This is a genomic window from Mesorhizobium sp. M0018 (assembly GCF_040323955.1).
GTDB lineage: Bacteria > Pseudomonadota > Alphaproteobacteria > Rhizobiales > Rhizobiaceae > Mesorhizobium.
In genome coordinates this window covers 1-57,671 of record NZ_JAMYVL010000028.1, presented here as the reverse complement: position 1 = coordinate 57,671, position 57,671 = coordinate 1, and the positions used below count along the sequence as shown (strand labels likewise).

General features: G+C 63.3%; 44 protein-coding genes and 1 pseudogene (1 of these 45 running past the window's edge). 25 read left to right on the top strand and 20 right to left on the bottom strand.

Annotated elements, in window-relative coordinates:
* Both NKJ81_RS28395 and NKJ81_RS28390 read right to left on the bottom strand, forming a co-directional pair.
* Nucleotides 1-448: the 5' portion of a rhizopine catabolism ABC transporter substrate-binding protein gene (locus NKJ81_RS28395; protein ID WP_352542454.1), read on the bottom strand. Its footprint begins 521 nt before the window's first position; the window shows 448 of its 969 coding nt (coding positions 1-448); its start codon is at nucleotides 446-448; its stop codon lies beyond the left edge, outside the window.
* A gap of 67 nt (nucleotides 449-515) precedes the next feature.
* Nucleotides 516-1,490 carry a polysaccharide deacetylase family protein gene (locus tag NKJ81_RS28390; protein WP_352542453.1) on the bottom strand — a complete coding sequence of 325 codons (975 nt, stop codon included), beginning with the start codon at nucleotides 1,488-1,490 and terminating at the stop codon, nucleotides 516-518.
* A 362-nt stretch (nucleotides 1,491-1,852) separates the two neighbouring features.
* Here NKJ81_RS28390 and NKJ81_RS28385 point away from each other — a divergent pair, with 362 nt between their 5' ends.
* Nucleotides 1,853-3,097, top strand: a complete 1,245-nt coding sequence (locus NKJ81_RS28385) for a DegT/DnrJ/EryC1/StrS family aminotransferase (RefSeq protein ID WP_352542452.1) — start codon at nucleotides 1,853-1,855, stop codon at nucleotides 3,095-3,097.
* 169 nt (nucleotides 3,098-3,266) lie between these two features.
* On the top strand, nucleotides 3,267-3,710 hold the full coding sequence (locus tag NKJ81_RS28380; protein WP_352542451.1) for an SRPBCC family protein: 444 nt from the start codon (nucleotides 3,267-3,269) through the stop codon (nucleotides 3,708-3,710).
* 31 nt (nucleotides 3,711-3,741) lie between these two features.
* Here the strand turns inward: NKJ81_RS28380 and NKJ81_RS28375 are convergent, their stop codons facing one another.
* The 5 genes from NKJ81_RS28375 to NKJ81_RS28355 form a co-directional block, all read right to left on the bottom strand.
* On the bottom strand, nucleotides 3,742-4,107 hold the full coding sequence (locus NKJ81_RS28375; protein WP_352542450.1) for a GFA family protein: 366 nt from the start codon (nucleotides 4,105-4,107) through the stop codon (nucleotides 3,742-3,744).
* Nucleotides 4,108-4,299: 192 nt separating this feature from the next.
* Nucleotides 4,300-5,766, bottom strand: a complete 1,467-nt coding sequence (mocR, locus tag NKJ81_RS28370; protein ID WP_352542449.1) for a rhizopine catabolism transcriptional regulator MocR — start codon at nucleotides 5,764-5,766, stop codon at nucleotides 4,300-4,302.
* Nucleotides 5,767-5,770: 4 nt separating this feature from the next.
* A complete protein-coding gene (locus NKJ81_RS28365; RefSeq protein WP_352453276.1) occupies nucleotides 5,771-5,977 on the bottom strand; it encodes a LacI family DNA-binding transcriptional regulator in 207 nt (68 codons plus the stop codon).
* 201 nt (nucleotides 5,978-6,178) lie between these two features.
* Nucleotides 6,179-7,090, bottom strand: coding sequence for a myo-inosose-2 dehydratase (gene iolE / locus NKJ81_RS28360; RefSeq protein WP_352542448.1), 912 nt, complete (start codon nucleotides 7,088-7,090; stop codon nucleotides 6,179-6,181).
* 119 nt (nucleotides 7,091-7,209) lie between these two features.
* Nucleotides 7,210-7,497 carry a DUF3175 domain-containing protein gene (locus tag NKJ81_RS28355; protein ID WP_352542447.1) on the bottom strand — a complete coding sequence of 96 codons (288 nt, stop codon included), beginning with the start codon at nucleotides 7,495-7,497 and terminating at the stop codon, nucleotides 7,210-7,212.
* A gap of 175 nt (nucleotides 7,498-7,672) precedes the next feature.
* On the opposite strand from NKJ81_RS28355, the gene NKJ81_RS28350 reads away from it, so the two are divergent.
* The 7 genes from NKJ81_RS28350 (at nucleotide 7,673) to NKJ81_RS28320 (ending at nucleotide 15,658) form a co-directional block, all read left to right on the top strand.
* Nucleotides 7,673-8,905 (top strand): MFS transporter, encoded by a 1,233-nt coding sequence (locus NKJ81_RS28350; RefSeq protein WP_352542446.1) that lies wholly within the window; start codon nucleotides 7,673-7,675, stop codon nucleotides 8,903-8,905.
* Nucleotides 8,906-9,074: 169 nt separating this feature from the next.
* Complete coding sequence (gene gntR / locus NKJ81_RS28345; protein ID WP_352542445.1) at nucleotides 9,075-10,106, top strand: HTH-type transcriptional regulator GntR; 1,032 nt, start codon at nucleotides 9,075-9,077, stop codon at nucleotides 10,104-10,106.
* Nucleotides 10,107-10,400: 294 nt separating this feature from the next.
* Entirely contained in the window at nucleotides 10,401-11,525 is a 1,125-nt protein-coding gene (locus NKJ81_RS28340) for a sugar ABC transporter substrate-binding protein (protein WP_352473506.1), read from the top strand.
* A gap of 80 nt (nucleotides 11,526-11,605) precedes the next feature.
* Entirely contained in the window at nucleotides 11,606-13,147 is a 1,542-nt protein-coding gene (locus NKJ81_RS28335; RefSeq protein WP_352542444.1) for a sugar ABC transporter ATP-binding protein, read from the top strand.
* The gene (locus NKJ81_RS28330; protein ID WP_352465245.1) at nucleotides 13,144-14,124 is read left to right on the top strand and encodes an ABC transporter permease; all 981 of its coding nucleotides are present in this window, start codon (nucleotides 13,144-13,146) and stop codon (nucleotides 14,122-14,124) included. The genes NKJ81_RS28335 and NKJ81_RS28330 overlap by 4 nt, the downstream gene beginning before the upstream one ends.
* Nucleotides 14,121-15,107, top strand: coding sequence for an ABC transporter permease (locus NKJ81_RS28325; RefSeq protein WP_352465244.1), 987 nt, complete (start codon nucleotides 14,121-14,123; stop codon nucleotides 15,105-15,107). The genes NKJ81_RS28330 and NKJ81_RS28325 overlap by 4 nt, the downstream gene beginning before the upstream one ends.
* A 5-nt stretch (nucleotides 15,108-15,112) precedes the next feature.
* Nucleotides 15,113-15,658: a gluconokinase gene (locus NKJ81_RS28320; protein WP_352542443.1), complete on the top strand. Its 546-nt coding sequence runs from the start codon at nucleotides 15,113-15,115 to the stop codon at nucleotides 15,656-15,658.
* Here the strand turns inward: NKJ81_RS28320 and NKJ81_RS28315 are convergent.
* Together NKJ81_RS28315 and NKJ81_RS28310 are read right to left on the bottom strand one after the other, a co-directional pair.
* A complete protein-coding gene (locus NKJ81_RS28315; protein ID WP_006202816.1) occupies nucleotides 15,655-16,104 on the bottom strand; it encodes an RrF2 family transcriptional regulator in 450 nt (149 codons plus the stop codon). The genes NKJ81_RS28320 and NKJ81_RS28315 overlap by 4 nt on opposite strands.
* Before the next feature lie 247 nt (nucleotides 16,105-16,351).
* The gene (locus tag NKJ81_RS28310; protein WP_352473511.1) at nucleotides 16,352-17,338 is read right to left on the bottom strand and encodes a sulfate ABC transporter substrate-binding protein; all 987 of its coding nucleotides are present in this window, start codon (nucleotides 17,336-17,338) and stop codon (nucleotides 16,352-16,354) included.
* A gap of 284 nt (nucleotides 17,339-17,622) precedes the next feature.
* Between NKJ81_RS28310 and NKJ81_RS28305 the strand changes: the two genes are divergently transcribed.
* Both NKJ81_RS28305 and NKJ81_RS28300 read left to right on the top strand, forming a co-directional pair.
* A complete protein-coding gene (locus tag NKJ81_RS28305) occupies nucleotides 17,623-17,895 on the top strand; it encodes an antitoxin (RefSeq protein ID WP_352542461.1) in 273 nt (90 codons plus the stop codon).
* Nucleotides 17,895-18,293 (top strand): type II toxin-antitoxin system VapC family toxin, encoded by a 399-nt coding sequence (locus NKJ81_RS28300; RefSeq protein ID WP_502904345.1) that lies wholly within the window; start codon nucleotides 17,895-17,897, stop codon nucleotides 18,291-18,293. Before NKJ81_RS28305 ends, NKJ81_RS28300 begins: the two co-directional genes overlap by 1 nt.
* A gap of 14 nt (nucleotides 18,294-18,307) precedes the next feature.
* Here the strand turns inward: NKJ81_RS28300 and NKJ81_RS28295 are convergent, their stop codons facing one another.
* The 8 genes from NKJ81_RS28295 to NKJ81_RS28260 all read right to left on the bottom strand — a co-directional run bounded on the left by NKJ81_RS28295 (nucleotide 18,308) and on the right by NKJ81_RS28260 (nucleotide 30,987).
* Nucleotides 18,308-19,348, bottom strand: coding sequence for a sulfate/molybdate ABC transporter ATP-binding protein (locus NKJ81_RS28295; RefSeq protein WP_352465240.1), 1,041 nt, complete (start codon nucleotides 19,346-19,348; stop codon nucleotides 18,308-18,310).
* A gap of 131 nt (nucleotides 19,349-19,479) precedes the next feature.
* A complete protein-coding gene (cysW, locus tag NKJ81_RS28290; RefSeq protein WP_352473513.1) occupies nucleotides 19,480-20,364 on the bottom strand; it encodes a sulfate ABC transporter permease subunit CysW in 885 nt (294 codons plus the stop codon).
* Nucleotides 20,357-21,208, bottom strand: a complete 852-nt coding sequence (gene cysT / locus NKJ81_RS28285; RefSeq protein WP_352473514.1) for a sulfate ABC transporter permease subunit CysT — start codon at nucleotides 21,206-21,208, stop codon at nucleotides 20,357-20,359. The genes cysW and cysT overlap by 8 nt, the downstream gene beginning before the upstream one ends.
* 18 nt (nucleotides 21,209-21,226) lie before the next feature.
* Nucleotides 21,227-22,255 (bottom strand): sulfate ABC transporter substrate-binding protein, encoded by a 1,029-nt coding sequence (locus NKJ81_RS28280; RefSeq protein ID WP_352473515.1) that lies wholly within the window; start codon nucleotides 22,253-22,255, stop codon nucleotides 21,227-21,229.
* A gap of 218 nt (nucleotides 22,256-22,473) precedes the next feature.
* Nucleotides 22,474-23,160 carry a M15 family metallopeptidase gene (locus NKJ81_RS28275; RefSeq protein ID WP_352542441.1) on the bottom strand — a complete coding sequence of 229 codons (687 nt, stop codon included), beginning with the start codon at nucleotides 23,158-23,160 and terminating at the stop codon, nucleotides 22,474-22,476.
* A gap of 54 nt (nucleotides 23,161-23,214) precedes the next feature.
* Nucleotides 23,215-25,305 (bottom strand): penicillin-binding protein 1C, encoded by a 2,091-nt coding sequence (gene pbpC / locus NKJ81_RS28270; protein WP_352542440.1) that lies wholly within the window; start codon nucleotides 25,303-25,305, stop codon nucleotides 23,215-23,217.
* Between the two features lie 11 nt (nucleotides 25,306-25,316).
* Nucleotides 25,317-25,496: a hypothetical protein gene (locus NKJ81_RS28265; RefSeq protein WP_352542439.1), complete on the bottom strand. Its 180-nt coding sequence runs from the start codon at nucleotides 25,494-25,496 to the stop codon at nucleotides 25,317-25,319.
* Between the two features lie 10 nt (nucleotides 25,497-25,506).
* Nucleotides 25,507-30,987, bottom strand: coding sequence for an alpha-2-macroglobulin family protein (locus NKJ81_RS28260; protein ID WP_352542438.1), 5,481 nt, complete (start codon nucleotides 30,985-30,987; stop codon nucleotides 25,507-25,509).
* A gap of 273 nt (nucleotides 30,988-31,260) precedes the next feature.
* Here NKJ81_RS28260 and NKJ81_RS28255 point away from each other — a divergent pair, with 273 nt between their 5' ends.
* The 6 genes from NKJ81_RS28255 to NKJ81_RS28230 all read left to right on the top strand — a co-directional run bounded on the left by NKJ81_RS28255 (nucleotide 31,261) and on the right by NKJ81_RS28230 (nucleotide 46,063).
* A complete protein-coding gene (locus tag NKJ81_RS28255) occupies nucleotides 31,261-33,186 on the top strand; it encodes an autotransporter assembly complex protein TamA (protein WP_352542437.1) in 1,926 nt (641 codons plus the stop codon).
* Nucleotides 33,186-39,236, top strand: coding sequence for a translocation/assembly module TamB domain-containing protein (locus tag NKJ81_RS28250; protein WP_352542436.1), 6,051 nt, complete (start codon nucleotides 33,186-33,188; stop codon nucleotides 39,234-39,236). Before NKJ81_RS28255 ends, NKJ81_RS28250 begins: the two co-directional genes overlap by 1 nt.
* Before the next feature lie 260 nt (nucleotides 39,237-39,496).
* Nucleotides 39,497-41,149 carry an ABC transporter substrate-binding protein gene (locus NKJ81_RS28245; RefSeq protein ID WP_352473524.1) on the top strand — a complete coding sequence of 551 codons (1,653 nt, stop codon included), beginning with the start codon at nucleotides 39,497-39,499 and terminating at the stop codon, nucleotides 41,147-41,149.
* A gap of 221 nt (nucleotides 41,150-41,370) precedes the next feature.
* Nucleotides 41,371-42,405 (top strand): ABC transporter permease, encoded by a 1,035-nt coding sequence (locus NKJ81_RS28240; protein WP_352453204.1) that lies wholly within the window; start codon nucleotides 41,371-41,373, stop codon nucleotides 42,403-42,405.
* 12 nt (nucleotides 42,406-42,417) lie between these two features.
* A complete protein-coding gene (locus NKJ81_RS28235) occupies nucleotides 42,418-43,575 on the top strand; it encodes an ABC transporter permease (RefSeq protein ID WP_352473527.1) in 1,158 nt (385 codons plus the stop codon).
* 79 nt (nucleotides 43,576-43,654) lie between these two features.
* Nucleotides 43,655-46,063 carry a dipeptide ABC transporter ATP-binding protein gene (locus NKJ81_RS28230; protein WP_352542435.1) on the top strand — a complete coding sequence of 803 codons (2,409 nt, stop codon included), beginning with the start codon at nucleotides 43,655-43,657 and terminating at the stop codon, nucleotides 46,061-46,063.
* 14 nt (nucleotides 46,064-46,077) lie between these two features.
* On the opposite strand, the gene NKJ81_RS28225 is transcribed toward NKJ81_RS28230, so the two are convergent.
* Entirely contained in the window at nucleotides 46,078-46,668 is a 591-nt protein-coding gene (locus NKJ81_RS28225; protein WP_352453201.1) for a transglycosylase SLT domain-containing protein, read from the bottom strand.
* Nucleotides 46,669-46,886: 218 nt separating this feature from the next.
* On the opposite strand from NKJ81_RS28225, the gene NKJ81_RS28220 reads away from it, so the two are divergent.
* The 3 genes from NKJ81_RS28220 to NKJ81_RS28210 all read left to right on the top strand — a co-directional run bounded on the left by NKJ81_RS28220 (nucleotide 46,887) and on the right by NKJ81_RS28210 (nucleotide 51,906).
* Nucleotides 46,887-48,425: a trimethylamine methyltransferase family protein gene (locus NKJ81_RS28220; protein ID WP_352542434.1), complete on the top strand. Its 1,539-nt coding sequence runs from the start codon at nucleotides 46,887-46,889 to the stop codon at nucleotides 48,423-48,425.
* Between the two features lie 81 nt (nucleotides 48,426-48,506).
* Entirely contained in the window at nucleotides 48,507-50,948 is a 2,442-nt protein-coding gene (locus NKJ81_RS28215; RefSeq protein ID WP_352542433.1) for a GcvT family protein, read from the top strand.
* 151 nt (nucleotides 50,949-51,099) lie between these two features.
* On the top strand, nucleotides 51,100-51,906 hold the full coding sequence (locus NKJ81_RS28210; protein WP_352542432.1) for a class I SAM-dependent methyltransferase: 807 nt from the start codon (nucleotides 51,100-51,102) through the stop codon (nucleotides 51,904-51,906).
* A gap of 20 nt (nucleotides 51,907-51,926) precedes the next feature.
* Here the strand turns inward: NKJ81_RS28210 and NKJ81_RS28205 are convergent, their stop codons facing one another.
* Both NKJ81_RS28205 and NKJ81_RS28200 read right to left on the bottom strand, forming a co-directional pair.
* Nucleotides 51,927-52,319 carry a DoxX family protein gene (locus tag NKJ81_RS28205; protein WP_352542431.1) on the bottom strand — a complete coding sequence of 131 codons (393 nt, stop codon included), beginning with the start codon at nucleotides 52,317-52,319 and terminating at the stop codon, nucleotides 51,927-51,929.
* A gap of 157 nt (nucleotides 52,320-52,476) precedes the next feature.
* Entirely contained in the window at nucleotides 52,477-53,253 is a 777-nt protein-coding gene (locus NKJ81_RS28200) for a VOC family protein (RefSeq protein ID WP_352542430.1), read from the bottom strand.
* A 173-nt stretch (nucleotides 53,254-53,426) separates the two neighbouring features.
* Between NKJ81_RS28200 and NKJ81_RS28195 the strand changes: the two are divergent.
* The 5 genes and pseudogenes from NKJ81_RS28195 to NKJ81_RS28175 all read left to right on the top strand — a co-directional run.
* Nucleotides 53,427-53,549, top strand: a pseudogene (locus tag NKJ81_RS28195) (gamma-glutamylcyclotransferase); the annotation flags it as partial.
* Between the two features lie 215 nt (nucleotides 53,550-53,764).
* Nucleotides 53,765-55,129 carry an NAD(P)-dependent oxidoreductase gene (locus NKJ81_RS28190; protein WP_352473535.1) on the top strand — a complete coding sequence of 455 codons (1,365 nt, stop codon included), beginning with the start codon at nucleotides 53,765-53,767 and terminating at the stop codon, nucleotides 55,127-55,129.
* A gap of 2 nt (nucleotides 55,130-55,131) precedes the next feature.
* Nucleotides 55,132-56,445, top strand: coding sequence for an NAD-dependent dihydropyrimidine dehydrogenase subunit PreA (preA, locus tag NKJ81_RS28185; protein WP_352542429.1), 1,314 nt, complete (start codon nucleotides 55,132-55,134; stop codon nucleotides 56,443-56,445).
* 100 nt (nucleotides 56,446-56,545) lie between these two features.
* Nucleotides 56,546-57,064, top strand: a complete 519-nt coding sequence (locus NKJ81_RS28180; protein ID WP_352542428.1) for an RrF2 family transcriptional regulator — start codon at nucleotides 56,546-56,548, stop codon at nucleotides 57,062-57,064.
* Nucleotides 57,065-57,077: 13 nt separating this feature from the next.
* Nucleotides 57,078-57,536, top strand: coding sequence for a carboxymuconolactone decarboxylase family protein (locus NKJ81_RS28175; protein WP_352505556.1), 459 nt, complete (start codon nucleotides 57,078-57,080; stop codon nucleotides 57,534-57,536).
* Nucleotides 57,537-57,671 lie beyond the last annotated feature (135 nt).

The following is a 57,671-nucleotide window of genomic DNA, read 5'->3' as shown; positions in this document are numbered from 1 at the left end:
CGGCTTTCTTGCCGGAATCATATTCGGAAACGGTGCCGACATAGAGCGTCGTGCCGAGCTCGGCGCCTTCCTTTTCGCCGGAATCCAGAACCACCATGGGAATATTGGCGGCAAGCCCGGATTTGATCGATTTGCCGAGCGCATTGGCGTCGGCGATGGAGACGGCGATACCGTCCGGCTTGGTGGCGATAGCGGCGTCGAGAAGCCGGGCCTGCTCGACCACGTCGAAGACCTGCGGCGCGTAATATTCGACCTTGGCACCGGTAAGGGCGGCCGCGTCATCGACGCCGCGCTTGACCACCGACCAATAGGGATCGGACGCCGACCCATGCACTACGAAGGTGATGCGGACGTCCTTCGGATCCTTCAGGCCCGCGGCATGCGCGATACCCGTCATCAGGCCCGCCGAAACGAAGGCGCCCAATGCCACTTTCAGAAGAGTTTTCATCTTATTCTCCCATTTGTCGTTGCAGTTCCAATCCCTCTGGCGCCGTTTTCCGGCCGCGACGATCGGCTCACGTTGCGGATCGGGTGGCCGCTTTGCGGGCCTTTGCCGACGCCGATCGCTGTTCGTCCGCGGTGTTGCCGCGGGTTGTTGTTGATGATCGCCCCGCCGAGAGCGCTGCGCGAAGCTCCTCGCGCAACGGCTTCATGCCGATGACGTCGATCGGCTGTGCGGCGAGCCAGTCGCGAAAGCCCTGGTCGCGGAACAGCTCGTACTCTTCGGTGCGGATATAGGCGGAGCGCGGCTCGATCAGCTCGAGGTCACCGGGCGCGTTGCAATGCAGGCAAAAGAAGGTCAGGCCGTCGCGCACACCGTCGATGAGCGCTTTGTAAGCCGGCTCGATCGGCCTGGAGCGCGGCCGGCCCCAGGTCGTCTGGATGGCGGCGTCGAAAATGGCAAAGCCGCCGGCACGGGCCAGCGCCACGCCGCGCTGGAACGCCTCCTCGGTGACGCCGACCAGATTGTCGTTGGGGGAATAGGCGGACAGCGTCTTGGTCAGCAGCACCGGCAGCTGATATTCGAGCCCGAGCTTGATGTAGATAGCGCAGAATTCCGGCGACAAGGCCGCGCCCATATGGGCGTCGAGATGGGTGACGTCGATGCCGGCGCGATAGGCGGTGTCGATCTGGGCGCGAAGCTCGGCCTCGACCGCCTGCGGCACCGCCTTGCGGCGCGTGGTCGCCACATCGGGCCAGAAGAAGCCGAACTCGTCGGTCAGGCCGGCCGCCCGCGACGGTGCGGTCAACGGCCGCCATTTGTAGTGCTGCTTCTCGCTGTTCAGCGTCAGGTGAACGCCAAGGTCGAGGGCAGGGTTGGCGGCGGCGCTTTCGGCCATTTCGAGGAACCACGGGCACGGCACCATCACCGCGCCGGAACTGCAGACACCCAGCCCGCTCAATTCGAGGAAGGCGCTGTTGGCGCCGTGGCACATGCCGACATCGTCCTCGTGGAGCACGATCCGTTTTCCGGAGCCGGCGGCGTTCACGACCGGCCGCCTTTCCGCCGGCACGCCGGTTTCGAGGGTCTTCCAAAGTGTGTCCCGTATTTCATGGAACCAACCGTTTGCCCAACTGGCCGGAATGGAACGCCGAAAGCTGGGTTTCCGACAGGGCCACTTTGGCGAATTCGGATGGGTACGATTTGCCTGCCGGCTGAGACACTTAGCTGCCGATTTCCCCAATCACGGTTCAAAACCAGTCATAGGAACCGTCTTCCGGGCGCAGATGGCTTGGTCGAATAGCGGCGGAGTGGTTCTTTCAAACCGTGCCGACAAGCCTACAGCTGTCCACACCATCAAGCGACCACATTATCAAGTGACCCACACTATCAAGTGACTGGAGGCCTGTCATGTACATCGCCGGCGAAGAGGAAATCGAAGCCATTGCCAGGGTGATCCGCTCGGGCGCGCTGTTTCGTTACGGCAGGGACAGCGAATGCGACCGTTTCGAGGCCCGCTATGCGCAGCATCTTGGCGTCGAGCATTTCGCGCTGGCCGCAAGCGGCACCTATGGGCTCGCCGCCGGCCTGATCGGCCTCGGCATCGGCCCGGGGGACGAAGTGCTGGTGCCGGCGCACACCTATATGGCGACGGCGACCGCGGTGCTTTCGGTCGGCGCCATTCCAGTCATCGTCGACATCGACGAGAGCCTGACCATCGATCCCATCGCCCTGCGCGATGCCATCGGGCCGCGCACCAGGGCGGTCATCCCGGTGCATATGTGGGGCGCGGCCTGCAACATGAATGCGATCATGGACATTGCTGCCAAGCGCGGCTTGCTGGTGCTGGAGGATGTCTGCCAAGGCATCGGCGGCGGCTATGAGGGCCGCAAGCTCGGCTCGATCGGCCATGCCGGCGCCTATTCCTTCAACTACTTCAAGAACATGACCTCGGGCGAGGGCGGCGGTATCGCCACCAGCGACCCGAAAGTGGCGGAACGGGCGCGCTGCGCAATCGACCCTTGCCATTTCTACTGGCAGGGCAGAAGCGACAGCATCAAACCCTTCGCCGGCATCGGCGCGCGTGCTTCCGAACTGATGGGGGCGATGCTCAACGTCCAACTCGACCGGCTGGACGGCGTCATCGAGGCGATGCGAGCCGAGAAGAAGACGGTGCTGGCCGGTACCCACCACCTTAGCAATCTTGGGCTGACGCCGTCGCCGATGAACAGCGCGGACGACGATTGTGCCGCACAGGTGATGTACCTGCTGCCGAGCGAGCAGGCGGCGCAGACTTTTTCGAAGACCATTCCGAGCGTCGTTGCCGGCAAGACCGGCCGTCACAATTTCACCCAGTGGGACCAGGTGCTGATGCATGAAGGGGCGCATCACCCGGCGCTCAATCCTTACGCACTGCCCGAGAACCAGGGCCTGCGGCTGGATTATCCCGACGACCTCGGCAAGCGCTCGCTCGACATCCTCAACCGCACCGTGATGGTCGCCATGAACCCGGCGCACAGCGATACCGACATTCAGGACATGATCCACAACATCGATGCGGCGGCGCGCGTGGCGCTGGAGAATGCTTCGCTCGATGATATCGAATTGCGCAAGGCGGCACCGGTTGATCTGCAGAAGTTCGACAGTGTGAACTAGACCAGTTCCGGCGCGGTTTGCTCCCCTGCGGTCGAGTTCCTTGTCCGGTGGCCGGCCGAGGATTCCGGCCGGCATAACCGGCCGCCAAAAAATCCGCAGGCCCGTGTCGGATAGGCCGGGCTCCGCTCGTCCTAGGGGGCATCGATCACCAACACGGAGGATTAACGATATGCCCGGCACCGTACGGCTGCACCGCGTTCTGACAACCAGCCCGGAGAAAGTCTACCGCGCGTTCCTTGAAGCGGATGCACTTGCGAAATGGCTTCCGCCGAACGGCTTCACCTGCACGGTTCATCACTTCGAGGCGAAAGTCGGCGGTGCGTTCAAAATGTCCTTCCGCAACTTCACCACCGGCGACAGCCACTCGTTCGGCGGCGAATATGTCGAGCTCGTGCCCAATGAGCGACTGCGTTACACCGACCGGTTCGACGACCCCAACCTGGCCGGCGAGATCGAGGTGACCGTGACATTGAAGAAAGTGTCGGTCGGCACCGAAGTGAATATCACGCAGGCAGGTATCCCAGACGCCATCCCGGTTGAGGCCTGCTATCTCGGCTGGCAGGAGTCGCTGCGAAATCTGGCGAAGCTCGTTGAACCCGAGATCAACCAGTAAGATAAAGCGCTGCCCTGGCGGGTTGGCGTCGCTAACCGGAAACCCAGGGATGACGCCGGTCTTCCCACCCAACATGCGCTGGCGCCGGAAAGGCCGGATCGGCGAAGCAGCCGACTGCGACGGCGATCCATTCAGGCTTTTGCTCGGGCTCCCAGAAGACGCTCGAGCCGCAGCCCGGGCAGAAATGGAAAGTGACGTGGTGGCCGCTCCGAGCTGACCGCCTGTAGGTCCTGGCGTCGCCTCTGGCTTCTACCTTGTCGCGCGCAAAGAAGGCGGCGACGCCGTATGTGCTGCCGGTCCGTTTCTGGCAGTCGAGGCAGTGGCACTGTGCGACCAGCTGTGGCTCTCCGTTACAGGAGATCCTCAGTTGCCCGCAGGCACAGGATGCGGTTCTCATGGCAATCCTCATGGTTCAGATGAATGCGTTGCCCGCCCATACCGGCGGTGGGCATGCTTCTGGTTTTCGGGGAGGTTCGGCCTTGGGAAGCGCGCTTTGCGCGGACGCCGAAAAACAAGGACCGGCGTCCCATATTCCTAATCACTGCCGACGACCGATTCAACCCGCGGTGAACGAGATGGAGAGCCGGCTCTAGCTTCTATCCAATCTTAGGAACGCGGCGCGCAGCGCCAGCACGGCGCGCAGGATCTGACGTTCGTCCATTGCCGCGTAGCCGAGCAGCAGGCCGTGCTCGGGTTCAGTAGAGTGGTAGTTGATGGAGATGCCCTGAACGTCGAGCCCCTCCTTGAGGGCGGCGGCGACCACGTCGCTGTCCTTATAGGGCCTGACGAAGCTCGCCAGCAGCTGCATGCCGGAATCGTTTTCCGCCACGGTCAGCCATTCGGCCAGATGCTCCTGGCACAGCTTGACGAAGTTCGCCTGCCGGCGCGCATAGAGCCGGCGCATGCGCTTGAGATGCGTGGCGAAATAGCCCTGCATGATGAAGTCGTTGACCGTTGCCTGCAGGATCAGCGGCGCGAACTGGCCGGTGATGCTCACCGCCCGGTCGAACGGAACCGACAATTCGCGCGGCACGATCAGATAACCGATGCGCAGCGCCGGAATCAGCGTCTTGCCGAAGCTGCCGATATAGACGACGCGGTCGGCATGGTCGAGCCCGCGCAGGGCCGGCACCGGCCGGCCGCGGAACCGGTATTCACCGTCATAGTCATCCTCGATAATCCAGGCGCCGTTGCGTTCGGCGATGTCGAGCAGTTGCAGGCGCTCCTCGATGCGCATGATGGTGCCGAACGGCCATTGGCAGGATGGCGTCACATAGATCAGCCGCGGCGGCGGCAGCTCCGGATCGGCAAGATGCCAACCGCGCCGGTCGACCTTCAACGGTGCCAGCTTGGCGCCGCTGGCGAGAAAGGCGCTTTTGGCGCCGAGATAGCCGGGTTCCTCCATCCAGACATGGTCGCCTTCGTCCATCAGCACGCGCGAAACGAGATCAAGCGCTGCTTGCGCACCGGTGACGATGATCACCTGGTCGGCGGTGCAGCTGATGCCGCGCGACAGGCCGATGGTCGAGGCAATGGCCTGACGCAGGCCGGGGTGGCCGGCAAAGGAGAGATAACCAAGCAGGCTCTCGTCGCGGCTGCGTGCATTGCGCACCAGAAGGCTTGACCAGATGGTGAACGGAAACGATGCCGTTTCAGGCACGCCGGGATGGAAATTGATGACGCCGGCATTGCGCGGCGGTTGCGGGCCGTTGACGATGGTCTGGCCGCGCCGCGACAGTTTTTGCGGCGCTGCCAGTCCGGCGCGCAGGGATGCCAAGGGGCGGTTCTGCTGGATCGGCGCCACCCAGGTGCCCGATCCGGCACGCGCCTCGATAAAACCTTCGGCAAGGAGCTGGTCATAGGCGGCGATGACCGTGTTGCGCCCGACCTTCAGATCTTCGGCCAGCGAGCGCGTCGACGGCAGCAGCGTGTTCTGCGGGATCTGGCCGTCAAGGATGAAGCGTCGCAAGGCGCCGTAGATCTGACGATGCATCGGTTCTTCCGAGGCGCGGTCGACCGACATGATGTCGAGGGAAAGGCGCATGTGGTCGGCCACGGCACTATCCCCCGACGAACCGGGCGGCGCGGGCGATCTTTTCCTCGTTGAGCCGGCAGACGGTGTCGAGCACCAGTCGCCTGGTTTCGGGGCGGATCTCGCGGCTGTTCTTCAGCGCGCGATGCACGGTGGCGGCGCCAAGTTCCGCCTTCTCGGCAATCTCGCGGATGGTGCAAAGCCGTTCCATGCCAAGCGCAGCTTCGAAAGCCATGTCGCTCCTCCTCGGTTGCATCAAGGCACGGCTTCCGGCCGGCCTCAAGCTTGAAAGTCGGGGTTTGCAATCCAGAGCCGGGATTCTGCGATCCGCGCCGCGCAGGGAGCAAGGCGGCGCGGATCGCCGGGCGCTTTCGCGTCGCTAACCCCATCGAGGCGCGCGCCCATCGTGTTCCCCCGGCTCGCAAATGCGGGCCGGTCAGTTTGCCTGCCGCGTCGCCACTTCGAAGCCGGCCTCGCGGGCGGTGGCGAGCAGCGAGAAATAGCCCTTGCTGGCATAGGTCAGCGGATGCGCCTTGGCCGGATCCTGCTCGGCTTCGACAACGAGCCAGCCTTCATAGCCGCGCGCGGCGAGGGGTTTCAGCAATGACAGGAAATCGATCGAGCCGTCGCCGGGCACGGTAAAAATGCCGTCCATTACCGCCGCCATGAAGCTCATGTCCTCGCGGCGTGCCCGTTCCAACACCGCTCTGCGAACGTCCTTGCAATGGAAATGCACGATACGGTCGAGATGCCGTTGCAGCAGCGATTGCGGGTCGCCGCCCGAAAACAGGCAGTGGCCGGTATCGAACAACAGGCCGACGCTTCGGCCCGTCGCCGCCATCAGCCCGTCGACTTCATCGTCCGTTTCGACGATGGTGCCCATGTGGTGGTGGAAGGCCATGCCGACCCCGAATGCGGCCATGCGGTCGGCGAGGGCGGTCAGTTTCACGCCATAGGACGGCCAGTCGCTGTCGGCGAGGCGCGGACGCTCGGAGATCGGTGCGAAAATGCCGTCATGGCGACCGCGCGAGGTGTCGGCGTAGACGACGATCCTGGCGCCAAGGTCGCGCAACAGCTGAAGATGTGGGGTGATCGCCGCGAACTCCTCGTCGACCGTGCGGTCGAGAATGCGGCCATCATACCAGCCGGAGACGAGTTCTAGGCCATAGGAAGACAGGAGCGGCCCAAGCACTTCGGCCTGGCGCGGAAATTTGCCGCCGAGTTCGGTGCCGCGGTAGCCGGCCAGCGCGGTTTCCGACAGGCAGGTCTCCAAGGACGTATCCCCGCCAAGCGCCGGAACGTCGTCATTGCTCCAGGTGATGGGATTGATGCCGATCTTGACCGTCATGACGCCAGGCTTTTGCGGGCTTGGGAATACAAGCCGAGCCTGCAAACTGGCGACAAAGAGGCCCTGTCACTAGGTCCAGTTCAGCCGAATCTGGCAGAACCAGTCGATGGTAACCCATTCTAGTCTTCTTTTGGGCGGCCAAAAAGGGCGCGCAGTTCGTCCTTTGCGTCCTCCAGCACTTTCTTCTGCGCCGCCGACAGGTTCTTGCCGGCGCGGTTAATGTAGAAATTCAGCATCGACATGGCGGATTGAAACGGCCCCGCCTTGCGCCGGTCGCTGTGCTCGGCCGAGCGCTTCAACGAGGCGGCGATCTTCTTGGGATCGTGGGATTCGAAGATGTGTTCCTCGAGGTCCAGCGCGTCGCTATGCCCGGTGACGTCGGCGGACCATTTCCGTTGCGCGGTCATGGCAAACTCCTTCCACTAGGTCGTTGCCGGGAAAACGTCTTATGGCGCACCCCTGTTCCACTTCGGCCCGAATCCCTGGAGCCACGGATTTGCCTGTCGTGGCGCTGCTCGGCGATGCGAATGCGCCGATAGTGGTCAGAACCGCCGATTCAAGAACTGCGGACAGGAAACGCTCTTGACCCCAATCGTCTCAAGCCAGGCAGGAAGTTCCGGCATCGACAGTGCCTATGCCTGGATACGGCTGGGCATCTCGATGCTGCTGGCAACGATCGGCGGGGTCGGCATGTGGGCGGTGGTCGTGGTGCTGCCTGCCGTGCAGGTAGAATTCGGCGTCGATCGCGCCGCTGCCTCGATGCCCTACACCGCGACCATGGTCGGCTTTGCCGCCGGCAATGTGCTGTTCGGCCGCGCCATCGACCGCATGGGGTATTGGATCCCGGCGCTGATTGCCGCGATTACACTTGGCGCCGGCTTCCTGCTGGCGTCGCTGACCAGTTCGATCCTGCAGTTCACCCTCGTCCAGGGCCTGTTGATCGGCGTTGGCTCGTCGGCGATCTTCGGGCCGCTGATCGCCGACATCTCGCACTGGTTCAACCGGCGCCGCGGCGTCGCGGTGACTGCTGCCGCATCCGGCAACTATCTCGCCGGAGCGATCTGGCCGACGGCGATGCCCTATGTCATGCAGGCGCAAGGCTGGCGCTTCACCTATGCCGCGATCGGCGCCGTCTGCCTGGTCACCATGGTGCCCTTGATCCTGCTGCTCCGGCGCGGCGCACCGCCCCAGGCGGCTCCGGGATCGCCGGGCAGCCGCGTGGTCCAGCCGATCTCCCTGTCGCCGGCGGCCTTGCAGGCGCTGCTCATCGTCGCCGGGCTCGGCTGCTGCGTGGCGATGTCGATGCCGCAAGTCCATATCGTCGCCTATTGCATGGATCTCGGCTACGGCGTGGCACATGGCGCCGATATGCTGTCGATCATGCTGGCGGCGGGCGTCGTCAGCCGGCTAGGCTCGGGCTTCCTTGCCGATCGCATCGGCGGCGTGAAAACCCTGCTGATCGGCTCGGTGCTGCAATGCCTGTCGCTGCTGTTCTATATCCCGTTCGACGGGCTTGCCTCGCTCTATGTCGTCTCGCTGGTCTTCGGCCTGTCGCAAGGCGGCATCGTGCCCTGTTATGCGATCATCGTGCGCGAATATATGCCAGCCAAGGAGGCTGGCCAGCGCGTCGGCATCGTCATGATGGCGACCATCTTCGGCATGGCGATCGGCGGCTGGATGTCGGGCTGGATCTACGATCTGACCGGCTCCTATGCCGCCGCGTTCCTCAACGGCATTGCCTGGAACCTGCTGAATATTTTGGCCATGGTGCTGCTGCTGTGGAAGGCCCGGCGCAGCGCTGCCGTGATGGCCTGAAGCACAGCGGTACGGATACAGTCTCTCCGCCGTCGCTTGACAATAGCCGAAGGCTGCGCGACGCCAGACAAGGTGTGGCAACGGGCCAGGTTGGCAAGGCAGCAGTGGCAAAGACCCTGAACATCGTCTCACGGTCGCGTCTGGGCGGTTGCCCGGCCTCGGGACCAGTATGGTGATCAAGCCGCGCACGCGCCGCGGCGGCGGCCGCCCGACCATCGCCGATGTCGCCCGCAAGGCCGGCGTCGGCGCCATTACCGTATCGCGCGCCCTGCGCGAGCCGGGGCGTGTCTCGGAAGATCTGCGCCGCCAGATCGAGTCGGCCGTGAACGAGCTCGGCTATGTGCCCGACCCGAATGCGCGGGCGCTGGCTTCGGCGCGCGCCGAGGTCTTTGGCGTTCTGGTGCCGTCGCTTACCAACAACGTCTTTGCCGAAGTGGTGCGCGGCATCTACGACAGCCTGTCGGACGGCCCTTTCCGGATCCAGCTTGGCAACACCCACTATTCCGGCCTCGAGGAAGAGCGGCTGCTGCAGGTGTTTGGCCCGCAACGCCCGGCGGCGCTGATCGTGGCCGGCATCGACCAGACGCCGGCCTCGCGAAAACTGCTGGAAACGGCGGGCTGTCCGGTGGTGCAGGTGATGGAGACCGGGCCCGATCCGGTCGACATGATGGTTGGTTTCTCGCATTTCGAGGGCGGCAGGGCGGCTGCGGAACATCTGATCGAGGCAGGCTATCGCCGGATAGGCTTCATCGGCGCGCGCATGGATCCGCGTTCGCAGCGGCGCTTGGCGGGCTATCGTACGGCGATGGAGGCGGCCGGCCTGTTCGATGCGCGGCTTACCACCACGACGCCGGTGCCCTCCAGCGTCACCCTCGGCCGCGAATTGTTCCGCGACGCGCTGGCCAAGGTGCCGAGCCTCGACGGCGTGTTCTGTAACAATGACGATATCGCCCTTGGCGTGCTGTTCGAATGCCACCGCGCTTCGATCGCCGTACCGAAGACGATCGGCATCGTCGGCTTCAACGATCTCGACATGATGGAGGTGGCGTTTCCGTCGGTCACCAGCGTTCGGACGTATCGCTACGAGATCGGCCGGCGGGCGGTCGCCATGGCGCTTGCGGCGATCGAAGGCAACAGGCCGGAACAGCGGGTCGTCGACCTCGGCTTCGAACTCAAGCGGCGTGAAAGCACGGCGCGCTGAAGCGAGCCTCGATGCAATGGCGCTTTACACTACGTCATGGTAGCGCTACCAGTTATCGCCGGGCGGTACTTCGCCCGACCATGGGAGGCTGTTTATTATACATAAGCGACAGCTCATGCTTGTTTATTATGTATAATATGATAGTTTTTGCGGGACTAGCCGGGCAACAAAGGAGGGGATCGGGCGGCATTCGGCCACCTGAACGCGCGACGGGTACGGCGGGAGGTGCCGGGCCGGAAACGCGCAAATTCATCGGCGTAACAACAAACAAAACTGCAACTGGGAGGAATATCGATGATCAAGTCACTTGTTGGCGGTATCGTTGCCGCCACTGCTTTCGTCATGCTGAGCTCGTCGGCGATCGCCGATCCTGAAATCGTCAAGGGGCCATCGGCCGAGCCTGACTGCTTCGCGCCCTGGTCGGCCGATACGCAGTTCTTCAAGTTCCCCAAGAAAGACGGCCCGTACCGCATCGCTCTGGCCAACGGCTATATCGCCAACACATGGCGCATCCAGATGGTGCAGACGGCAAAGGCCTATGCAGCGCAGCCGGACGTCGCGGCCAAGCTCAAGGAATTCAAGGTGGTCTCGACCGGCGAAGACGTGCCGGCGCAGATTTCGGCGATCAACAATTTCATCGATTCCGGCTATGACGCGATTGTCGTCAACGCCCAGAACCCGACCGCATTCGGTCCTGTCATCAAACGGGCCAAGGAAGCCGGCGTGGTGCTGGTCGCCTTCGACAACATCCTCGACACCAAGGATGCCATCAACGTCAATGTCGACCAGAAAGGCCTTGGCGAATTGTGGGGCAACTGGCTGGTCAAGCACGTGCCGAACGGCGGCAAGGTGCTGGAAGTGCGCGGCGTAGCCGGCACGTCCGTCGATACCGACCGCCATAACGGCATCCACGAGGTTCTCGACGCCTCCGGCAAGAAATGGGATGTCACCGAGGTCGTCGGCAAGTGGGATGACGGCGTTGCGCAAAAGGCTACGGCCGATGCCATCGCCACCAACGGCCCCTTCGACGGCATTACCGGACAGGGAGGCGATACCGGCATCGTGCAGGCGATGATCGATGCCAAGCATCCGTTCGTGCCGTTCGGCGGCGAGACGGAGAACGGCTTCCGCAAATTCTGCGCCAAGTTCGCCGCTGACGGCCTGAAATGCTCGTCGGCCGGCACCGGCCCGGCGCAGGTCGCGGTTGCCATCAAGACGGCGATTGCAGCACTTGAAGGCCAGGTCGTGCCGCAAGCGGTCAAGCTGCCGCTGGCGATCGTCGAGGATCCGAACTTCAAGGCAGGCCAGGACTACTTCCCCGACCAATCCGACAATTTCTTCGTCGGCAATTCCTTCCCGACCTGCGGCATCAATTTCACGGCGCAGGAAATCATGGGCCAGAGCAAGGAAAACCAGTAAACTCCGACAGCCCGACGCCGCGGGAGATCCCGCGGCGTCGGCGCTCGACATCCTAATTGCCAAGCGCCTGGGGAGGGCCGATGGACGGTGCGGTTCCGCTCTTCCGCATGGAAGGCATATCCAAACGCTATGGCGGCGTGCGCGCGCTGGAGAAGGCCGAACTGTCGGTCACTCCGGGCAGCATCCACGCCATTCTCGGCGAGAACGGCGCCGGCAAATCGACGCTGATCAAGGTCATGGCGGGGGTCGTTGCGCCCGACGAGGGCCGCATGATGCTGGACGGAAACGAAGTGAGCTTCGCTTCGCCGGCCGCTGCCAACCAGGCCGGCATCGTCTGCATCTTCCAGGAACTGTCGCTCGTCCCCGAACTCAGCGTTGCCGACAACATCGTCATTTCCGATCCGCCGAAGCGTTTCGGCATGATCGATCGCAAGGCGCAGCGCCGCATCGCCGAAGAAGCCCTCGCTCGCGCCGGCGCTTCCGATATCCATCCGCTGGCGCTGGTCAAGGATCTTCCTCTTTCAAGAAGGCAGATGGTCGAGATCGCCAAGGCACTGGCGCGCAAGCCACGCATCCTGATCCTCGACGAGGCGACCTCGGCGCTGACCGCGGCCGACGTCGCCAGAGTTTTCGCCGTGTTGAAGCGGCTGCGTTCGGAAGGGCTGGCGCTGCTCTATATATCGCACCGCATGAACGAGATCGCCGAGCTGGCCGACCAATGCACGGTGTTCCGCAATGGCCGCAATGTCGCCAGCTACGAGGCCGGTACAAAAAGCGACAACGAGGTCGTCGAACTGATGATCGGGCGCGAATACAGCCACATCTTTCCGCCCAAGCCCGCGCGGGCGGCTGCCGCAGCCACGCCGGTTCTGGAGGCGCGCAGCCTGTCCTGGACGGATCGGCTGCACGATGTCTCGCTATCGGTCGGGGCGGGCGAGGTGGTCGGGCTTGGCGGCCTCGACGGCCAGGGCCAGCGCGAATTGCTGCTCGCCTTCTTCGGTGTGCTGCGTGGCCTGTCGGGCCAGATCCTGATCGACGGCAGGCCGGTGGCGATCGCCAGCCCGGCCGCGGCGCGCGATGACCGGATCGGCATGGCGCTGATCCCGGAGGACCGCAAGACCGAAGGGCTGATGCTGCCGATGACGGTGCGCGAAAACCTCTCATTCGCTGCCCTCGACCGGCTGTCCAGGGCCGGCATCATCGATCGCGCCGCCGAGCAGCGGCTGATCGACGATATGGTGGGTCTCCTGGCGATCAAGACCGCCGGCCTCGACATTCCGGTCGGCGCGCTGTCCGGTGGCAACCAGCAGAAGGTCGTCATCGCCAAATGGCTGATGCGGCAGCCGCGCATCATCCTGCTCAACGATCCGACGCGCGGCATCGACGTCGGCACCAAGCAGGAGCTTTACCAGTTGATGCGCAAGCTTGCCGACCAGGGTGCGGCGATCCTCTTCTATTCGACCGACTATGACGAGCTGATCGGCTGCTGCGACCGCGTGCTGGTGCTCTATGACGGCGCCGTCAAGCGTGAACTGGTCGGCGCCGAAATCACCGAGCGGGCCTTGATCGCCAGCGCGCTCAACATTCACGAAGAGATGCCAAGGCAAGGAGCGGACGCGTGAAGGATTGGCGCTACTGGCTTGCTGAACAGCGCGGAACGCTGCTGGCGTTCGGCATCTTCGTCGTCATGTTCGTCATCTACACCTCGAACCATCCGGCGGGCTTCACCGCCAACGTCGTACAAACGGCCTCGAACAAGGGCGTGCTGCTCGCCTTCGTCGCCATGGCGCAAACGCTGGTGGTGATCACCGCCGGCATCGATCTTTCGGTCGGGATGATCTTCACCCTGACCAACTGCCTGGCGTCGTGGCTGGTCGTCGGCACCGGCATCGAGACGGCTGTCGGCGTCATCGCCGTGCTCGGCACCGGCCTGCTGTGCGGGGCAATCAATGGCGCCATCGTCATCTATGGACGCCTGCAGCCGATTGTCGCCACTATCGCCACCGGTGCGGTCTATTTCGGCATTGCGCTGCTGCTTCGGCCGTTTCCGGGCGGCTCGGTCAATGAAGGGCTCGCCGATGCGCTGACCGGGCGCCTGTTTGGTATCGTGCCGGCGAGCCTGGTGGCGCTGCTGGCGGTCGTGCTTGTCGTCTGGGTGCCGTTCAGCCGGTCGGTGCTCGGCCGCGCCGCCTATGCGGCCGGCTCCTCGGAGATGGCGGCCTACATGTCCGGCGTGCCGATCCGGCGTGGAAAGTTCGCCGCCTATGCGCTTGCCGGTCTGCTTGCCGCGATCGGCGGGCTGTTCCTGACGTTCTTCACCTATACCGGTGATGCGGCCTATGCCAGCGGCAACGCCTATACGCTGTTTTCGATTGCCGCGGTCGTGCTTGGCGGCGTGTCGCTGTTCGGCGGCAAGGGCAGCGCCATCGGCGCGATCTTCGGCGCGCTTGCCTTCCGCACCATCGGCGACCTGCTGTTCGTCTTCGATTTCGATCCGCTCTGGCAGCCCCTGTTCCAGGGCGTCATTCTGCTGATCGCGGTCAGCCTCGGCGCCTTCGCCCTGTTTCGGGTCCGCAACCGGCTGGAGTGGTTCCTGTGAGCGAAACGACTGTGAGTGGTCTCGCCGGCCGCATGCCGAAATTCCTCCGCCGCGCCGACCCGGCGGTGCTGACGGCGTTCGCCTGTATCGTGCTGCTGCTGTTCCTCGGCAGCCTCTATTCGCGCAGCTTCCTGTCGCCTGAATACCTTTTGCAGCAGCTCAAGGTGGCGTCGTTTCTCGGCGTCATCGCGACCGGCATGATGCTGGTCATCCTGCTCGGCCAGATCGACCTGTCGGTGCCCTGGTCGGTGGCGGCCGGCGCGATGATGGCCTGTGCCGCGGCCGCATACGGCCCGGTCGGCGTGGCGCTTGCCATTCCGTTCGGCATCTTCTGCGGTGTTCTGATCGGCATCGTCAACGGCATCGGCGTCGCCTATCTGCGCATTCCCTCGATGATCATCACGCTTGCCACCAACGCCGTCGCGCAGGGGCTGATGGTGGTCTACACGGGCGGTTTCTCGCCGCAGGATTCGGCGACCGGTGCGATGCGCTATCTGGCGACCGGCTTTGCCGTTCCTGCCGTGCCCAACGCCGTCCTCATCTGGGCGCTGATCGGCGCCGCAATGGTGTTCGTGCTGACCCGCACCGGCTTCGGCCGCACCGTCTACGGCATCGGCAATCGCGAGCGCGCAGCCTATCTTTCCGGCATCGATACAAGGCGCGTAGTGATGATCGCCTTTGCGGTTTCGGGCGGGCTCTCCGCCTTCGGCGGCGTGCTGTTGGCCGGCTATGCCTCCAAGGCGGCACAGTCGATGGGCGATGCCTATCTGCTGCCGTCGATCGCCGCGGTGGTGCTCGGCGGCACCTCGATCCTCGGTGGGCGCGGCTCCTATCTCGGCACAGTCGCCGGGGTAATCCTGATCACGCTTCTGCAGTCCATTCTCTCTGTCATGCAGATGCCGGAGGCGGGACGGCAGATCATCTACGGCGTCGTCATCGTCGCCATGCTGCTGCTCTATGGCCGCGCGCCGGCAAGCCGCTGACCTGCATGACCGGTAAAGACGTGGCATATAAGCCGGCGAGCACTGTTCGAACGGTACCCGCCATCGTGGTGATGGGCGTTGCCGGTTGCGGCAAGTCGGTTGTCGGCGAAGCGCTTGCAGCGGCATTGGGCGCCGTCTTTATCGAAGGCGACAGGCTGCATCCGCCCGAAAACGTCGCACGCATGGCGAGCGGCCAGCCGCTCACCGACGCGCTGCGCGAAGGCTGGCTCGACGCGATCGGCCAGCGAATGGCCGCGTCGGTCGCAAGCGGGCAAGGTGTGGTCGCCGCCTGCTCAGCGCTGAAACGCAGCTATCGTGATCGCCTGCGCGGCTTTTGCGCGGATATCGTTTTCGTTTACCTGGAGATCGACCCGGCAACAGCAAAACAGCGCGTCGGCAATCGCAAGGGTCATTTCATGCCGGCAAGCCTGGTCGACAGCCAGTTCGCCACGCTTGAGGCGCCAGCGGCGGACGAGGCGGCAATGACCCTGGATGGCACGCGTCCGGTCGCCGACACTGTCGCGACCGCCTTGAGCCTGCTCGCGCGCTAGATTTGCGACGTCAGTTCGACTGGGAAATCGTCATTGTCGGCGTCGCGCATGGCCGCGAGACTGCGGTTGTCCAGCACCTCGGCGATCGCCTGCCGGACCTCCAGCATCATGTGCCGAACCTGGCAGGTCGCCTCGTCGCAATCCTCGCAGCGCTGGTATTGTGTGCGGCTGGCGCAGGGGATCGGCGCCAGCGGCCCGTCGAGGACACGCACGACATGGCCGATCTTGATCTCGGAAGCCGGCCGGGCAAGGCGGTAACCGCCTTCCTTGCCCTTGCGGCTCTGGACGAAGCCGGCGTTACGCAACTCGCCCAGGATGGCATCCAGGAATTTCTTGGGGATGTTATTGGCGACCGCAATGTCGTTGACGAATGCGAGCTGGCCGACCGGCAGGCCCGACAGATGCACGAGGGCCTTGAGGCCGTATTTGCCTTTTTTGGTAAGCATGCCCCGAGTCAACCCATGAAGCCCCAACCACCTGCGTCTGGCGGCTGTTTGTGTGCAAATCATGACGGCTTGATCACGCGAAGCCGTTCGCGAAAACAAGCCGTCCGTTCTCACGGTAGGCACAAACGCGTTGATTCTTTGTAACGTTTTGGACGGAATGCGCCCGGAAAGTGCCAGAAATCACCTTTCGCGGCGCGAAAGCAAAGAAGCCGGCAAAGCCGGCTTCTGTCAAAGTTGGAAGATCGCCTCAGCGGCTGCCATAAGTCTGGTCGAGCAGGCCGCCCGCTGCAAAGTGCTCGGCCTGGACCTTGGCCCAGCCGCCGAAGACCTCCTCCACCGTCAGCAGGCGGACATCGGGAAACTCAGCCTTATATTTGGCGGCGACCGCCGCGTCCCGGGCCCGCAGGCCGTTGCGGGCGGCGATGTCCTGGCCCTCCGGCGTATAGAGGAAGTCGAGATAGGTCTTGGCGAGATCGCGCGTGCCATGCTCGTCTGCAACCGTGTCGACGATCGCCACCGGAAATTCCGCCAACAGGCTGACCGAAGGCGTTACCTGCTCGAACTTGTCCTCGCCATACTCCTTGCGGACGCCGCGCGTTTCCGACTCGAAGGTGATGAGTACGTCGCCGATTTCGCGCTGCACGAAAGTGGTGGTCGCGGCGCGCCCGCCGCTGTCGAACACCGGCACGTTGTTGAACAGCTTTGTCACGAACTCCTTCACCTTGGCATCGTCGCCCTTGAAGGCTTCCTTGGCGTAGGCGGTGGCCGCGAGATAGGTGTAGCGCGCATTGCCCGATGTTTTCGGATTGGGGAAGATCACCTGGACGTCGTCGCGCACGAGATCGTTCCAATCCTTGATGTGCTTCGGATTGCCGGCGCGCACCAGGAAGGAGGGCAGCGAATAGAAAGGCGAGGCGTTGTCCGGAAAGTCCTTCTGCCAGTCGGCGGAGATGAGGCCCTTCTTGACCAGGAAGTCGATGTCGATGACCTGGTTGAACGTGACCACGTCGGCGCCGAGGCCTTCGGCGATGGCGCGTGCTTGTGCCGAGGTTCCGGCATGCGACTGATCGATGGTGACGCCGGGGTGGCCGGCGACGAACGCCTTGTTGACCTGCGCAAACAGTTCGCGCCCGACATCATAGGAAGCATTGAGCAATTTGTCAGCCGACCAGGCTTGGGAGGATGCGAGGAAGAGGCCGGCCAACGTGGCGATGCCAAGCAAAAATCGCTTCATGAAAACAGGCTCCAATGCCATGAGCTTAATGCCGGACCATAGCGGCAAGGCATCGTGCGCGACGAGGCACGCAGAGCGGCCGCTCCACGTTGTCGATAGAAGAAATATTCCCGCTGTGGGCGATTTCTGGTTTTTTCTTTCAAGCAGAGTCTCAGGACAGCTTGGCAGCGGCGCCGATGCCGTCGGCGTGCACGATGGTTCCCGGCCGGCCAACGCGGTGCAAGGCGATTGCGTCGCCGCCCTGTCTGGCATATACAAATAGTATATACAAGGGAGCTGTTGTCATGTCTCAACACCGCCATTCAACAACCCCGCCGAAGGAGGCGAAGCTGTTTCGTAACAATCGCAGCCAGGCGGTGCGCATTCCCGTCGAGTTCGAACTTCCCGGCGAAAAGGTCTTGATCAGCCGTGAAGGCGACCGCCTGATCATCGAGCCGGTCCGCAAACCTGGCCTCACCGCACTGCTCGCGCAATGGGCGAAAGAGCCGCCGCCCGGTGCCGAGGAAGACTTTCCCGAAGTCGTGGATATGCCTGTCAAATCCGAGGAATTTTTTTGATGCGGTTCATGCTGGACACGAACATTGTCAGCGACATGATCCGAAATCCGGCCGGGAAAGCCGCAAGCGCTGTCCTGCGCGTGGGAGACGCCGCCGTGTGTACCAGCATCGTGGTCGCGTCGGAACTGCGATATGGCTGCGTCAAGAAAAGATCAGCCAAGTTGCACAAGAAGGTCGAGGAATTGCTGGCTGAGATTCCCGTCTTGCCGCTCGATGTGCCGGTGGATGCCGAGTACGGCGCGATTCGCGCAGACCTGGAAGGCAGGGGCCAGACCATCGGCCAGAATGACCTTTTTATTGCTGCCCACGCCCGTGCGCTTGGAACTACCCTGGTGACCGCCAACACCGGGGAGTTCAACCGGATCAAAGGCCTGAAGATCGAGAACTGGCTGGTGTAGCGCCTGATAGAGGATCAAGCAGCCGGAAAAAGCTTCCAGCGCCGCGGCCTGAAAGCCACGCGACTTTTCTGCGCCGCCGGATGATCGACGGGCAATTCGATCTCGACCCGCTGACGTTCGCCGCCGATTTCGAGCTCGACCCGCCTGGTGCCGGCGACGCGGCGGCTGGCGGCGACCGTGCCGGCGATGCAGCCGTTGCATTCTTCCACCAGATCGACGTCGTGCGGGCGAAAGAACAGCGTCGCTTCGCCTTGCGGTGCGTGCGGCGCGGAAAGCCCGATCGGCCGGTCGGCGATCCAGACCTGGCCGTCCTCGACCTTGACCGGAAGCGAACTCGATTCGCCGATGAAGCCGTAGACGAAGGGAGAGTTCGGCGTGTCGTAGATCTCGTCGGCGGTGCCGACCTGCTCGATGCGGCCCTGGCTCATCACCACGACACGGTCGGCAAGCTCCAGCGCCTCTTCCTGGTCATGGGTGACGAAGACCGTGGTGTGACCGGTGGCGTCGTGGATGTCGCGCAGCCAGCGGCGCAGTTCGCGGCGCACCTGCGCATCGAGCGCGCCGAACGGCTCGTCGAGCAAAAGCACGGCCGGTTCGATCGCCATGGCGCGGGCCAGCGCCACGCGCTGGCGCTGGCCGCCCGAAAGCTGTGCCGGATAGCGTTTTTCCAGACCGGAAAGCTGAACGAGGTTGAGGAGTTCCGAGGCGCGGCGTCGGATTTCCTTCGCCGACGGGCGTGACGGCCCGTGCCGGACCTTGAGTCCGAAGCCGATATTGTCGGCGACCGTCATATGGCGAAACAGCGCGTAGTGCTGGAAGACGAAGCCGACATTGCGCTCCTGAATCGACTTTTGGGAGGCATCCTCTTCGCCGAAGAAGATCTTTCCGCGGGTCGGCCGCTCCAATCCGGCAATCAGCCTGAGCAGCGTCGTCTTGCCGGAACCGGACGGTCCCAGCAGGGCGATCAGTTCTCCCGACTTGATGTCGAGCGAAACGTCGTGGAGGGCCGGAAACCGCTCAAACTCCTTGCGCACGTTGGCAACGCGAACTTCCATGCAAATCCCTTTTGTAGTTGATGCATGCCGTTATCCCAAAACCGGTTCCCACTTTTGGGCGACATCAAATCTTTGTTTTATGCATGTCGTTGTCCAAAAACCGCTACACACTTTTGGGCGACATGCATTTGTCAGTGTCCGCGCGTCGCGGCGATCTCGGCGCCGTAGCGCATCTCGAGAAGTGTTTTCAAGACCAGCGTGACGAGCGCCAGGCCGGCAAGCAGCGAAGCGACGGCAAAGGCGGCGGCGGCATTGTACTCGTTATAAAGGATTTCGACATGCAGCGGCATGGTGTTGGTCAGCCCGCGTATGTGGCCCGACACGACCGAGACGGCGCCGAACTCACCCATCGCGCGGGCATTGCACAACAGCACGCCGTAGAGCAATCCCCATTTGACGTTGGGCAACGTCACGTACCAGAACGCCTGCCAGCCATTGGCTCCAAGCGACAGGGCAGCCTCCTCGTCGCCATTGCCCTGTTCCTGCATCAGCGGGATCAATTCGCGGGCGACGAAGGGGAAGGTGACGAAGACGGTGGCCAGCACGATGCCCGGCACGGCAAACAGGATGACGATGCCATGTGCTTTCAGCCAGGCGCCGAGCAGGCCTTGCGCGCCGAACAAGAGCACGTAGACAAGCCCCGAAATGACCGGCGAGACGGAAAAGGGCAGGTCGATGAGTGTGGTCAGGAACGCCTTGCCCTTGAACTCGAACTTGGCGATCGCCCAGGCGGCGGAAATGCCGAAGACGATGTTGAGCGGCACCGAGATCGCCGCGACCAGAAGCGTCAGGCGGATCGCTGAGCGCGTATCCGGTTCGCCTAGCGCCTGTGTGTAGGCCTCGATGCCCTTGGCGAAAGCTTCCTTGAAGACGATGATCAGCGGCAAGAGCAGGAAGATGGCGAGGAACGCAAACGTTACCGCCATCAGCACGGCTTGCGCAGGGCGGCTTTCGGTTACCGCCGCCGAGCGGCTTTCGTGGTGCGGCGCGTAGGATTTGATCTCCGGGTCAGCCATAGCGCTTGCGGCTCCAGGTCTGCACCAGGTTGATGACCAGCAGCATCACGAAGGACAGCGCCAGCATGATCGCCGCGATCGCGGTCGCCGCGGCATAATTATATTCCTCGAGCCGGATGACGATCAGAAGCGGTGCGATCTCGGATTTGTAGGGCAGGTTGCCGGCGATGAAGATAACCGAGCCGTACTCGCCGACGCCGCGCGCGAAGGCCAGCGCGAAACCGGTGACGATGGCCGGTGCCAGTCCGGGAAGCAGAACACGGCTGATGATCTGGAAGCGATTGGCGCCGAGCGTGGCGGCCACTTCCTCTACCTCTTTGTCGATTTCCTCCATGATCGGCTGCACAGTGCGCACGACGAAGGGCAGCCCGATGAAGATCAGCGCGATGACGATGCCGAGCGGCGTATACGCGACCTTGATGCCGAGCGGCGTCAGCAGGCTTCCGATCCAGCCATTCGGTGCGTAAAGCGTGGTCAAAGCGATGCCGGCAACCGCCGTCGGCAGCGCGAAGGGCAGGTCGACCATGGCATCGGCGATGCGGCGGCCTGGAAAGCTGTAGCGCACCAGCACCCACGCGACGATCGTGCCGAAGACGACGTTGACCGCAGCGGCAATGAAGGCGGTGCCGAAGCTGATTTCAAGCGCGTTGATGGTGCGGCGGTCGGTGACGATCGCCCAGAAGTCGGTCCAGCCGAGCGCCGCCGAGCGCCAGACCAGCCCGGACAGGGGAATGAGGATGATGAGGGTGAGGTAGGCAAGCGAGAAGCCGAGCGTCAATCCGAAACCCGGAATGACGCTCGGCTGCCTGAATCGCCACCCCGCCTTGGCGGGTGCTGTGGTCATGTCGTCCTGATCTAAATGCTACTGGGCCGGCTTGTAGATCTGGTCGAATATACCACCATCGCCGAAATGATAAGGCTGTGCTTTCTTCCAGCCGCCAAAAAGCGGGTCGTCGATGGTGACCAGCTTGATCTCGGGCAGCTTGGCCAAGTCCTCCGCCGGCACCAGTTCGGGCTTCGAAGGGCGATAATGGTTTTTGGCGATGAGCGTCTGGCCTTCCTTGGAATAGAGGTAGCTCAGATAGGCTTCGGCAACTTTGCGCGTGCCTTTGGCGTCGACATTGGCGTCGACCACGGCTACCGGCGGCTCGGCCAGGATCGAGGTCGGCGGGTAGACGATATCGAAATTGTCGGCGCCGAACTCGTCGAGCGCCAGATAGGCCTCGTTTTCCCAGGCGAGCAGCACGTCGCCCAGCCCCTTTTGCGCGAAGGTCACGGTGGCGCCGCGCGCACCGGTGTCGAGAACCGGGACATGCGCATAGAGATTGCCGACGAATTCCTTGGTCTTGGCCTCGTCGCCGCCATCCTTGGCGCTGGCATAGGCCCAGGCGGCAAGATAGTTCCAGCGCGCGCCGCCGGAGGTTTTCGGATTGGGCGTGATCACCTGGACATCGTCCTTGACCAGATCGCCCCAATCATGAATGCCCTTGGGGTTTCCCTTGCGGACGAGGAAGATGATCGTCGAGGTGTAGGGCGCCGAATTGTTTTCGAATTTCGTTCGCCAGTCGGGATTGATCTTCTTCGTTTTCGAGACAATGGCGTTGATGTCGCCTTCGAGCGCCAGCGTCACCACGTCGGCGTCGAGCCCGTCGATCACGGCGCGCGCCTGGGCGCCGGATCCGCCATGCGACTGCTGGACGGTGACGGTCTCGCCTGTCTCGGCCTTCCAGTGGGCGACAAAGGCCTCATCGAATTGCTTGTAGAGCTCACGCGTCGGATCATAGGACACGTTGAGAATGGTGGTGTCGGCAAACGCGAAACCGAGCGTGCCGAACTGGACAGATGTGGCGACCAGTGCGCCGAGCAGTTTCCTGAAATGAGGTTTGGTCATTTCCGCCTCCGTTGAACTCGCGCCAATCTACCGAATTGATAGAATTTAGATGCATTCAATGTTGCCTTTTTTGGCCTATTGAAGCAATTTTTCGCCTAGTTTCGGCGATGCGAGAAACTATTTTCCCCGCATGGACCATGATTGCGCTCCCGACGCGATTATCTAGAGACGGCTAGCTCTTCGGCAATGGCTGCGTCGCGCCCGAAGTGTGCGGCCGGCTATTCGGCGGTAACGGGAAAGTTGAAGCGCTCTTTTGGAAACGGCTCGTTCTCCAGCGTGAAGTGCCACCATTCGCGGGCGTAATTCTTGAAGCCGCGGGCACGCATCGCCTCGACAAGTCTTTTGCGGTTAGCCACCGCTTCACTGGCTATCGGTCGGTGAGCCGTTTCGCTCGCTGGATCGAAACAGTCGAAACCCGTGCCGAAATCGAGCGTGTCGGCGTCGGTCGCGCCGCAGGCCGGTTTCGGAGCGCTCTTGCGGTCGGCTCGCGCGATCGCGGCATCGACCGTCGATCCGCGCGAATGGGTGGACAGTTCGCCGATATAGCCCTTGGCGATGAGATCCTTGCGCTTGACCTTTGGGTACCATTGCGGGTCCGGTGGTCCACTCTTTTTTGTCCAGTCACGCATGTCGGAGACAGCCCGCGCAGGGCGATAGCAGTCGAACACGACCAGCGTCAGTCCTTCGGCGGCAATCGCTTTCTGCACTGCCGAAAGCGCTTGCGCCGCTTGCCTGGTGAGGACGCACACCGGCGCATCGTAGCCGCTTACCTTGCGATGCAGGAAATTTTCGAGGCCGGCATAGCGGATATCCTGCCGGATTTTGGGATCGATGTCGGCTAGCCGAACAAAGGTGGCGGGGAGGGTGTCAGCAAAGGCCGAGGAAATACCGGCGGCCGAAAGCAAGACGTAAAACCCAATCCCCTGAATCACCTGCCGGAAATTATTCAAGGGAAACTTTCACTCGACGAAAACCTTCACACTGGCCGCGCGTCCCGCCGCGTCGATCACGGTCAGGGTCGAATAGCCGGCGCCGTCCGGCTGCCAGGTCGCGGTGCGCCGCCGGTCGATGCCGACCAGCGGCTTGCCGTTGGCCAGCCAGCGGAATGGTGCGCGGCCGCCTTGCAGCTTGAGCACCAGCGGCGAGGCGTCGGCCGAGGAAGTGCCGAGATCGACGCGAGCGCCGTCGGGCGGAAAGATGATGGTTGGCGCAGGTTCGGTCGGCGTCGCCTGCACCAGCCCATCGGTGCCGGCGCCGAAGCGCGTCAGCGTCACCGGCAGTTCCTCGCGTTTCGGACGCCGGACGCCGGACGGCTGGCTCGGCAGTGGTACGGCGGCCAGGCCGGAACGGACAAAGCCTTCGAACAGGATGGGCGCAGCCGAGACATAGCCGGACAGGCCGGGCACCGCACCGGCGTCGGGGCGGCCGACCCAGACGCCGAGCACGTAGCGGCCGTCGAAGCCGACCGACCAGGCGTCGCGATAGCCGTAGGAGGTGCCGGTCTTGTAGGCGATGCCGCGTTGGGCGGCACCCTGGGGAGGCTTGACGCCTGACAGGATGTCGGTGATCTGCCAGGCCGCCTGCCCGTCGAGGATGGTGGTGGTCGAGCGTTCGGCATTCGCCGGCTCGGTGCCGTCATGCAGCGTGTGTGCCTTGCCGCCATTGGCAAGGCCGGCATAGAGTTGGACCAGGTCGCGCAGGGTCACCCCGACGCCGCCGAGGCCGATCGCCAGGCCGGGCGCTTCGTTGACGGGCAGGATAGGGGTCACATCGGCCTGGCGAAAGCGTGCCATCAGCCGGGCCGGGCCGACCGCGTCGAGCACGCGGATCGCCGGCACGTTGAGCGACAATTGCAGCGCCTGCCTGATGCTGACATCGCCCTGATAGCCCATGTCGAAGTTCTTCGGCCGATACCCGGAGAAATCGGCTGGGCTGTCCTCGATCAGCATCTCCTGCGCCACCAGGCCTTGTTCGAAGGCGAGGCCGTAGATGAACGGCTTCAGCGTCGAGCCAGGCGAGCGAACGACCTTGGTCATGTCGATCCAGCCCGAACGGCTGGCATCGAAGAAATCGGCAGAGCCGACCTCACCAAGAATATCGCCGGTACGGGCATCGGCCAGTACCATGGCCACCGAGAGGCGAGGGCCGAGCCTGGCGGCCGCATCCTTGGCCACCTGCTCCAGCCCTTCCTGGACACTCTTGCGGATCGTCAGTTGCAGCTTCTGGCCGGGAATGGCCTTGGACAGCATCGTATAGGCCGCATGGGCAGCGAGCGCCGGCAAGGTCCGCCGCAGCCCCGACACATCGTCGAGCGCGGCACGCGCGGCCTCACGTTCGCCGAGCAGGCCTGCCGAGACCATGCGGGTCAGCACGCGGTCGCGGGCAGCATGGGCGACGTCGAGGTTGCGGTCAGGGCGCCGCTTTTCCGGCAATTGCGGCAAAGCGACGAGCAGGGCCGCCTCCGAGACCGTCAGCCGTTTCGGCTCCTTGCCGAAATAGGCAAGCGAAGCGGCGCGCACACCTTCGAGATTGCCGCCATAGGGCGCCAGCGTCAGATAGCGTTCGAGGATCTCGCGCTTGGAAAGCCGCCGTTCGATCTGGAGGGCGCGCAGCATCTGCTTGATCTTCGAGCCGAGGCTGCGGCTGTCGCGCGGTTCGATCAGCCGGGCGAGTTGCATCGGCAGCGTCGAACCACCGGAGACGATATGGCCGCTGGTCGCGAACTGGCCGGCGGCACGCGCCAGTGCCAGCACGTCGACGCCTTGATGATCCCAGAAACGCTTGTCCTCATAGGTGACCAGCATGTCGACGAACTGCTTGTCGACCTGGTCCAGGCTGGTGGCGAGCCGCCAGTAGCCATCCGGCGTAGCGAAGGCGCGCAGCAGCTGGCCGTCTCGGTCCTGCACCTCGGTCGAGACCGTCAAAGCAGCCGGCAGCGGCGGCGGAAATGCGCGGTCGAGCTGCCAGAGGCCGAAGGCGGTGATTGCCGCGAGACCGGCCAAGGAAATGCCCGTGATGGCCGCTCGGCGCAGGAATTTTCTGGAGAGCATGGCGCCGCCCCTCATCCGCCTGCCGGCACCTTCTCCCCGTTTAGTGACGGGGAGAAGGGGGCTGTCGCGACCCTTGGCGCCTTTTCTGCGACGTTAAAGTTCGGCGAAAACTTCGGCGCATGGCTCTTTCTCCCCGTCTCTATACGGGGAGAAATGCCCGGCAGGGCAATGAGGGGCAGCGCCATCGCCATATTCCTATCCTTACGGCGCCTTGACCTCCATCATGCCGGTGGCGGTGCGGGCCGAATATTGCGGCCGGTACATGTCCTCGATCGTTGCCGCCGGGTGGGCGTAGGTGCCCGGCGTCACCGCGCGCACGACGTAGGCGAGCGTGATGTTGCGGTCGCCGTCGCCGTCGTTGGGATTGAAAGCCGCGACGAAACGGTCGTCGCGGAATTCGAGATGAGCGGCATCGGTCTGCGCCAGCCAGGAGAAGTTCGTCAATTGGGCGCTGGAGACCAGGCCCGGATTGTCGATCTCGAAGCCGGCCGGCAACAGGTCGGTGATCAGCAGTCGCGAAGGCCAGGTGTTCTGCTCGTAAACCTTGAGCACGACGACATAGCGTTCGTTCTGCTTGACCTCCGTCACGTTGGCCTCTGTGCCGTCTAGCTTGTAGTAGGTACGGCTGATGGTAAAGCCGTTGCCGCCGGCCGGCAGAGGCTGGATCGGCGAGGCCACGGTGGTGACGACCGCCTGCAGCGGATTTCTGCCGGTGTTGACGATGGTCAGCGGACTGTCGGCCAGGTCGCCACCAGCGATCTGGTCCGAATAGCCGCCGGCATGCGGTGCGCCGTTGACGGTCAGCGCGATCGAATCATTGCCGGCCTTCAGCGCGCGGGCCGCCAGCAGCATCCAGGACTCGTCCTGTGTGCTGGTCCACCTGGCGTCGGCGCGTTCCCTGGTCACTAGTTGGATCAGCGCCGGCACGATGGTCGGCACCGGCTTGCTTTCCGCGGCAAGCGCCAGGATCGCCGCGCCGTCGCGCAGCGGCGAGCCATAGTCGGACCGGTAATAGTCATATTCGGGCGTCGACTTGGCCAGTTGCAGCGCGGCCTGGAAGGTTGCCTCCGAGCGCTGGGTGTCACCGTAGAGCGCGAGAGACGCCGCCAACTGGGCGACGGCCATCGGGCTGGTAAAGGCTTCGAGCTGGGTGTCGGCATAATAACGCAGATCGCCGACCGAGGCCTTCTTGTTGCGGGCAAGCACATAGAGCGCATAGGCGATCTCGCTGCCGCGATCCTGGACGTCCTGATCGTAGCCGATCGCGTTCTGCAGATTGCTCAGCGCCTGGTTCATCGCCAAAGCCGGCACGTCGTATTTCTGCTCGCGCGCCCGGGTCAGGAAATCGGTGACATAGGCGTCGAGCCACAGATCGCCGGAACCCGGACCCCACAGGCCGAAGCTGCCGGCCGATGCCTGGTAGCTCAGCACCTTGTAGATAGCGTCCTGGACGCGGCCATGCAGATCGGGGTCGCTGGCCATGCCGATGCCGGAAGCCATCTCGTTGACGTAGAGAAGCGGCATGGCGCGGCTGGTGGTCTGTTCGGCGCAACCATAGGGATAGCGGTCGAGCGTCATCAGCAGCGACGGTACATCGAAGGCAGCCGCCTGCGAAACGCCGACGCTGACCGAAGCGCCATCGAGCAGGCTTGCCGCCAGCAGTTCCTTGTCGACGCGCAGCGCGCCGCCATTGCCCTTGAGGTCGACGACCATGCGGGTGGTCACCGGCAGTTGCGCTGGGCGCACCGGCACATAGAGCGTCTGCTCGACAGCGGTGCCGTCGGCATGCGCAAGCTTGATGGTGATCGAGGCGTTGCCCGCGGTCCGCGCAATCAACGGCACGGTCAGCGTCTGCCGCTTGCCTTTGGCCAGCGTCAGCTTTTCAGGCAAGGCGGCACTGCCGGTAGACAGGTCGCCCGTCGTGTCGATGGTCAGCTTGTAGTCGCCAGCAGGGCCGTCGGTGTCGGCGACATCGAGCCGCATGACGGCGGAATCGCCGGGCGCCAGGAATCGCGGCAGGCCGGCGGTGATCACCACCGGATCGCGAACGATGACGTCGGACTGGGCATGGCCGACTGCTTCCTTTGTCCACGCGACGGCCATGACGCGCACGGTACCGTTGAACTGCGGTATGTCGAAGTCGATCCGCGCCTTGCCGTCGGAGTCGAGCTGGACCGGGCCGGAGAAGAAGGCGACCAGCTTTTCGGTCGGCGGACTGCCTTGCGATTGCATGTTGGCGCCGTCGCCGCCGGTGCGCAGCTTACCGGTTGTGCCCAGCGAGCCGTCGATCAGCCGGCCATAGATGTCGCGAACCTCGAGACCGAGCATGCGCTGGCCAAAGAACCAGTTCTCCGGATCCGGTACCTTGTAGTTGGTCAGGTTGAGGATGCCGACGTCGACGGCCGCGACCATGACATAGGCGTTGGTGCCGGGCTGCACGCCGGCTACGGCCACCGGGATCGACAGCTGCTGGCGCGGCATGGTCTTGTCCGGCGGCGCCAAGCTGACGGCAAGCTTCCGCGAGCCGGGATCGAGCTTCAGCCATTTGACGCCGATGGCGCGCGCCGGCATACGCGTCTCTTGCGCATCGCCCGGCCTGAACAGCGTTGCCGTGACGTAGGCGCCGGCACCCCAGTCGTCGCCGACCGGGATGTCGACGGTGCTGCCGCCGGCCGGCACGCTGGCGGTGACGGTCTTCAGGAGCTTGTCGGCGCCGATGGTGACGAGCAGCTCGCCGGCAAAGTGCGGCGACACTTTGAGCTTGGCCACTTCACCCGCCGCATAGGTATCCTTGTCGAGGGCGATCTCTAGGCCGTCGGGCGTTTCGGTGGTGGTGGAACTGACATACCAGCCGGCGTCGAACTCGTAGCTGGTGGCCGGGCCTTCCGGATCCGCTGTCTCGATCTCGAGCCGGTAGCGGCCCCAGTCGACCGGCAGCGACACCGTCGCCTCGCCATCGGCGCTCAGGTCGACCTGGCCGTTGGTCACCGCCTTGGTGAAGGTGACCGGCTCATAGTTCCAGGAGTTGCTCGAGCGGTACCACTGGTAGCTGCGCTCGACCTTGACCAGCGACCATTGCGCGCCCTTCAGCGCCTCACGCTTGCCGTCTGGGTCGACAGCGATCAGGCTGAACTTGGCCGTGCCGCCTTGCGGCACCTCGTCGTCGTCGAAATCCGGGCGGATGCCGATCATGTGGCCCTGCGGGCGGATGCCGATATTCAGCGAGCGCTCGACGGCACGGCCGCCGGTTTCACGCATCCTGACAGTGACCTTTGCATCGACCAGCTTGGTGGTGGATGGCAATTGATCGACGGAGACCGGGAAAGTCGCCTTGCCGTCCTCGCCGACCACCGGCAGGCCGGTGAAGGGCGTCACCGTCGGTTCAGCCGACTGTTCGTCGGCCAGACCGAAAGAATAGCCTTTGAAGCGGTCCCAATCGCGGGCGGTCGACAGCGTCAATTCGCCTTCGAGCGCGAGGCCCGCGGCCGGCGCGCCGTAGAGAAAGCGGCCGTCGACGGTAATGTTGGCGGTCTCGCCCTGGGCGATCTCCTGCTTGTCGGAGGACAGGTCGAACTCGATGCGGTCCGGCACGAAGTCCTCGACCAGGAACATCTGGCTGGCGACCGCCGCCTGCTTGGGATCGGTATGGATCGCCACCGTCCAGGTGCCGCGCATGGCGTTGGGTTCCAGCGGCAGGTCGACAGCGTGACCGCCGGCCGATGCGCCGTCGCTGACGATGCGGCGGTCCTCGACGCCGTCGGGCCGCGAGAAGATGAAGGTCAGCGGCAGGTTCTCGACCGCCTTGGCGGCACTGTCGCGGGCAAGGGCCGCGACATGGACATCTTCGCCGGCGCGGTAGATGCCGCGCTCGGTCCAGGCATAGACGTCGAGCGCGCCAGGTGCCGGCCGTCCGGCGACGCCACGGTCGGACAGGTCGAAGCCGGCGCGGCCCATATCGAGGAAGACGAAATCGTCGTCGCCCTGTTTGGCCATCAGCACGGCCGGGGCCATGCCGCTGTCGCCGCGCGTCAGGCCGGGATTGAACACCGCCCGCCCTTCCGCGTCGGTGGTCGCGGTGCCGAGGATTTCATTGTTCCTGGCCAGCAGCGTCAGCTCGGCGCCGGCGATCGGCTTGGCGGTTGCGAGCGAACGGGCAAAGACGTTCAGCCCATCCTGTCCGGTATAGGTCGACAGGCCGATATCGGAGACGACGAACCATTGCGTGGCGTGCGAATCATAGTCGTCGCTGCGATCGTTGACGGCTTGTGCGGTCAGCACATAGACGCCGGGCTTGCGCTTCGGCAAAGCCTCGTCGATTGGGAAGGAGGTGGTGACTTCCTTGTTGAGGTCGTTGGCGATGTCGAGCTGGCCTTGCCAGACCGGCTCGCCCATCTGTTCGGAGATGTTCGAAATGTCGTAGCCGTCAAGCTGGCGCAGGAACTGATATCCCGACAGAAGCTGGGCCAGCGAGCGGTCGCCGATGCGGAAGAGCTTCATTTGGGCGGCATTCATGTTGACGGTGACGACCGGTATACCGCGGCGTGCGCCGGCGGGCAGCACGAAGCTATCGCCGGTGAAGCGGGCCGAAGGCGCGCGGTCCTGCACGTAGATCGACAGAACCACCGGTGCCGCGGTGACCTCGCCAATGGCGGCCGGCAAGCCGGCGCGGAAGGTCACGTCATAATGTTGGCCGTGCTCGAGTCCTTCGACGCAGATCTGCTTGTCCTTGGCTTCGACGCCCTTGGGAGCGGCGTTGTCGACAGTAACGAACTGCGAGTAGTCGACGCCGGTCTTGACCAGTTCCTCGGAGAACTGCGCGCAGATGCGTGGCGCGCTGGTGTCGGCATCGACGGTATGATCGATGACGCGGAAGCCCTTGCGGGCCTTGAGATCCTGATAGGCGGCCCTGACTGCCGGCGAATTGACGAGAGCGAGGCTCGCCTCGTAGGCCTGCAGGGCCGGCCTGTAGAGATCGCGGCGATCAAGGCCGTCCCCGAGCAGCGCCAGCACGTCGGCGCGCGTCTTGGTGGTGCGCAGCAATTTGTAGGCGTTGAAGGCAGCGGAAGTGGCGTTCGCCGGCAGGGTCGACGGCTCCGAGCTGTTGGCGGTCGGATGGACGGCAAGCGTTTCGCGCGCCAGCTCGAGCCAGAGCTGGCCATCATCCGGCAGCACCGAAACCGCCGCTTCGTATTTGTGCATGGCCGAGCGATGGTCGCCCGTCAGCGCCGACTGTTCGGCGGCGGCCCTCAGCGCCGTCAGCCCTTCTGTCGGCTTGGTGTAGGTTGGGCCTGTGAGCTTGTTGCGGTATTGCTGGGCCTGGTCGGCCATCCATTTGGGGAAGAAGGCGAGTTCGGGTGGAGCGCCGATGTCGGGATCGCCATCGATGTTGACGATCTTGCCGGCGACGGCGCCGCCGAAGGGTTTCAACGAATTGTAGTCGGATTTAAGGAAGCACCATTTGGCCTTGAGGTTGTAGGTGAAGGCGCGGCAGGCCGGGTCGCCGAGGCAGGTGGTCTTGCACTGGTCGAGGCTGACATTCTGGTCGGATCTGAGATCGAAACCGAAATAGTCGGAATTGTCCGATGTCACCACCCGCCGGGCTTCGGCCGCTTGCGCGACACCGCTCCAGGCAAAAAAGAGAAGGAAAAGAATCGATAGACCACGAGCCGCGCGCATTGCCATAAACCCCTCCAGACAAGTGCTTACGTCCAGAAATCTTCAAGCTTCAGTCGCGCTTGTCAACATCGGGACGCGGCAGGATCCGCCTGCCAACGGTTTGCTTTCCGGCCGGTGACCGGTAGTAGCTCCATAGGACAGGGGATCACGCTTTCTTGCGGCGACGCAGAAGGTGTGAGTTCCAAGCCCTGTCTATTTCAGCAATTGGATTGTGGCCCCTTTACGAGTGCTTCAGAACTTCATTCCAATTTTAGGTTTGCGAGCTAGGCTAGGAGCGTAATGCCGGCGTATGAAAGGCAGATGTCGGGAGGAACCGCGCCACGGCGCGCGCTTTCGCGCGCCCTGCTTTTCGCATTGTTGTGCTCTACGGCACTTGTTGCCGAAACCGGAAGTGCGGCGGCCTTCGAGATTTTCGGCATCAAGCTGTGGGGATCCAAAGACGAAGATGCCGATATCGTCGACCCGCTGCGCTATGCGGTGACGATCGAGGCGCCGGACGCCGACAAGGATCTCGCCGAGAAGCTCGAAAACGCCTCGGCGCTGAAGGCCGACGAGGAACACCCGGTATCCGGTTCTCTCGGCCTGCTGGCCAAGGCGCGCAGCGACCGTGAGCAACTTGTTGCCGCACTCTACAGTGACGCCCGCTACGAGGGTGTCGTCACCATCACTATTCAGGGCAAGCCGCTCGACGATCTGCCGCCCGATGCCGAGTTTTCGGGTCCGCAGCCGATACCGGTGGTGATAAGCATAGCAGCCGGGCCGAAATTCACGCTTGGCAACATCAGGCTGGAAGGCGATGCGGCGGGGCTGGCAAGTGCCGATTTCGGTCTGATCGCCGGCGGTGACGCCAGTTCGGGCGCCGTGCTCAAGGCCGAGGCGGCGATCGTGCGGGCACTCAAGCAAGAAGGCAGGCCGCTGGCCAAGGTGACGGGCCGCGAGATCGTCGCCGAGCACGCTGGTTCGACGCTCGACGTGACGCTTGCCGTCGCGGCCGGCCCGGTCGCCGGCTATGGCGACACCACTGTCGAGGGCACGGAAAAGGTCGACCGCGACTTCACCGAATATATGACCGGCCTTAAGCGCGGCCGCCAATATTCGCCCGATGAGATCGACGATGCGCGCGACCGGCTGCTCGGGCTCGAGGTCTTCAACAGCGTGACGGTGAAGGAAGCCGACGCTCTCGACGCCGAGGGCAACATCCCGATCGGTGTCCAGGTAAGCGAACGCAAGCCGCGCTATTTCGGCATTGGCGGCAGCTTCTCAAACACCGAAGGGCTGGGCCTCGAAGGCTATTGGGGGCATCGCAATCTGTTTGGCCGCGCCGAAAAGCTGCGCATCGACGGCAAGATCAGCGGCATCGGCAGCAACGACTTGACCCAGCTCAATTACAATGCCGGCGTCATGTTCGAAAAGCCGGGCGTGGTCGGGCCGGCGTCGAAATTCATTGCCAGCGTCAATACCGTGCTGCAACACCCCGACGCCTACGACCATTTCTCGGTCAAGGGCAGCACCGGCCTATCCTACGAACTGGACAAGAAGCAGACGGTTTCCGCGCAAGTCGCGCTGGATTATTCGAGGATCCACGACGCTTTCGGCAAGCACACCTATCTGATCGCCAGCATTCCACTGCAATATGTCTACGACAATCGCGACAGCAAGCTCAATCCGACCCGGGGCTTCAGGGTGCTGGCCTATGGCGAGCCGAGCTACGACATTTTGAGCGGGGCTGCGTTTGTCAAGCTGAAGGGCGAGGGGTCGGCCTACCAGTCACTCGATTCGGCCTCGAAATTCGTTTTCGCCGAACGTGTCGCCATCGGCTCTATCATCGGCGCCAGTCTTCAAGATGTTCCGGCAGATCGACGCTTCTACTCAGGCGGCGGCGGTTCGGTGCGCGGCTATGCCTATCAAGGCATCGGCCCGAAGGACAGCAATGGAGAGCCGATCGGCGGGCTTTCCTTCTTCGAGACCTCGGTCGAGATGCGCATCGCCGTCACCGACAAGATCGGCGTCGTGCCGTTCGTCGATGCCGGCACGGTGTCGACCAGGCAGGTCCCCGATTTTTCGGACATGAAGGTCGGCGCGGGTGTAGGCTTGCGCTATCTGACGGCGTTCGGGCCGCTGCGCGTCGACGCGGCGGTGCCTCTCAACCGCGGTCCTGACGATCCTCATTTCGGCATTTATGCCGGCATCGGCCAGGCATTCTGATGGCAATATTCAGGCGCATCCTCCGTATTCTTTTCTACACGCTGCTCATCGTCGTGGCAGCGGCGGTGGGGGCGGTCGTCGTGCTGACCAAAACCGAGCGCGGCCGCGAAAACCTTGCCGGCATCATCTCGACCATGGCCTCGACCGGTGATCGCAAGGTGACTGTCGTCGGCATCGAAGGCATCTGGTCGGGCGCGCTGAGGGTCGATCATGTCATTCTGGAGGATCGCGAAGGCGCCTGGATGGTGGCGCGCAACGTGGCCGTCGACTGGTCGCCGCTGGCACTCCTGTCGAAGAGCTTCAGCGCCGATCGCATTGGGGCCGAGCGTATCGAGTTGGCAAGGCTGCCGGTGGCCACTACACAGTCGAGCCAGAGCGGAGCGACGACGCTGCCGGTTTCCATCGACGTCAGGCAACTCGACCTTCCCGAAATCGCGCTCGGGCAGGCTCTGGCCGGCAGCGGTGTCGCCGAACTTGCAGCCAAGGGAGCGCTCAAGGCGGACGCCTCACCATTGGCGATCGAGACCAACCTCAACATCGTTCGCCACGACGGCAAGCAAGGCACGGTCGACGCCAAAGCCCATTTCGCGCCGGCCGACAACAAGCTCGACCTCGACCTTAAGGCATCCGAGCCGGCCGGCGGCATCATCGCCAACCTGCTCAACCTGCCGGGCGCGCCGCCGGTCAACATTGTCGTTTCCGGCACCGGACCGCTCGCCAACTGGAATGGCATCGGGACCTTCGTTGTCGACGGCCGGATCGTCACCCAGCTTACCGGTCGCCATCAGCTCACCGACAAGGGTCATTATGTCGAGGCCAACGGCGATGGCGAATTCGAGCGCTTCCTGCCCGAAACCCTGAAACCGCTGTTTGCCGGCAAGACCACCTTCGACCTCGCCGGCACGGCGACCGCGGCCGGCGGCGTCGATGTCGAGCGCGCCAATATCGACAGCGGCGCCTTGCACGCGACCGCTGCCGGCATTGTCGATCCGAACGGCGCCAGCGACCTTTCGGTGAAGCTCGCCGCAAAGGGGCCGCCGATCGTGCTCAGCCTCGGCAGCGAGGCGCAACCGATAACCGTGGCAATCAAGGATGCCACGGCCCGCGCTTTCGGCGATGGCAAGGCGCCGATGATGGATATCAGCGCGTCGCTGGTCTCGGTGGTGGCGGGCGGCACGCGGGTGGACGACCTGATCGGGCAAGTGCATTCCGATGGTTTCGACATCCAGAACCGTAGCGGGCCGGTCACCATCAAGCTGACGGCGGCCGGCCTGAACACCGACGTCGCGACTTTGGCGCCGCTGATAACGGGCAGGGTCAGCGCCGGTCTCGCCGGCTCCGTCAGCAAGGAACAGATTGTCGTCGATAAAGGCACGCTACGCAGCGACGCGCTCAATGCGTCCGTAACAGCCACAGTGGCGCTTGCCGATCTGTCGATGACGCTCAAGATGAATGCCGACGCGGCTTCGACGGCGCTGCCGCCGCAAATCAGCTCGGTTCTCGGTGAGCGCGTGCAGTTTTCCGCAACCGCGACACGCGACCCGGACGGTGCGTTCGCCGCCAACGCATTGCAACTCACCTCCGGTACGCTTAGCGCCAGCGGCACCGCCAGTGTGCAAGGCACCGATATCCGAGCCGATATCAAGGGTACGCTGGGCGACGTGTCGGTGCTGTCGCCGCTGGTCGGCGCCAACGTCGGCGGCGCCGTCGGTTTCGGGCTTACCGCAAGCGGCGCGCGCAGCGCACCGGATTTCTCGGTTTCGGCCAACAGCGACAGCCTGACGGCGTCCGGCCATACGGTGAAGCAGATCAAGCTGAGCGCGAGCGGCAAGGCCGATATCGCCAGTCCCGCCGCCGATGTCTCGCTGACCGGCTCGGTCGACGACCAGCCGCTCGACCTCAAGGCATCGCTGGTCACAACCGACGGCAAGCGCTCCATCAATGGACTTGCCGTCTCGTTAGCCGACAACAAGGTCTCCGGCGACCTCGGGCTCGACGACAACCTGCTGCCGCTCGGCACGTTGACCCTCGATGCCGCCGATATTGCTCCGCTGGCCGCACTCACAGGCCAGTCGGTAGCCGGCGACGTGCGCGGCACCATCCGCTTTGCGAACGACAACGGAGCGCCGACGGTCGCGATCGATGCGACGAGCACCGTGATTTCGCGCGGCGAACTGGCGGCGAAGACAATCGCCGTCAACGCGCTGGTCGCCAATTATCTCAAAGCACCGGCAATCGCCGGCAAGATCAAGGCCGACACGATCACCTCCGGACCCACGGTGATCAGCGGCATCGATGTCGACCTGAAGCGCGATGGCGACTGGACCGGCTTTAGCGGCGGCGCCACGGTCGCCGGCATTCCGGCCAGCGCGTCCGGGTGGGTCAGGGTTGCGAACGGCACCACCAGCATCGAGCTTGCCTCGGGCGAGGCGACCATCCGCGGCATCAAGGCAGCTGTCGCGCAGCCATCAGCGCTGACAATCGCCAATGGCAGGGTGAGCATAGAGAAATTGGCGCTCGGTGTCGGCGGTGGTTCGGTTGCCGTGTCGGGTACGGCCGGCCAGACGCTTGATCTCGCTGCCACCTTGTCGGCGGTGCCGGCAGCGCTTGCCAATGATTTTTCACCGGGTCTCGATGCCGTGGGCGTGCTCAGCGGCACCGCGCAGGTCACCGGATCGTCGGCTGCCCCAGATATTCGCTTCACCGCCCGGCTCAACGGCGCCGAAACCAGCCAGACCCGGCAGGCTGGGCTCGGGCCGCTGGATCTCGACGCAGCAGGCCGTTTCTCGTCGGCCAGCGGCCTGGCCATCGAGCAGGCGACGCTTGCCGGCGAGAAGATCTCCGGCAAGGCAGCCGGCACCATCAATCCGAACGGTGCCAGCGATTTTTCGCTCCACCTGGCCTCTACCGGTCCGAGCCTGCCGTTGTCGCTTGGCAGCAAGGAGAGCCCGATCAAGCTCGAGCTACAGGCGATATCGCTAACGGCGGCCGGGCAGGGCGCCCAGCCGAAGCTCGACATTTCCGCGACGCTGCCATCGGCCGCCACCAATCTAGCTATGATCGAGGGCATCACGCTTGCGCTGCACTCCGATCGCTTTGATGTGAAAGCCCGGAGCGGGCCGATCTCCGGCACCGTGACTGCCGAAAAAATCGGCCTCGACAATCCGACTATCGCGCCGCTGATCGCCGGCAAGGTCACCGCCAAACTCGCCGGCAGCCTTGCCGCCGATGCCATCGTCATCGATAGCGGCACGGTGACCAGCGACGCGTTGAACAGCGGCTTCAAAGGGCGGGTCTCGCTGGCCGACGGCGCCGTCGACCTCAATGTCAAGGCGGACGCCGCCTCGGCGGCACTGCCGGGGGCGGTACGTGGCGTGCTCGCCGAGCGAACGCAATTCAGTGCCGCGCTGAAGCGGGACGCCAATGGCAGTGTCACCGCCAATACCGTCAGGCTGTCGTCCGGTTCGCTGACGGCAGACGGCCAGGCGAGCCTTGCCGACAACAAGCTCAGCGCCGACGTCAAAGGCGCGCTAGGCGACGTCTCGCTGCTATCCAAGGACGCCAAAGGCGCCATCTCTTTCGCGCTGAATGCGCAAGGTGCCAGCATCGCGCCGGATCTGTCGCTGACTGTCAACAGCGACAGGCTTTCGGTCGCGGCGCGCGAGATCACCGGTCTGAAGCTTACTGCCACCGGCAAGGCTGATGCCGCCAACCCGGCTGCGAATGTGCGACTCACCGGAAATGTCGGCGGCCAACCGCTGCAGGGCAGCGCCGTGCTGGCGACATCGGACGGCAAACGCGCCATCAACGGGCTTTTGCTGTCGCTCGGCAAGAACCGTATCTCCGGCGACCTGGCGCTCGACGATTCCTTCGTTCCGGCCGGCACCGTGGCGCTCGACCTGCCCGATATCGGTCCGCTTGCGGCCCTGGCACTGGAAAAGGCCGATGGCGATGTGCGCGGCACGATCGCCTTCTCCAAGGCGGGTACCGTGCCGCAAGTCGCCGTCAAGGCGACGACGGCCTCGATCTCGCGCGGCGATGTCTCGGCCAAGGCCGTGAGCATCGATGCGCTGATCGCCAACTATCTGGCGGCACCGGTGATCTCGGGCAAAATCCGTGCCGACAGCGTAACTTCCGGCGGAACGGCTATTCGGGGCGTCAACGTCGATCTCAAGCGCGACGGCGAATGGACCGGCTTTTCCGGTGGCGCCACCGTCAAGGATATTCCGCTGAGGGCGGCCGGCCGGGTCAAGGCGGTCAAGGGCACGACGACGGTCGAACTTGCCTCCGGCGAGGCGACCATCCGCGGCATCAAGGCGGCCATCGCCCAGGCCTCGACCATCAACATCGCCAATGGAGTGACCAGCCTCGACAGGCTGGTGCTCAACCTCGGCGGCGGCACGGCGACGGTCACGGGCAAGGCTGGGCAGGCGTTCGACCTCAACGCGACGCTGGCCCGCGTCCCGATCTCGATAGCCAACAGTTTTTCGCCGGGCCTCGATGCCGCCGGTTCCATCTCGGGCACGGTGAAGGTGACGGGCGCGCCGGCCAATCCGGCCGTTGCCTTCAAGATCGACGCCGCAGGCGTTCAGACGTCGCAGACCCGTGGTGCAGGTTTCGGCGGCATTGGCGTTTCATCCTCAGGTACGTATTCGGGCAACAGACTGACCTTCGACGCCAACATGAGCGATGCCGCCGGCCTCGGCCTCAAGGGCGGCGGCACGATGACGACATCAGGCGCGCCCACCCTTGATCTCAACTTTTCCGGCAAGGTGCCGTTCGCCTTCCTCACCAGGACACTCGCCGCGCAAGGCCTGTCCCTCAGCGGCACGGCCGACGTCGATGTGCAGGTGCGCGGCCCGGCGACGTCGCCGGTGATCTCAGGCACGGTCCGCACGTCGGGCGCCCGTCTGGTCGATGCGCGATCGGGGCTTGCGATCAACGACATCACTGCCGATGTCGCTATCGGCAATGGCGTGGCCAGGATCAACCGCCTGACCGGCACGCTGTCGACACGCGGCAGCCTTTCGGCCAGCGGCACCGTCGGCATCGATCCGGCAAAAGGTTTTCCGGCCGACCTGTCGGTCAAGCTCGTCGATGGCCGCTATACCGACGGCAAGGTGGTCACCGCCAATCTTGGCGGCGACCTGACCGTCAAGGGACCGCTCACCTCCGCGCCGGTGATTTCCGGTACGGTCAACCTGGCCAAGACCGTCATCACCGTACCCGAAAAGCTGCCCGGCTCGCTGGCCGAGCTCAACGTCAAGCACAAGAATGCGCCGGCCGCCGTGCGTGCGCAGGACAAGGCGTTGCGCCCGGCCGCTGCAAGCAGTGGCGGCGGCGGCAACGGCCTCAATCTCGACGTCACGGTCAATGCGCCGAGCCAGATCTTCATCCAGGGCAGGGGTGTCGACGCCGAGCTCGGCGGTTCGCTGCGGCTGACCGGCCCGGCATCGTCACCCCAGGCGGTCGGCACCTTCACCTTGCGGCGCGGACGGTTGACGATCCTTGCCAAGCGGCTGACCTTCACGGAAGGCACCGTCGGCTTTTCCGGCTCTCTGGTGCCCTACCTCAATCTCACGGCGCAATCGAAGACGACCAGCGCCACCGTGACTATCGTGGTGTCAGGCGAGGCGAACAACCCGAAATTCACCTTCTCCTCGGTACCCGCGTTGCCGGAGGATGAGGTGCTGGCGCAGCTGATCTTCGGCCGTTCGATGTCGAACCTGTCGCCGCTGCAGATCGCGCAGCTTGCCGAGGCTGCCGGACAACTGGCCGGCGTCGGCGGCTCGACCTCACTGCTGCAGAACCTGCGCAGCGCAATCGGCGTCGACGATCTCGACGTAATCACCGATGAACAGGGTGGCACCGCCGTCTCGGCGGGCAAGTATCTCAACGACCGTACCTATGTGACGATCCAGAAGGGCGACAGGCCGGGCTCGGGCAAGGCAACCGTCGATCTCGACGTTGGGCGCGGCGTCAAGCTGCGTGGCGAGGCAACCGACGCCGGCGAAGCAAAAGGCGGTGTTTTCTACGAACGGGAATATTGAAACCGGCCGTTCGCGCAGAACAACTGGTTGCCTGAGAACGAGTGGCGCAGCGGCGAATGTCCCAGTTTAATTGCCTGTGGGGATTTCGGACGAAATCCCTGGCGCAGTAGCAAATTTGCGCCAAGACTGTCGTTATCGCGCGAACCGCCCTGCTTTCAAAGTTGCACATTCCTTGGCATGTTCCCAATCCCTGCCGTCTTTGACATCATGGCGAGGATGCGGAATGTTAAAAGGCAGAAAGCCAACAATGGGAGTAAGTCATGACGATCTACAAGAGTAACGGCGACCGCGTTCCCGATCACATCCTGGCCATGGCCGAAGACGCCAAGGCAGGCAAGATGGATCGTCGCGAATTTCTAGCTCTCGCCAGCGTCTTCGGCGCGTCGACGGCGATGGCCTATGGCATGCTTGGCCTTGCAGACCCGACGCCGGCCAAGGCGGAAGAGGTCCAGGGCAAGAAAGGCGGCGTATTGAAGGTCGCGCAATGGATCAAGGATCCGAAGGATCCGCGCAAGGCCGACTGGTCGGAAATCGCCAATGCCGAGCGCCAGGCGCTCGAGCCGCTGGTCAAATACACCACCGAATACACGTTCCGCCCCTATCTGCTGGAGAGCTGGGACGTGAATGACGACGCTACCGAATACACGCTGCATGTGCGCAAGGGCGTCACCTGGAACAACGGCGATCCGTTCTCCGCAGACGACGTCATCTTCAACCTCAAGCGTTGGGCCGACAAGAAAGCCGAAGGCAATTCCATGCCCGGTCGCCTCGGTTCGCTGGTCAAGGATGACAAGCTGGATGAGAGCGCGGTTACCAAGGTCGACGATCACACGGTCAAGCTGACGCTCAGCAAGCCGGATATCGCCCTCATTCCCAACGTGTGCGACTATCCCGGCCTTATCGTCCACAAGACCTTCGACGAGAAGGGCGGCGACTTCAAGTCCTGCCCGATCGGAACCGGCCCGTTCGAGTTGGTCTCCTACGATGTCGGCCAGAAAGTGGTCTACAAGCGCCGCGAAGACAACAAATGGTGGGATGGTGACGTCTTCCTCGACGGCATCGAGTTCATCGACTACGGCACCGATCCGGCGGCGATGGTCAGCGCTTTCGAGGCAGGCGAGGTGCACACCAACTTCGAGACGTCGGCCGACTATGTGTCGATCCTCGACGGCATGGATTTGGTGAAGTCGGAGATCGTCACCGCCTCGACGATCGTCTGCCGTACCAATGTGACCAACAAGCCTTACGGCGACCAGAAGGTTCGCAACGCCCTGCAGCTCGCGGTCGACAACAATGTCGTCCTGCAACTCGGCTACGGCAATGCCGGCACGGTTGCCGAAAACCACCATGTCGCCCCGATCCATCCGGAATACTATGAATTGCCGAAGATTGCTCGCGACCCGGCCAAGGCAAAGGCGCTGATGGCGGAAGCCGGCCAGGCCGATTTCGAGCACGAACTGATCACGGTCGACGAAGACTGGCACAAGAACACAGGCGATGCGATCGCCGCGCAGATGCGCGACGCCGGCATCAAGGTCAAGCGTACGGTGCTGCCGGGTTCGACCTTCTGGAACGACTGGACGAAGTATCCGCTGTCGATGACCAACTGGAACATGCGGCCGCTCGGCGTCCAGGTTCTGGCGATCGGCTATCGCACAGGTGAGGCCTGGAACGAGACGGCCTGGTCGAATCCGGAGTGGGATGCCAAGCTCAACGCTGCGCTGGCAGTTGCCGACGCCGCCAAGCGCAAGGAAATGATGAAGGATATCGAGCAGATCCTGCAGGATTCCGGCATTATCATCCAGCCTTATTGGCGCAAGCTCTACAGCCATTCGGTCAAGGCGGTGCAGAACTACAAGATGCACCCGACCTTCGAGCGCGACTACGGCAAGGTCTGGCTCGACCAGGCCTGACCGGACGATCCGGAAAGGGGCGTGTCGCCCCTTTCCCTCGCTCTTTGCATGGTCCTTGGTCCGAAAGTCGGCGCGGCAAAAAGTTGCGGACTCTTCGGCCTGGGTCTGCAATAAAAAGGGTATTGCATCTGGGACTGGTCTGAAGGCTTGTTCTGCCGCTGGCGGCAGCGCACGGCTTGCAAACCGGTTCCACCCCCCAACCCGACCGGCAGGGGACCGCCATGCTTTCTTTCGTTATCAGGCGTCTCGGCACCATGGCAGTGACGATGCTGTGCCTGACGATGATCGTCTTCTTCCTGGTCAATCTCGGGCCTAATCTGAAGAAGCTCGCGATCAGCCAGACCGAAATGCACACATCCGCCGAGCAGCTTGAGGCTTGGCTGGTCAACCATGGCTATCGGCAGAATTTCTTTATCCGCTACGGTCAATGGCTGGGCATCATGCCCAAGCAGCCGGTGACCGACCCGGCGACCGGCAAGCCCGCACAGCGTTTCTCCTTCTGCAACGATCCGGTCGTGCCGACATTCTCCGGCATCCTGCAAGGCGATTTCGGTTGCTCGACCAAGTTCAAGACGACGGTCGCTTCGAAACTCTTTCCGGCGCTCAGCGCCACCGGCATCCTGATGCTCTGCGTGCTGGCCGTAATGGTGCCGATCTCGCTTTTGATAGGTATTCTCGCCGGTATGCGCGAGGGTTCACGCACCGACCGCACATTGTCGGTGGCTTCGATCGCCTCGACGGCGACGCCCGAATATGTTTCGGGCGTCATCTTCACCGTGATCTTTGCCTCCTGGCTCGGCGTGCTGAACGGTTCGGCGGCCTCGGCCAGCCAGGGCATCACCTTCTATAATTTCACCTTGCCGGTGATGACGCTGGCGATCTACGGCATCGGCTACATCGCTCGCATGACCCGCGCCTCGATGGTCGAGGTGATGACCCAGCAATATATCCGAACCGCCCGGCTGAAGGGCCTCTCCTTCGGCAGCGTGGTGATAAAGCACGCTCTGCGCAACGCCCTGATCGCGCCATTCACGGTCATCATGCTGCAGTTCCCCTGGCTGCTCACCGGCGTCGTCATCGTCGAGGTGATGTTTCGCTACCAGGGGTTCGGCTACACCCTGGTCGAGGCCGCCGGCAACAACGACATCGATCTTCTGCTCGGCTGCTCGCTGGTCTCGGTGTTTATCGTCCTGATCACACAGCTCATCTCCGATGTCGGCTACGCGTTCCTCAATCCGCGCATCAGAGTTCAATAGGAGACCGGGCGGATGCAGGTCGAATATCTCAGCGCCTTCAACGTCGTACTCGGCGTGCTTGCCCGCTTCTGGCCGGTCTGGATCGCTCTCGCCCTGGTGATGGGGGCGAGCTTCGGCTACAAGAAGAAGCTAGGGCTTTACGGCCAGCTTTTCGACAGCGGCGTCGGCATCGTCGGCGTCGGCATCTGCCTGTTCTGGCTGTTTACGGCGATCTTCGCGTCGACCATCTCGCCCTTCGATCCGCTCGCCCAAGTGCCGATCATGAAGGACGCGCTGCCGGGCGCAATCGAGCCGGCGTCGAAACTTGTATACTATTTCGGCGGCGACAAGCTCGCCCGGGACGTGTTCTCCCGCATGGTCTATGGCAGCCAGATCGTGCTGATCATCGCGCCGGCGGCGACCGGTTTTGCGCTGATGGTCGGCATTACGCTCGGCCTGCCGGCCGGCTATTATGGCGGCAAGATCGATACGGTGCTGTCCTTCCTCGCCAACCTTGTGCTGGCCTTCCCGGTGATCCTCCTGTTTTACCTGCTGGTGACGCCGGGTATCATGGACACGCCGATCCCCTACGCGATGGCAGGGCTGTTCTTCCTGTTTCCGATCATCTTCTTCAGTGTGCTGTTCTGGACGCGCTACAAGAACCGCCCCGACCGCCTCTATATCCTGCTTGGCCTGACGTTGGTACTTGGCGGCTGGATCTATGCAGGCCTTGTCTTCGATGCCGATCCGTTCAAGATCATCCACATCGATCCCAACCAGCTCAACATCTTCGTGGCGGTGGTGTTCGCCTCCAGCCCCGGCGTGTTCCGCATCGTGCGCGGCCTGGTCATGGATATCAAAACGCGCGACTATGTTGCGGCGGCACAAACGCGCGGTGAATCGCCCTGGTACATCATGCTGTGGGAGATATTGCCCAATGCGCGCGGGCCGCTTATCGTCGACGCCTGCCTGCGCATCGGCTACACCACGATCCTGCTCGGTACGCTCGGCTATTTCGGGCTGGGACTGGCGCCGGAAAGCCCGGACTGGGGCACGGCGATCAAGGATGCAAGCCGGCTGCTGCGCTCCTTCATCCACCCGGCGCTGCCGCCGACGATCGCATTGATGTCGTTCGTGCTTGGCCTCAACCTCCTGGCGGATTCGCTGCGCGAACAGTCTATGAAGGATTGATGCCGGCAAAGATTGACGCCGGGAAGATCGATGCCGGGTTCGGCCCGACATGCCTGAAGAACAAGGATTGGAGCGACCCATGAATGAGGCAGTTCGAAATCCCGCCAAGCCGACGAATGGCCCGATCATCGAGATCGAGAACCTGTCGATCTCCTTCTTCACCCGCAAGGGCGAGATCCCGGCCGTCATGGATTTTTCCTGCACGGTCATGCCTGGCGAGGCGATGGGTATTGTCGGCGAATCCGGCTGCGGCAAGTCGACCGTGTCGCTTGGCATCATGCGCGACCTCTCCAACATAGGAAAGATCGTCGGCGGAAAGATCAAATTCCAGGGCAAGGACATGGGAGAATTGTCCGACGAGGAACTGCGCGCTATCCGCGGCAACAAGATCGCGATGATCTACCAGGAACCGATGGCTAGCCTGAACCCGGCGATGAAGGTCGGCCAGCAGCTGATGGAAGTGCCACTGATCCACGACAAGGTGTCGAAGGACGAAGCTTACAAACGCGCCTTGGAAATGGTGCGCGCGGTGAAGCTGCCGGATCCCGAGCGCATGATGCGTTCCTACCCGCACCAGCTTTCCGGCGGTCAGCAGCAGCGCATCGTCATTGCCATGGCGCTGCTGTCGAAGCCGGCGCTGCTTCTGCTCGACGAGCCGACGACAGCGCTCGACGTGACGGTGGAGGCCGGCATCGTCGACTTGGTCAAGGGGCTGGGCGAGAAGTTCGGCACCTCGATGATCTTCGTGTCGCACAACCTCGGCCTGATCCTGGAGACCTGCGACCGCATCACGGTGATGTATTCGGGCGAAGCGGTGGAGACCGGCAAGATCAAGGACGTCTTCGACCGGATGCGCCATCCCTACACGCAAGGCCTGTTCCGCTCGATCCCGTTGCCGGGCGCCGACAAGAATTCGCGGCCGCTGATATCCATCCCGGGGCAGTTGCCGCTACCGCACGAGCGGCCGAAGGGCTGCAATTTCGGCCCGCGCTGCCACCATTTCGTCGAGGGCGTCTGCAACGCCGCCGAAATTCCGATGATCGCGGTCGAAGGCCATGACGGGCATTTCTCGCGCTGTGTGCGCTTCAACGAGATCGACTGGGAGGCGCTGCCACCCGGCGCCAAGAAGGTCAACGAGCGGGTGGTGCCCGGTGCGCCGGTGCTCCAGATCGAAGACCTCCGGAAGTACTACAAGGTCGGCGGCAGCGAAGTGTTCGGCTCGAGCGAGGGCCGTGTCGTCAAGGCCAACGAGACGATCTCGTTCATGGCGCGCGAATCCGAGACCGTCGCTATCGTCGGCGAATCCGGCTGCGGAAAATCGACCCTGGCCAAGGTGCTGCTCGGCCTCGAAACGGCAAGCTCCGGCCGCGTCAAGCTCGGCAACAAGGAGATTCAGTCGACCGGGATCGAGAAGCGCAGCGTCGACACGGTGTCATCGATCCAGATGGTGTTCCAAAATCCGTTCGACACGCTCAATCCCAGCCATTCGGTCGGTTCGCAGATCATCCGTACGCTGGAAAAGTTCAACGTCGGCGACACGGTGGCCGACCGCCGCAAGCGAATGCTGGAATTGCTCGACCTGGTGAAGCTGCCGAGGGCGTTCGAGTCGCGCAAGCCGCGCCAGCTTTCAGGCGGCCAGAAACAGCGCATCGGCGTTGCGCGTGCCTTTGCCGGCGACGCCAAGGTGGTGGTGGCCGACGAGCCGGTCTCGGCACTGGATGTGTCGGTCCAGGCCGCGGTGACCGAGCTCTTGATGGATATCCAGCGCAAGAACAAGACGACGATGCTGTTCATCAGCCACGATCTGTCGGTGGTGCGCTACATCGCCGACCGCGTCGTCGTCATGTATCTCGGCTATATCGTTGAGCAAGGCACGACCGACCAGATATTCGCGCCGCCCTATCACCCCTATACCGAGGCATTGCTGTCGGCGATCCCGATCGCCGACACAAGCGTGGTCAAGAAGCACATCGTGCTGGAGGGCGACATCCCTTCGGCGATGAACCCGCCGTCCGGCTGTCCGTTCCAGACGCGCTGCGGCTACAAGAAACTGGTGCCGGACAACCTTTGCGAAACCAAGGTGCCGCCAGTCAAAAATCTCGGCGACGGCCATATGAGCCTGTGCTGGCTGTCCGACGACGTGCTGGCGAAAATGGAGCCGGTGATCAAATTCGACAAGGAGCACGCCGCAAATGAGGGCGTGCCGGATGATGCAAACCACGGTGTTGGCCCGGGCTTTGCCGGAGATCCGCCCAAGCGCCCGCATGGAAAGACTGGCAGCGTTGAAGCCGATGCCGAGGGCCAGGCAGTGGAGAATGCCGAAGCGGTCGCCAAAGCCCGCCGTCACGAGGTTCGCGACGAGGTTTCAGAGACCGGCACCTCAAGCTCTGCCGGCAGCCAGGTGGCACCAATCATGCCGCCGACTGTCGGCGACGGCCGACAGGCCGAGGACGCCACGCGCAAGCCGCGCAAACCCAAGGGCGGCTGAGAGCCGTTAATAGGCTAGGGCGCGCATTGCCGTAGCTGCGCGGCGTAGTCCTGCGCCATCTGTTCGGTGGCATGCGCATAGCGCTGCACGTCGGCGTCGCCGCGACTGCCGCGCTTGTAGGCATTCCAGCCGAGATAGTAGGCGAGATACAGATTGTAGGTGTCGTTGCGGGCGACGCCGAGCGTGTCGGCGGTCTTGGAATGATACCAGCCGACGAAATCGACGGCATCGGCAAACCTGGTGCGGCGCGCCGCCCAGCTTCCGGTCTCGTTCTGGTATTGCGCCCAGGTGCCGTCGAGCGCCTGCGAGAAGCCGGTGGCGCTGGAGATATGTTTCCAGGGAATGAAGCCCAGCAGCTTGGTGCGCGGCGGCCTGGCGTTGCTCTTGAAGCCGGATTCCTTGCGCACCGTCGCCATCAGCACGGGAACCGGCACACCGTATTTCTGCTCGGTTCGTTGTGCCGCCGCCTGCCAATTGTCGAACCAGCCGTCATTCTGGTCGAAAACGGCGCACACATCGTTGATATGGTTCGGTGGCGTCGCGCAGGCCGAAAGCGCCAGCGGCGCGGCAATCGCTATAATTTTGCTAAAACTCGACCTACGCATTGGAAGAGCATTAGGCCGAAAACATAAAAGGAATCTTGCTGCGTTCCTTAACGGCTCATCGGCCGCTTTGCCTGACGCGGAACAAGTATAACCATTCCGACGTTTGTTGTCGCTTTTGCCGATGTGAAATTCCCGGAATGCCGCCTTGGCTAAAATCACGCCCGCAGGTGGCGGATTCTTGACAGCTCGATCCTCGTGCCGGCGCTTTGATGCGCGGCATGAGCGAACCAAGACGCAAGCGCGGCGCCGAGCGAACCAGCAACAGGGGACCGACCGCCATCCCGCAACTGCCGTTGCGCCGCGTCACCAATCCCTATCCGCCAATGGCGATGCTCTCGGCCGACCAGATCGAGGCGATCCACCAGGCGTCGATGCATATCCTGGAGAATTTCGGCATCGAGGTGATGAGCCCGCGGGCGCTGTCGCTGTTCGACAAGGCCGGGGCCAAGGTCGATCATGCCACGATGAACGTCCGCATCGATCGCGGCATGATCGAGGAAGCGCTGAAGACGACGCAGTCCAGTTATACGCTGACGCCGCGCAATCCCGCCCATGCCGTCCACCTCGGCGGCAATACCATCAACTTCACGCTCGTCGCCGGGCCGCCGAATGTGCACGACATGGAGCGCGGCCGCCGTGCCGGCAATTTGCGCGATTATTCCGAGCTCGTCCGGCTGGCGCAGCATTTCAACTGCATCCACATGCTAGGCAACCAGGTCTGCGCGCCGGTAGAATTGCCGGCGAATTCCCGTCATCTCGACACCTATTTCGCCAATCTGACACTGACCGACAAAAGCTTTCACGTCTCGGCCATCGGCCGCGGCAGGGCGCTCGACGGCATCGAAATGATGGCAATCGCGCGCGGACTGACGCTTGACGGGATGCGCCACGATCCCGGCGTCACCACGATCATTTCGGTCAATTCGCCGCGCCGCTTCGACGAGATGATGGCCGAGGGGCTGATGACGATGGCCGAGTTCGGCCAGTCGGTGGCGGTAACGCCATTCACGCTGATGGGAGCGATGAGCCCGGTGACGCTTGCCGGCGCGCTCGCCCAGCAGAATGCCGAGGCGCTGTTCGGCGTGGTGCTGACGCAGCTCGTCCGCCCCGGCGCGCCGGTGATGTATGGCGCCTTCACCTCCAATGTCGATATGAAATCGGGAGCGCCGGCGTTCGGCACGCCTGAAAACACCAAGGCGAATATCGCGTCCGGACAGTTGGCGCGGCGTTACAACCTGCCTTATCGCACAACGCCGGGCTCGGCTTCCAATGCCGCCGACGCGCAAGGCGCCTATGAGACGCTGATGGCGCTGTGGGGCGCGGTGCTCGGCCATGGCAACCTCGTCTACCATGCCGCCGGCTGGCAAGAGGGCGGACTGACAGCGTCGTTCGAAAAGTTCATCATCGACGTCGAGATGATCCAGCACATGATGGAGTTTTTGCGCCCGATCGAGGTCAACGAGGCCGAGCTTGCCGTCGAGGCTCTGGGTGCGGTTCCGACCGGCGGCCACTTCTTCGGCGAGCCGCACACGCTGGAGCGCTACGCCACGGCCTTCTATCAGCCGATGCTGTCCAACTGGCAGAATTTCGAGGCTTGGCAGGAAGCTGGTGGGCTAGACGCCACGGCGCGAGCGACGAGGCTGTGGAAGAAGGCGCTGGAGGACTATGTCGAGCCGGTGATGGAAATCTCCAGACGCGAGGCGCTTGAGGCGTACGTGGCCAAGCGCAAGGAAGCGATCGGGGCGGGCGAGCCTTAAGCCGCTCGTCTTGTTCGACTTCATTCTCTTCTCCTCCAGAATCATGAAACCCATCCAACTCTTTGAAACGACGAGAATCCCATGAAATCGCATGCAAAGGTCGTGGTTATCGGCGGTGGCGTTGTCGGGTGCTCCGTGCTGTTCCATCTGGCCCGGCACGGCTGGACAGACATCGTGCTTCTGGAGCGCGATGAATTAACCTCCGGCTCGACCTGGCACGCCGCAGGCGGCATGCACACGATCAATGGCGATCCCAATGTCGCCAAGCTGCAGAAATACACAATCTCGCTCTACAAGGAGATCGAGGAACTGTCCGGCCAGGCGACCGGCGTGCATTTGACTGGCGGCGTCTTGCTGGCAGCGACGGAGGCGCGGCTCGACTGGCTGCGCGGCGTCGTCGCCAAGGGCCGCTATCTCGGCATCGAGCTCGAGGAGATATCGCCTGATGAGGCGGCCGAGCTGATGCCGTTGCTCGATCCCAAGCAGTTCGTCGGTGCCGTGCGCAACAAGGAGGACGGTCATCTCGACCCGTCCGGCGTTACCCACGCCTACGCCAAGGCGGCGAGGAAGCTTGGTGCCGAGGTCGAGCGTTTCACCAAGGTCGAGGACATTGTGCGGCGCGCCGACGGGTTGTGGCGCGTCATCACCAACAAGGGCGAGGTTGTGGCCGAACATGTCGTCAATGCCGGCGGCCTGTGGGCGCGTGAGGTCGGCCGCATGGTCGGGCTGGAGCTGCCGGTGCTGGCGATGGAGCACATGTACCTGATCACCGAGGACATGCCGGAGGTCGCCGCCTGGAACCAGAAGACCGGCACGGAGATCATCCATGCGGTCGACTTCGACGGCGAGCTCTATCTGCGCCAGGAACGCGGCGGCATGCTGATGGGCACTTATGAAAAGGCCAACAAGCCATGGTCCGAATTCCAGACGCCATGGAATTTCGGCCACGAACTGCTGGAGCCCGATATCGACCGCATCGCACCGTCGCTGGAGGTTGGCTTCCGGCATTTCCCGGCGTTCCAGAACACCGGCATCAAGCAGATCATCAACGGACCCTTCACCTTCGCGCCGGACGGCAATCCGCTGGTCGGGCCGGTGCGCAGCCTGCCGGGGTTCTGGGTGGCCTGTGGTGTCATGGCGGGGTTCTCGCAGGGCGGCGGCGTCGGCCTGGCGCTGTCGAACTGGATGATCGAGGGCGATCCCGGCGCCGACATCTGGGCGATGGATGTGTCACGCTACGGTGACTGGGCCACGATGGCCTATACCAACGCCAAGGTGCGCGAGAATTATTCGCGGCGGTTTTCGATCCGCTTCCCGAACGAGGAGTTGCCGGCTGGGCGACCGCTCAAGACGACGCCGGTCTATGATCTGTTGTCGGCCGAGGGCGCGCAATGGGGCGTCGCCTATGGGCTGGAAGTGCCGCTGTGGTATGCGCCCGAAGGGGTCAAGGACGAATTCTCCTGGTGCCGCTCGAGCGACTTCGAGCATGTCGCTAAAGAAGTGGAGACGGTTCGGCAACGCGTTGGTCTGTCGGAAATCTCGTCATTCGCCAAATACAGAGTCACCGGTGAGGGCGCAGCAACCTGGCTCGACAGTATGCTCGCGTGCAAATTGCCAAGGCCCGGCCGCATGACGCTGGCGCCGATGCTGAAGGAAGACGGCAGGTTGATCGGCGATTTCACGCTGGCCAATCTCGGCGGTCCAAATTCTGCAAGCAAGGATTGGTTCCTGGCCGGCAGCGGTGTCGCCGAGCAGTACCACATGCGCTGGTTCGAAGCGCATCTGCCGAAGGACGGCTCTGTTAGCATCGAGGCGCTGGGAGCAAAACTCACCGGCCTGTCGATCGCCGGGCCGAGCGCGCGGAACCTTCTTGAAAAGGTCACACGATCTGATGTGTCGAATACGGCCTTTCCGTTCATGGCCATCAGCAGGATGGATATCGGCATGGCGCCGTGCCTGGTCGGGCGCGTCAGCTACACCGGCGACCTCGGCTACGAAATCTGGGTGGCGCCGGAATATCAGCGTGCAGCCTATCAGGCGCTGATGGCGGCGGGCGAGGAATTCGGCATCGGCCTGTTCGGCTCGCGCGCGCTCAATGCGCTGCGGCTCGAGAAGAATTACGGCTCATGGGCGCGCGAATACCGGCCGATCTATGGGCCGCTGGAGGCCGGCCTCGACCGCTTCGTCGCGTATGGCAAAGAGGCCGATTTCATCGGCAAGCAGGCAGCGCTGGCGGAGCGCAAGCAAGGCGGCAGACTGCGGCTGCGGGCCTTTGTCGTCGATGCTGCCGATGCCGACGTCATCGGCGACGAGCCAATCTGGTATGGCGGTGCCGTGCGCGGCTGGGTCACGTCAGGCGGCTACGCACATCATTCAAAAAAATCCGTCGCCATGGGTTATGTGCCGAAAGAGATCGCCGATGAGGCCAACGGTTTCGAGATCGAGCTATTGGGCAAGCGTTACGCCGCACGCATGCAGCAGACACCGCTGTTCGACGCCAATTTCGAGCGGATGCGCGGTTGAGGAACCGAGTGGCATAGCGAAGTCGCCGTGCCGGTGGCACGATGAAAGGGGGAGGACGATTTCGCGATAGTGAAAATTCTTTCGCGCGGTGACCTTTGGTTTTATTGTCGAGCTGCGGCGGAAGGCTGGGCAATTGCTTCGGAGGTCCACCATGCCCGACGTGTATGCGCAGATCACAACCGCTGATCCGGCTGTTGTCGCGGTTCTTATCAACGCGATGGAGTTGCGGGCCGCAGACCCGCGCCAGAAGGCAATTCGCCACTCGTTTTTCTCCTCGATCGATTTTCCGGAAAGGGCACGCGTCCTCGAAGGCGGCTGCGGCTCGGGACCGATCAGTCGCGAGCTTGCGCGCTGGCCGGGGGTGAACGAGGTTGTTGGGCTCGATCCGTCGCCGATATTTCTGGCGAAGGCGCGCGAGCTTGCCGCGGATATCCCCAACCTGAACTTCGTCGAAGGGGATGCCAGGTCGCTGCCGCACGAGGACAACTCGTTCGATGTGGTCATCTTCCATACCTGCCTGACCCATGTGCCCGGTCCCGAAAAGGCCCTGACGGAATCGTTGCGCGTGCTTCGCCCAGGCGGCTGCCTGGCGATCTTCGACGGCGATTACGCGACGACGACGGTCGCCATCGGCGATCATGATCCGCTGCAGGATTGCGTGGATGCCGCAATGGCGGCGCTGGTGAATGACCGCTGGCTGACGCGCCGGCTGCCGCTGCTGGCGAAATCGGCGGGCTTTGTCGTCGAAAAATTCGACAGCTACGGCTACGCCCAAATTGCCGCGCCCGACTACATGCTGACTCTGGTCGATCGCGGCGCCGATATTCTGGCCGGCTGGAAGCGACTCGACAAGGCGCTTGGCGACGGGCTGAAGCACGAGGCGCGCCGGCGTGTCGAAGCCGGAGAGTTCTTCGGGTTCATCGCCTTCGCGGGCCTGATTGCGCGCAAGTCGGGCTGAGCGCGCGCTGATCCGCCCGGCTACGATGTTTTGCGGTTGTCCAGTGCCAGGGCGCCGGGGCCGGCGAATACCAGATAGAAGAAGATGAAGCAGAAGGAGATCGCGGCATCGCCGCCATTGTTGACCGGGAAGAAGCTCTGCGGCATGTGCGCCATGAAATACGCGATCGCCATCTCGCCGCTGAGAAGGAATGCCACCGGCCTGGTGAAAAGCCCCAATACCAGCAGGATGCCGCCTCCGAATTCCAGGATGGCCGCGGTCAGCGATAGCCCGCTCATGGTGCCGGCATGGTCGCTGACGGGGAAATTGAACAGTTTCTGGGTGCCGTGCTCAATGAACTGCAGCGCCGTCATGATGCGCAAGGCGGCAAGGGCGAACGGTTGATATTCGGCGAGGCCTTCGAAAAGCTTCATCTACGACTCCATTTTTCACCTAGCCCGGCCATAGGTCATCGCCAAAGGCCGGACCATTCACATAGTCCGGCCTGCATTCAACTGTCGGTGAGTGAGTCGTGAGGCGTGCTGCAGCCTTGGGGCCGCACGATGGCGGCCCCGCAATTGGCGCGGCCTGTTACCGCGTCGGTGCCATTAGCGCGAAATGGGCGCCTTGCGGATCCGTGCACTGTACGATCCAGCTGCCGCCGGGGACCTCCATCGGACCCATCAGGATCTTGCCGCCATTGTCGGTGACGCGCTTGGCTGCCGCGTCGATGCCGGGCACGTTGAAATAGAACTGCCAGACCGGCGTCGGGATCTGCTCGGGCTTGTTCATCATGCCGCCAACGGGCTCGCCGCCGAAGGCGAAAAGCTGGTAGACGCCCATCGGACCCATATCCATGGCGTCGCCCTTCTCCCAGCCGAACTGGCTGGAATAGAAATCGAACGCCGCCTTCCAGTCTGACGTGTAGAGCTCATGCCAGCCGATGTTGCCGGGGGTCGCCAACGGTAGCGGCGGCTGGTCGGGGCCGCTGGGCTGCAGGAAGTTGAACATCGCGCCTTGCGGGTCTGCAACGACGGCGAAGCGGCCGACGCCAGGAATGTCGTCGGGCTCGCGGTGAACCGCGCCACCAGCCTTCTTGAGGGAGGCCGTTGCGGCATCGATGTCCCTGGTGAGGATATAACCGACCCAGGCCGGCGGCATGCCCATCTTGCGCGCGTCATCGGGCAGCGTCATCATCCCGCCGACGCCGCGCTCGCCGACATTCATGACGATATAGCGCGGCATGCCCTGGGCCCCTTCGAAAGGCTGCCCCCTCCAGCCCACCACTGAGGTGTAAAACGCCTCGGCGGCGTCGAGATCGGTGGTCATCAGCTCGTACCAGAAGAAGGGCATGGGGGACTGTGGCATTGTCGTGCTCCTTGCGGTTTGTACATCGATCATGCGCGATCCATTCTAGGACGATCTTCACGACGAAAATCCGACAGCCAACCAAAAAAGATGACGGCAAATTGGAAATGTTACCGGGTTGCGCGCCCTGCGGTTTTCGACTTTGCTCGCAGTCAACGAGGGGTTGTTGATCCATGCGCCGGATGTCGCTCACTTCCGAACTTGTCGCGCTGTGCCATCGGGAGGAGGCCGATCCCGGCCCCGATGGCAGCTGGACGCAGCTGACGGACGAAGACTTCAGGGCCCTTTGCCTTCGGTGATCAAAACCAACGCTAAGCTTACCAGGCTGACCACTCAGTCCAGCAACGGCAGTGCCGCTATGGCCAAGCTTCCCTGTCGGCGGCTTTGGTAACATGAGTAAACTTGTCATGTTTATTCGTGGCTTTTCAGCAGTTTGCACAGAAAATTGACCAATTGATAAAAAAATAAAACGTGCTAGCCTTCTCCAAAACAAGAACATGGGGAACTGACGATGCCAGAAGGCCAGTTCAAGCAAGGCATTGCCGGCGGGCGGCTTTCGCCGGGACAATATGCCGATAATTTTGCCGACCTGCACCCGCCGCTCGATCATCACGAGGCGCTGGTCGAGTCCGACCGCTGCTATTTCTGCTATGACGCGCCGTGCATGAATGCGTGTCCGACCTCGATCGACATCCCGCTGTTCATCCGCCAGATTTCGACCGGCAATCCGATCGGTTCGGCCAAGACGATTTTCGATCAGAACATTTTGGGCGGTATGTGCGCCCGCGTCTGCCCGACCGAGACGTTGTGCGAAGAGGTCTGCGTGCGGGAGGTGGCCGAAGGCAAGCCGGTGCAGATTGGTCGCCTTCAGCGCTACGCCACCGATGTCGCCATGGCCGAAAACAAGCAGTTCTACAACCGCTCCGAACCGACCGGCAAAACGGTCGCCGTGGTCGGCGCCGGACCGGCCGGGCTTGCGGCCGCGCATCGGCTTGCCCGCCACGGCCACGACGTGACCATCCTGGAAGCCCGCCCGAAGCCCGGCGGCCTCAATGAGTACGGTATCGCCGCCTATAAGAGCGTCGACAATTTTGCCCAGGCCGAAGTCGACTATGTCACGTCGATCGGCGGCATCGACATCCAGAACGGCAAGGCGCTCGGCCGTGATTACCAGCTGTCGGACCTGACCAGGAATTACGATGCGGTGTTCCTCGGCATGGGGCTTGCCGGCGTCAATGCCTTGCGAGCGGATGGCGAGGAGGCGCAAGGCGTCACCAATGCCGTCGAGTTCATTGCCGAGCTTCGTCAGGCCAGTGATCTGGCCAGCCTGCCGGTCGGCCGGCGTGTTGTCGTCATCGGCGGCGGCATGACGGCGATCGACGCGGCGGTGCAATCGAAGCTGCTCGGAGCCGAAGAGGTGACGATCTGCTATCGGCGCGGCCCGGAGCACATGAATGCCTCCGAATTCGAGCAGGATCTGGCTGCCGCCAACGGCGTCATCATCCGGCACTGGTTGCAGCCGAAGCGGGTCATTGCCGATGCCGGCAAGGTGTCGGCGATCGAGCTCGAATACACCGCGATGGACGGCGACAGGCTCGTCGGCACCGGCGAGCGGCTGACGCTCGTCGCCGATCAGGTGTTCAAGGCGATCGGCCAGAGCTTTGTCCCAGCTGCGCTCAACGGCAGCGGTGCGGAGGTCGCGCTGGAAGCCGGCCGCATCAAGGTCGACGCGGAAGGGCGCACCTCGCTGGCCAATGTCTGGGCTGGCGGCGACTGCATTTTCGGCGGCGACGACCTGACTGTTTCAGCCGTCGCGCAAGGCCGCGATGCGGCGGAGAGCATTCATCGGGCACTGACCTCGAACGGGAGGGCATGAGCATGGCAGACATCCGCAACAATTTCGTCGGCATCAAATCGCCGAACCCGTTCTGGCTGGCTTCGGCGCCGCCGACCGACAAGGCCTATAACGTCATCCGCGCCTTCAAGGCTGGCTGGGGCGGCGTTGTCTGGAAGACGCTCGGCGAAGAAGGGCCGCCGGTGGTCAACGTCAACGGGCCGCGCTACGGCGCGATCTGGGGCGCCGACCGCCGCTTGCTTGGCCTGAACAATATCGAGCTGATCACCGACCGCGACCTGCAGGTCAATCTGCGCGAGATCAAGCAGGTCAAGATGGACTGGCCCGACCGGGCGATCGTCGTCTCGCTGATGGTGCCGTGCGAGGAGCATGCCTGGAAGGCGATCCTGCCGGTGGTCGAGGAGACCGGCGCCGACGGTATCGAGCTCAATTTCGGCTGCCCGCATGGCATGTCGGAACGCGGCATGGGTGCGGCGGTCGGCCAGGTGCCGGAATACATCGAAATGGTGGTGCGCTGGTGCAAGGCCAACACCCGCATGCCTGTCATCACCAAGCTGACGCCCAACATCACCGACATACGCAAGCCGGCACGAGCTGCCCTTGCCGGCGGCACCGACGCGGTGTCGCTGATCAACACCATCAATTCGATCACCGGCGTCAATCTCGACAATTTCGCACCGGAGCCGACGATTGACGGCAAGGGTTCGCATGGCGGCTATTGCGGCCCGGCGGTGAAGCCGATCGCCATGAACATGGTGGCCGAGATCGCGCGCGACCCGGAAACGAAGGGCCTGCCGATCTCCGGTATCGGCGGCATCACCACCTGGCGCGACGCCGCCGAGTTCATGGCGCTTGGCGCCGGCAATGTGCAGGTGTGCACGGCGGCGATGACCTATGGCTTCAAGATCGTGCAGGAGATGATCGCCGGCCTGGAAAACTGGATGGACGAGAAGGGCCATGCCTCGCTCGACGACATCATTGGCCGCGCCACTCCCAACGTCACCGACTGGCAGTATCTCAACCTCAACTACGTCGCAAAGGCGCATATCGACCAGGAGGCCTGCATCAAATGCGGCCGCTGCCACATCGCCTGCGAGGACACCTCGCACCAGGCCATCACCAGCATGGTCGACGGCGTCAGGCATTTCGAGGTGATCGAGGCCGAATGCGTCGGCTGCAATCTCTGCGTCAATGTCTGCCCGGTCGAGAACTGCATCACCATGGAGCCACTGGCGGTTGGCGCGATCGATGAGCGCACTGGTAGGCCAGTGTCGCCGATCTATGCCAACTGGACGACGCATCCCAACAATCCGATGGCCAAGGTGGCGGCGGAATAGCATTTCGAAAAAAGCGGCGTCCATGGGCGCCGCTTTTTGACTTTCCTATTGCGGATAAAAGATATCCAAGATAATCTATATCCATGAACAGGAGAGCGAAATGAAGCTGGGCGAAGGCGTCGAAGCAGCCATCCACTGCGCCGCGATGCTCGCCGGCGTTGATGGCGCCGCGACCTTGCCAGGTGCTGCCATGGCCGAAGCGTTCGGGCTGTCGCCGAGCTATCTGCTTAAGCATCTCAACGCGCTGACTGCGTCCGGCATTCTGGAATCAGTGCCGGGGCCGTCCGGCGGCTACCGGCTGGCGCGGCCGGCGGAACGCATAACGCTGCTCGATATCGTGCTGGCCGTCGAGGGGCGTGAACCGGCGTTCCGCTGCGCCGAAATCCGCCAGCGCGGCCCAGCGAAGCTCGATGCCTCGGTCTATGCCAAACCCTGCGGCATCAACGTAGCCATGCTGAAGGCCGAGCGCGCCTATCGCGCCGCGCTCGCCGACGCCTGGCTGTCCGACATCGTTGCAGAATACACCGCCGATGCCGATTCCCGTTCGGTCGCCGCGAACTGCGCCTTCGTCGAGCGCCATCGGCGGCCGCAGAAATCAAGTTCAACCAAGCAAGCATGAAAGGCTACAGACGATGAAACAGAGGCTGCAATTTTTCGGCGCGGCGCCGGAGATCATGAAGGCGGTGTCAGCGCTCAACAAGGCAGTCGACGAATGCGGGCTCGAAAAAAGCCTGTTGCATCTGATCAAGCTCAGGGCGTCGCAGATCAACGGCTGCTCGTATTGCGTCGAGATGCATAGCCGCGAAGCGCGCCGCGACGGCGAAAGCGAGCAGCGGCTCTATCTCGTCTCCGCCTGGAAGGAATCGCCGCTGTTTTCAGAGCGCGAACGCGCGGCCTTGGCCTGGACCGACGCGCTGACCAGGATTGCCGACAACGGTGTGTCGGACGAACTCTATGCAAGGACGCTCGAATATTTCTCGGAAGAGGAGCTGGTCAAGCTCTCGGTTGCGCTCGGCATGATCAACACCTGGAACCGGCTTTGCGTTCCGTTTCATGCAATCCATCCGATGCCAGCAGTCTTGGCCGCCTGAGCATGGACCAGGGGGGGGGGGGGGGGGGGGGGGGGGGGGGGGGGGGGGGGGGGGGGCGGCGCGGGCGGGGGGAGTGGCATGGGAACAGCGGCGCGCGGGCCCCTCGCGGGCGGGGGGGGGGCGGGGGGGGGGGGG

Bases quoted from the DNA above. Each gene is read 5' to 3' on its own strand.
- NKJ81_RS28235 (WP_352473527.1), top strand. From the start codon at position 42,418: ATGCAGGTCGAATATCTCAGCGCCTTCAACGTCGTACTCGGCGTGCTT.
- NKJ81_RS28340 (WP_352473506.1), top strand. From the start codon at position 10,401: ATGATCAAGTCACTTGTTGGCGGTATCGTTGCCGCCACTGCTTTCGTC.
- NKJ81_RS28180 (WP_352542428.1), top strand. From the start codon at position 56,546: ATGAAGCTGGGCGAAGGCGTCGAAGCAGCCATCCACTGCGCCGCGATG.
- NKJ81_RS28280 (WP_352473515.1), bottom strand. From the start codon at position 22,255: ATGACCAAACCTCATTTCAGGAAACTGCTCGGCGCACTGGTCGCCACA.
- pbpC (WP_352542440.1), bottom strand. From the start codon at position 25,305: ATGCTCTCCAGAAAATTCCTGCGCCGAGCGGCCATCACGGGCATTTCC.
- NKJ81_RS28245 (WP_352473524.1), top strand. From the start codon at position 39,497: ATGACGATCTACAAGAGTAACGGCGACCGCGTTCCCGATCACATCCTG.
- NKJ81_RS28380 (WP_352542451.1), top strand. From the start codon at position 3,267: ATGCCCGGCACCGTACGGCTGCACCGCGTTCTGACAACCAGCCCGGAG.
- cysW (WP_352473513.1), bottom strand. From the start codon at position 20,364: ATGGCTGACCCGGAGATCAAATCCTACGCGCCGCACCACGAAAGCCGC.
- NKJ81_RS28175 (WP_352505556.1), top strand. From the start codon at position 57,078: ATGAAACAGAGGCTGCAATTTTTCGGCGCGGCGCCGGAGATCATGAAG.
- NKJ81_RS28265 (WP_352542439.1), bottom strand. From the start codon at position 25,496: ATGGCGATGGCGCTGCCCCTCATTGCCCTGCCGGGCATTTCTCCCCGT.
- NKJ81_RS28260 (WP_352542438.1), bottom strand. From the start codon at position 30,987: ATGGCAATGCGCGCGGCTCGTGGTCTATCGATTCTTTTCCTTCTCTTT.
- NKJ81_RS28200 (WP_352542430.1), bottom strand. From the start codon at position 53,253: ATGCCACAGTCCCCCATGCCCTTCTTCTGGTACGAGCTGATGACCACC.
- NKJ81_RS28295 (WP_352465240.1), bottom strand. From the start codon at position 19,348: ATGGAAGTTCGCGTTGCCAACGTGCGCAAGGAGTTTGAGCGGTTTCCG.
- NKJ81_RS28310 (WP_352473511.1), bottom strand. From the start codon at position 17,338: ATGAAGCGATTTTTGCTTGGCATCGCCACGTTGGCCGGCCTCTTCCTC.
- NKJ81_RS28240 (WP_352453204.1), top strand. From the start codon at position 41,371: ATGCTTTCTTTCGTTATCAGGCGTCTCGGCACCATGGCAGTGACGATG.
- NKJ81_RS28205 (WP_352542431.1), bottom strand. From the start codon at position 52,319: ATGAAGCTTTTCGAAGGCCTCGCCGAATATCAACCGTTCGCCCTTGCC.
- NKJ81_RS28225 (WP_352453201.1), bottom strand. From the start codon at position 46,668: ATGCGTAGGTCGAGTTTTAGCAAAATTATAGCGATTGCCGCGCCGCTG.
- NKJ81_RS28255 (WP_352542437.1), top strand. From the start codon at position 31,261: ATGCCGGCGTATGAAAGGCAGATGTCGGGAGGAACCGCGCCACGGCGC.
- NKJ81_RS28215 (WP_352542433.1), top strand. From the start codon at position 48,507: ATGAAATCGCATGCAAAGGTCGTGGTTATCGGCGGTGGCGTTGTCGGG.
- NKJ81_RS28220 (WP_352542434.1), top strand. From the start codon at position 46,887: ATGAGCGAACCAAGACGCAAGCGCGGCGCCGAGCGAACCAGCAACAGG.
- NKJ81_RS28365 (WP_352453276.1), bottom strand. From the start codon at position 5,977: ATGGCTTTCGAAGCTGCGCTTGGCATGGAACGGCTTTGCACCATCCGC.
- NKJ81_RS28375 (WP_352542450.1), bottom strand. From the start codon at position 4,107: ATGAGAACCGCATCCTGTGCCTGCGGGCAACTGAGGATCTCCTGTAAC.
- NKJ81_RS28230 (WP_352542435.1), top strand. From the start codon at position 43,655: ATGAATGAGGCAGTTCGAAATCCCGCCAAGCCGACGAATGGCCCGATC.
- NKJ81_RS28305 (WP_352542461.1), top strand. From the start codon at position 17,623: ATGTCTCAACACCGCCATTCAACAACCCCGCCGAAGGAGGCGAAGCTG.
- NKJ81_RS28190 (WP_352473535.1), top strand. From the start codon at position 53,765: ATGCCAGAAGGCCAGTTCAAGCAAGGCATTGCCGGCGGGCGGCTTTCG.
- iolE (WP_352542448.1), bottom strand. From the start codon at position 7,090: ATGACGGTCAAGATCGGCATCAATCCCATCACCTGGAGCAATGACGAC.
- NKJ81_RS28210 (WP_352542432.1), top strand. From the start codon at position 51,100: ATGCCCGACGTGTATGCGCAGATCACAACCGCTGATCCGGCTGTTGTC.
- cysT (WP_352473514.1), bottom strand. From the start codon at position 21,208: ATGACCACAGCACCCGCCAAGGCGGGGTGGCGATTCAGGCAGCCGAGC.
- NKJ81_RS28385 (WP_352542452.1), top strand. From the start codon at position 1,853: ATGTACATCGCCGGCGAAGAGGAAATCGAAGCCATTGCCAGGGTGATC.
- NKJ81_RS28315 (WP_006202816.1), bottom strand. From the start codon at position 16,104: ATGCTTACCAAAAAAGGCAAATACGGCCTCAAGGCCCTCGTGCATCTG.
- NKJ81_RS28250 (WP_352542436.1), top strand. From the start codon at position 33,186: ATGGCAATATTCAGGCGCATCCTCCGTATTCTTTTCTACACGCTGCTC.
- NKJ81_RS28300 (WP_502904345.1), top strand. From the start codon at position 17,895: ATGCGGTTCATGCTGGACACGAACATTGTCAGCGACATGATCCGAAAT.
- NKJ81_RS28335 (WP_352542444.1), top strand. From the start codon at position 11,606: ATGGACGGTGCGGTTCCGCTCTTCCGCATGGAAGGCATATCCAAACGC.
- preA (WP_352542429.1), top strand. From the start codon at position 55,132: ATGGCAGACATCCGCAACAATTTCGTCGGCATCAAATCGCCGAACCCG.
- gntR (WP_352542445.1), top strand. From the start codon at position 9,075: ATGGTGATCAAGCCGCGCACGCGCCGCGGCGGCGGCCGCCCGACCATC.
- NKJ81_RS28355 (WP_352542447.1), bottom strand. From the start codon at position 7,497: ATGACCGCGCAACGGAAATGGTCCGCCGACGTCACCGGGCATAGCGAC.
- NKJ81_RS28320 (WP_352542443.1), top strand. From the start codon at position 15,113: ATGACCGGTAAAGACGTGGCATATAAGCCGGCGAGCACTGTTCGAACG.